Raw genomic sequence first — 56907 nt, 5'->3', positions numbered from 1 at the left:
GCACTTTGAGTGAAAAAGTAGATGTACTCAAACAGCACATGAAAGTTTTGGAGCTTAAGATTAAGGAAGCGGAAGAAGAAACAAATGTGGAGAAGATGCGCCTGAAACTTTTAGAAATTAAAGGCAATGCGAAAGAATCTGCTGATAAGGCGAGCCGAAATATTGATAAGACTGATGCTGGTTCATCGGTTGACTTAAAAAATATGGCGAAATTGTCTAAGAAGGCAAAAAGTGACGCCGATGAATCGCAAAAGGCTCTAAGCCGTTATAACAAGCAAATTTCGAAAGTAGAAGATATTCGTACACAAATACAAGGAGCAGAAAGAAAACTGGGATATAAAAAACCTCAGCTGGTATACGATTATAAATAATAAAAATTTTGGTCTCGGTTTGATTACGTCCCAGCAATGGGGCGTTTTTTTTTGTCAATTTTTGGAGCACCAGCTTAAACCTATCGTATCACTTTTTAATTATTTGATACTGCACTCGCTATTCTTTCGCTTAGGTTACCTTTCGGTTTTAAACCTGACAATAGCGGCAGCCCCGAATTTTTTATGAGGGCTATAGCGAATGGCAGGACTTTCCTAGCCGAAGAACTACAGCAATTGCTTTTCTAATTGTGGTTTATAACTCGAAAGCAAGTTTTTTTATTGCAATTGCCTTACACGTATTTTAGATATAAATGGGCTACATTTGTAGTAACAACAACGCATTTATAAATGAAAATAGGAATTGTTTGCTACCCCACTTTTGGCGGTAGTGGAGTGGTTGCAACAGAGCTTGGAAAAGCACTTGCAAACGAGGGCCATCAAGTTCACTTTATTACCTACAGTCAGCCAGCCCGACTTGATTTCTTTTCGGCCAACCTATTTTATCATGAGGTTTCGGTAAGAGATTACCCGCTTTTTGATTATGCGCCTTACGAATCGGCATTGGCAAGCAAGCTGGTGGATGTGGTTCGGTTTGAAAAGTTAGATGTGTTGCATGTGCATTACGCTATTCCTCATGCATCTGCCGCCTTTATGGCAAAACAAATTTTGGCCAGTTATGGCATTCATATCCCGGTTGTAACTACTTTGCATGGTACCGATATCACTTTAGTGGGTAAAGACCCAACGTATAAGCCTGTGGTTACTTTTTCGATTAACCAAAGTGATGGTGTAACAACGGTTTCGGATGATTTGAGGGAAGATACTTATAAGCACTTTGAGATTACTAAGGAGATTAAAGTGATTCCGAATTTTATCGATTTTAGTCGTTTCAGTTTGCAGGCAAAAGATCATTTCAAAAAAGCAATTGCTCCCAATAACGAACGCATATTAATACATACCTCTAACTTTAGGAAAGTTAAGCGTACTGCTGATGTGATTCGTATTTTTGAAAAAGTACAGGCAGTAATTCCATCAAAACTTTTAATGGTAGGAGATGGACCTGAACGTGCTTACGATGAACAGCTTTGCCGCTCTTTGGGTATTGGTGATCATGTTCGGTTTTTAGGCAAACAAGATGCTGTTGAAGAAATTTTGTCGGTTTCTGATTTATTCCTGATGCCATCTGAATCGGAAAGTTTCGGCTTGGCCGCATTGGAAGCCATGGCTTGCAAAGTTCCGGCCATTACATCAAATGCTGGTGGTTTACCTGAGTTAAATATCGACGATTTTTGTGGTTACATGTGTGATGTTGGCGATATAGACGACATGGCCAATAAAGCAATCACGATTTTAACTAATGATGAAACACTGAAGTATTTTAAAGAAAATGCCTTTAAAAGGGCTCAGGATTTTGACTTGAAAAAAATACTGCCTTCATATATCAACTATTATAAAGAAGTAATTGAAAATTCTTTGCAAGTGAAATATTAGTGTCAATTTGCTCGGAATGTTTAGTTTAGACTTTGGAAGGGTCATGTTAAAATTCTATTTTAAACGGTTAGCTAGCTATTTCATAATAAAAGAAACTTTCTCAAAATCAAACGATTATAAATCGTATCTTTGCGCCTTTGAAATCGGCGATCATCAAGAAGATCATCGACTTCATGAAGAAAACTAAAAGAGGTTAGCACAAATGAAAAGAATAGTTGATTATAGAAAGCTTTTAAATGTTGATAAAGAAGCTGAATTAAAAGAGCTTAAGTCGGTATACCGTACCTTGATGAAAGATTGTCACCCAGATAAATTTCAGCAGGAACAAGAAAAATTAGATGCAGAAGCAAGAAGTAAGGAAATTATTGAGGCTTACCACTTTTTAGTAAGTATTGCGCCTGAAACTCGCGAGCAGAATATTGAAACTTATACACAAACCATCACTTTATCTAACATTCAGGATTTTGAATACAAACAACAAGTACTGAATATTCAGTTTTATGATGGCAGTGCTTATGAGTATTTTGATGTGCCTAAAGCAATTTACGTGAAACTGGTGAATGCCGACTCTCCTGGTCGTTTTGCCCGCAGACATATTTTTAGTGAGTATCCTTACCGCAATGTGGCGAAAGTTGCAGAACCAGCATAAAATATTTGATTAAAAAGACTTGCCTTAGGGCAGGTCTTTTTTTTTGGAATCTTTGTTAGCGTACTTCAGGATTTGTTTAATATAATCGTTATTGCGAGGCGCAAGCAACTATCATTGATAAAACATTTTGCGCATTATGGTGCAAATATCAGTTCCCTCTTAAGTACTTCAATCGATATTAATCTCTTAACCATTAATTAAATACCAAGCAAACCGGTGCGCCAACATCAATCTTTTTTCCACTATCCGTTAATTTGCCTGTGGTTTTGTTTCTGTTGAAGATGATCACATCGTTGGTGTATTGGTGGCCAACCAATACATACTTGCCACTCGGATCAATCGTAAAGTTTCGTGGGCCTTTTCCTAAAGTGCTTACGGTTTCAACCAGTTTTAATTTACCTGCCGGAAGTATCGCAAATGTTGAAATGCTATTTGCATCACCACGGTTGGTTTCGTAAAGGAATTTTCCATCTGCAGAAACATGAATATCCGCGGCATCTATTTTTCCAGTGAAGTCTTTGGCTGAGGTAGCAATTTCCTGGATTTTGGTTAAACTGCCGTTAGAGTAATTAAAAGCGGTAATGCTTCCATTAAATTCATGTACTAAGTAAGCATTTTTACCATTCGGACTAAAAGTAATGTGCCTTGGACCTGTACCTGCATTTGTTTTTAAAACTTTTCTGGCAGTTAATGTCTGATCTTTTCCTGTTGGATTATAATGGTAAATATAAGTTTGGTCTTCTCCCAAGTCATTAACAATTAGATATTTATGATCAGGCGTAAATTTTACCATATGCACATGGGCACTTTCCTGCCTGCCTTTCGGATCAATGCTTTTTCCAGTGTGTTTAATCACTTGAACCGCTTCGCTTAATGATCCATCCGCGTTGCGGGCAAATACGGCCAAACTTCCTCCAGAATAGTTTGCAACGATTACATTCTTCGCATCAGCAGTAATAAAACAAGGATCGGCGCCATGGCTGTCCACTTTGTTTAAAAAAGTTAAGGTGCCCGTTTTTGCCTCATATTTAAAAGCACTAACCGTGCTTGTATTGCTAGTTTCATTCACCGCATAAACAAATTTGCTGTCAGGAGAAAGGGTTAGATAACTTGGGTTTGCCGTTCCTTTAGTAACATGCTTTAAACTAGATTCTGCATTGTTGGTGTTGAAATTATAGGTGTAAATACCTTCACTTTTTCCAGGAGCAGTATAAGTTCCGATTAAAAGATTATAATTTGTTTTCTGCGCAAACGCGATGGGAGATATTAATGTCATTAGCAGTATAGCGATGTTTCTTTTCATTTTACGTTCTTGTTTAAACAAATATGAGAAAAAATGTTTTGGCTTAATCCATTTTAAAAATGGATGGTAAAACATACTTCAATAAAAAAGGCAACCTTCCGATTGCCTTGAATATTATTTAATTAAGTGTTTAATCTGGATCAACTCATGATCTTCCAGGTACCTCCATCTTCCACGAGGTAAATCTTTTTTAGTCAGATTGCCATAAACTACGCGATCTAATTTTTCTACACTGTAACCTAAATGTTCGAAAATACGACGAACAATTCTGTTTTTACCACTGTGAATTTGAATGCCGATTTCTTTTTTAGTTCCACCTGCAACATAAGAAATGTTATCGGGTTTAATCAAACCATCTTCCAGCTCTAAACCAAAAGCAATTTTGTTTAAATCACCTTGTGATAAAGCCTTATCTAATTCTACGTTGTAAATTTTAGTGATGCCATTTTTTGGGTGTGATAATTTATCTGCCAAATCGCCATCATTCGTCATTAACAATAAGCCAGTTGTATTGCGATCTAAGCGGCCTACGGGGTAAATACGCTCACGACTTGCTTTATCAACCAACTGCATTACCGTACGACGTTCCTGCGGATCATCGGTTGTGGTGATGTAATCTTTCGGTTTGTTTAATAACACATAAACCTTTTTCTCACGCTTTAGTAACTCGCCGTTGTAACGAACTAAATCTTTCGCCGGGTCTACTTTGTGGCCCAGTTCTGTAACGGCTTCGCCATTTACGGTAACTACGCCTGCAGCAATTAACTCATCGGCCTTGCGGCGAGAGCAAATACCTGCATTTGAAATATATCTGTTAAGGCGAATTAAGCCTTTATCTTCATTCGTTTTACGGGCAGGGGCAATAACAGTTCTTTCCGGACGGTTGAACTCTGTATCTCTCGGCTGCGCTTCTTCACGTTTTCTAAACGGACGAGAATCACCTTCTCTGGCTTCTCTAGGTTTTACATCTCTTGAACTTCCAGCACTTGGTCTGAATCCATCAGATTTTCCTTTTGATTTAAAATCTTTGTATCCACCTTCTCTAGGCTTAAAGTCTCTTGATCCGCCAGTTTTCGATTTAAAATCTCTCGAATCTCCATCCTTAGATTTGAAATCACGTTCTCCTGTTCTTGGTTTATAATCTCTTGCACCACCTTCTCTTGGTTTAAAATCTCTATCTCCTGTTCTGGGTTTGAAATCACGTTCGCCAGTTCTAGGTTTGTAATCTCTTGATCCGCCTTCTCTTGATTTAAAGCCGCGATCTTCCGATCTTGCTCCAGAATCTTTTGATTTGAACTCACGATCGCCAAATTTAAAGCTTTGAGGTTCCGCATCTTTCGATTTGAAATCGCGTCCGCCTGATCTGGGTTTGAAATCTCTTTTATCTCCGAAAGATTTTGATTTGAAATCCTTGCTTTCTGAACTTCTAGGTCTGAAGTTATCTTTTGAATCGGATGATTTTTTGAATTTGTTGTCTCTGTCGTCTGATTTTCTTCTGTCAGACCCGGCATCATTACTTCTGCCTTCTGTTCTCCGGTTGCCCGATTTGGACTTGTCATCCCGACTGTTCCTGTTGTTTTTATTTATCATGATACGCTTTTAACCGCATCCTAAAATGCGGGCTGCAAATTTAGGAAAAATTGATGAACAATACAATTGTGAAGAGGCGAAAATTTATGTCAAAAAATAGCCTCTAAAATAGAAAAAATTGATTGAAAATCAAAATTTAAAACCCACGTTTAAAGCACTTTAGAGGCTGTTTTTTTAAGCTTTCGGCGTAACTATTTGATAATGTGCTTATTATTTTTTAGCTTTGCCGACGTTTTTATATAAGTTCACCAAAAAAAGGAGGAAGATGTTAAAGAAACACAGCGTACCATTTGCGGTAGTGGCAACACTATTTCTTTTGGCAAAAGTGTTCACTTACCAAATGCCCTTAGTACCACAAAGTCTTTTAAAAGAAGCAGAATTAAACACTAAAATAGCACTAACTGATAGCGTAAAAGTTCAAGAGGAAGTTAAGCCTCAATCTTTAATGGCTCAGTTAAACTTCGCGGATGAAACCTTGCCATTGGGCGATAAAAGGGTAGAAAGAAAAATGAAAAAAATTCTTGCCGCACACACTTTCCAGAGTATGCAAACAAATGTGTTGCATCAAAAAGCAGCAAAATGGTTTCCGATTATCGAACCCATCCTTGAAGCTTACGGAATTCCAAACGATTTCAAGTATTTGGCATTAGTTGAATCAGGAACGGCAATGGGAGTTTCGCCAAAAGGTGCAGCAGGAATTTGGCAATTTATGCCAGGTACAGCACGTACTTATGGCTTAAAGGTAAACGGCAAAGTTGATGAACGTTATAATTTACGTAAGTCAACCATCGCAGCCTGCAAATACATTAAAGAAATGTATAGAGGCTTAGAAAGCTGGACCCTGGTTGCCGCCGCTTATAACGTTGGCGATGGTCGCTTACGCAAGCAAATCAATAATCAAAATCAGGATAATTACTACAAAATGAAATTAAACCGTGAAACCGGTGGCTATGTTTATAAAGTAATTTCCATGAAACAGATTATGGAACATCCGAAACGCTACGGATACAAAAAAGAGCGTGTATTATTGGCCTATAACGGCGAATAAAATAATTAAGGTAAAAACAAAGCATTTGGTAAGGCGTCTCGATTTTATATCGGGACGCTTTTTTACTTTCAGGCTGATTACACTGAGGGATTACACTGATTTTATGTATTCAACTAACATTTTTTTGTGGTTTTTGGCTTTAGTCATTCAGCTTTTCTTTTAAACTTTTCATCTCTAGAGGATCGACTTCGGAGTCCTAACTTCATACTCCCGACTTTTTTCTTTATTTGTTCCTTGTCATTGTTCCTTTATCTTTGATCTTTATTTTTCACTATGTTTAAACTGCGCATCAATAAAATCATAAACCAGCCGGGCGATAATATTACTTTTCAATTTGAAGATGTTGATGGCAATTACCCCACTTATCTGGCCGGTCAATTTATTTCGTTGATTTTTGAGGGTAAAAACCGGGAGGTGCGTAGGTCTTATTCCTTTAATAGTTCGCCTGATGTGGACGAACCTTTAGCCATTACAGTTAAAAGAGTAGAGAACGGAGAGATTTCCAGATTCTTGCATCATAAAACGGCGGTAAATGATGTATTGATAGCGCAAGGACCTCAGGGATTATTCAGTTATCTTCCTAATGAATATCTTGAAAGAGATCTCTTTCTTTTCGCTGCCGGCGTAGGCATTACTCCGCTTTTCTCTATTTTAAAAACAGCACTGGTTCGGGATGAAAACTCGTTAGTTACTTTAATATATAGTAACCGATCAAAAGAAGAGGCTTTGTTTTACAATGAGCTTTTGGAATGGCAGCAGAAATATCCTGAAAGATTAAAAATTGTTTGGGTATTTAGCAATAGTAAAAACCTGTTGACTGCTCGTTTAAATAAATTTTACATAGAGCAATTGCTTAAAGAACATTTGCGTTTCGAAAGAGAAAACGCTTTGTTTTATACTTGTGGCCCGATCATTTATATGGATTTGTGTAGAATCACTTTGCTTGGTATGGGCTTCGATATTCAACAAATTAAAAGGGAAACCTTTGTTTTGCCTGAAGATGAAATAGACGAAGATGACAGTTCAGAAAAAGTGGTAGATAAAAATACCTATTCTGTGATCTTGAATTTCCAGGATACCAGTTACAATCTTGATATTCCATGGCCAAAACGCATTTTAGATGTTGCGCTTGAAAATAAAATTAAACTTCCTTACAGTTGTCGAGGTGGTGTTTGCAGCACTTGCGTGGCCAACTGTATTAAAGGTAATGTAAGGATGGATTACAATGAAGTACTTACGGATGATGAAATTGAGCGTGGAAGAGTGTTGGTTTGTACCGGGCATCCTACAGAAAATGGAACAACGATTGAATGGTAGAAATTTACCTATTATTCTTAGGGAAGTAAAAAAAATCTCCAGCCGCTCCAGTATTGGTCGTAGTAATAGGAGAAATCTTGATATTTAACATTCTTGTTTAACCCTTTCGAAATGAGATAAGCATTAAATGCCGTTTCATTTTCAAAATTTTCAATACGGCTCAATTTTAAGTCGAAAACAAAATAGGCAGTCTTTCCGTCTTCTGGTAATCTATCTAAAGTACCGTAAACAAAATCGTCAGTCACAACAAAGTTGTCTATGTTGTAAGTATTGCCTCTTTTATCTTCAATATATGCACTTGAATCTATTTGATACAACATGTTATGATTAGCTATCGGAATTCTAGAGCTATCTCCAAGCCCATGATTTCCATAGTAGCTAAACATATAAACAAATAATATAAGGCAAATAATAGCCCATGTGGTAAACCATAACACAGTTTTATTTACGTTTGAAAAAAATTGATAAAAGGTGCTGTTCTTGTCAAAAATCCATCTTATTGCAAAATATATCAGTGTTGTGTATATCGCACCTAAGATAGAGATTTTAAAAATCTCGAATATAAAATGAATTAATGTCATATTATTAAGGGTTATTGTGAGCATTTGTAGATTTTGCTAATCTACCAAACCAACCACCATCTTACAACGTTTATTTGCTATGGTTAAAACGTTACTTTCTCTTTTTATCATTTTGTTTAGTATGCAGGTTTTTGCTCAGGATTCCCTTATCATCAAAAGAGAATACGCTAATAAACAATATGTTAATCTGTATAAAGAAAATGCTGATTTTGCCTATACTTCGCCTTATGGCGAATTGGGAGCGCCATCTAAATATGTCATTAACGGTCGTTTAACCACCACTTATATGCTGTTGGGCAGTTACAAATCGCCAATCGCATTTTCCATCATTCCAGATTTCACAGTTAGGGTGAGAGATGAGTTTTCTGCCGGAGTTCGTACGCCAAGCTATCGTTTAGGTTTTGCAGCCTATGCCCGTTTAAATAAAAACCCAGAAAATTACGAATACGCTGAGCTGGCCTTTACACACCATTCTAATGGGCAGGATCAGAATGCACTCAATCAAGATGGTTCGGTAAATACTTTAACAGGGAATTTTAATGCAAATTATCTCACTGCATCATATCGCTTCGGTCATCTTACGCCAACCCGGGTTGATGAAAGCTTTTATTCTTTTAACCATCGTTTGGGTTTGCAATGGTATAAGTTTTTTAGGTATGAGCCTGCTTTGGATTTAGGTTTTGGCTTTACCAAATTGCTTTACAATTTCTCCTTGCGCAAATATGATCAGATAGAAAGAAATGCCAGAAGTATGCCGAAAGTTAAAACTGAAAAAGAAACCTGGCGTTTAAATACAGAGGTTTCCTATGCGGTAAATAAAATTCCTGCGAAGAATTTGGCGAATCTTCAAAAGCGTTTAAATGCCGAAATTAATTTTAACTACAGTTTTCCTTTTATGAATAATGTATTTCTGATGGCTGCGGTTGGTTATTATGGCGAAGATAATTACAACATATATTTTCAAGATCGTTATGGCTATTTACGTTTTGGTTTGTCGTCAGGTTTTCTTAGAAATAGGAGTAAACATTATGACAATTAATCCTTAATACAGATTGGTTTAGACTTTCTTTTTGATAAAATTTTTAGCATTTTTGCGGATTGAAATCTGCTGTTTTTACAAGCCCGATTTCTCCTCAACTTTTTAATAAAATATGAGCAATAAATCTGTCGACCTCGGCGAGCAAAAAGATGTAGAAGTATACGGTGCGAGGGTACATAATTTAAAAAATATCGATGTGAGTTTCCCGCGAAACCAGCTGGTGGTTATAACCGGTTTAAGTGGTAGTGGGAAATCTTCATTGGCTTTTGATACCATTTATGCTGAAGGGCAACGTCGCTATATGGAAACATTTAGTGCTTATAGTCGCCAGTTTATGGGTGGCATGGAGCGTCCGGATGTTGATAAGGTTTCTGGCTTAAGCCCGGTTATTGCCATTGAGCAAAAAACGACAAGTAAAAATCCTCGTTCAACCGTTGGAACCATTACTGAAATTTACGATTTCATGCGTTTGCTTTATGCTCGTGTAGCCGATGCATACTCGTACAATACTGGCGAGAAAATGGAGCGCATGAGCGAAGACCAGATTCTTCAAAATATCTTTAATAAGTTCGATGGACTAGCTGTAAATATCCTGGCGCCAGTGGTGAAAGGTAGAAAAGGGCATTACCGTGAGCTTTTTGAGCAAATCCGTAAACAAGGTTATGTAAAGGTTCGTGTTGATGGAGAGATAAAAGATATTACCGCTAAAATGCAGGTCGATCGTTATAAAATCCATGATATTGAAGTGGTTATCGATCGGTTAATTGTTGATGGGAAAGATAAAAAACGCCTTTTGGATTCTGTTCAAACAGCCATGAAAATGGGTAAGGGTGTAATCAAGATCAGCGATAAGGATAACAATGTTGCGCATTTCAGTAAGTTTTTAATGTGCCCAACTACAGGTATTTCTTATGATGAACCGCAACCCAACAGCTTTTCGTTTAACTCGCCTTATGGTGCTTGCGAACGTTGTGATGGTTTGGGCTATATCTTTGTAGTGGATAAGGAATCGGTTATGCCGAACCCAAAATTGAATATTCTAAATGGTGGATTGGCGCCACTTGGTGAATACCGCGATACCTGGATGTTTCAGGTGTTAAAATCTTTGGCAAAGAAATATGCTTTCTCTTTATCAACTCCGATTGAGAAATTGAGTGATGAAGTGATCAATATTATCTTGAATGGTTCTCCAGATTTAATCAAGGTTGAGGTAGAATACAACAAATGGAATGTTCAGAATTATAACATTACATTCGATGGCATCATTAAAATGCTGGAAGAGCAGAACGAAAAGCGAAGCGAATCTGCATCTGATGATATGGATGCTTTCCGTAAGCTGAAAACCTGTCCGGAGTGCCATGGAGCCCGTTTGAAAAAAGAGAGTTTACACTTTAAAGTTGATGGTAAGAATATTTTTGATCTTGCCTCAATGGATATCAATAATCTTCATGCCTGGTTTGAGCATGTTGATGATCGGCTTTCTGATCGCCAGAACATTATCGCTAAAGAAATTTTAAAAGAGATAAAAGCCAGAATTGGCTTCTTAACCGATGTGGGTTTAACTTATTTAACATTAGATCGTACTGCCCGGACCCTCTCCGGTGGCGAGGCGCAACGTATTCGTTTGGCTACCCAAATTGGATCTCAGTTGATGAATGTAATGTACATTTTAGATGAACCTAGTATTGGTTTGCACCAACGCGATAATGAAAGATTAATCAATGCCTTGAAAAATCTTCGTGATTTAGGAAACACCGTTTTGGTGGTTGAGCACGATAAAGACATGATTTTGGAAGCCGACTGGGTAATCGATGTTGGTCCTGGAGCAGGTATTCACGGAGGTACAGTTGTTGCCGAGGGAACTGCAAAGGAAATTCTGAAGTCGAAAACTTTAACCGCTGCCTATTTAAACGGAGATAAAAAAATCGAAACCCCTAAAGTTCGCAGAAAAGGTAATGGTCATAAATTATCCATTATTAAAGCTTCCGGACATAATTTAAAAGAAGTTTCTGTAGATTTTCCTTTAGGAAAGTTTATTGCGGTAACTGGCGTTTCCGGTTCAGGTAAATCGAGTTTGATTACCGAAACCTTATATCCAATTTTAAATCATCATTTTTTCCGGGCGAAGAAAACACCACTTCCTTACGAGAAAATAACCGGATTGAAAGAAATTGATAAGGTTATTGAAATTGATCAGGCGCCAATTGGTAGAACGCCACGTTCTAATCCATCCACTTACACAGGTGTTTTTTCTGACATCAGAAATCTTTTTGTGCAATTGCCAGAAGCAAAGATTCGGGGTTATAAACCGGGTCGTTTTTCTTTCAATGTTAAAGGTGGAAGATGTGAAACCTGTCAGGGTGCAGGTTTGAAGGTGATCGAAATGAATTTTTTACCCGATGTGCAGGTACCTTGTGAAGAATGCGGCGGCAGAAGATACAACAGAGAAACTTTGGAAGTTCGCTTTCGCGGAAAATCAATCAGCGATGTGCTGGATATGAGTATTGAAGATGCTTGTGTTTTCTTTGAAAATATTCCGATTATTTATAGGAAAATCAAAACACTTAAAGATGTTGGTTTAGGCTACATCACTTTAGGTCAATCCTCGGTTACGTTATCTGGTGGAGAGGCGCAGAGGGTTAAGCTAGCGACTGAACTTTCGAAAAAAGATACTGGTAAAACTTTTTATATTTTAGATGAACCTACCACCGGATTGCATTTTGAAGATATCAATGTGCTTTTAGGTGTGCTGCAAGAACTTGTTGAAAAAGGGAATACCATTTTGGTGATTGAACACAACTTAGATGTTGTTAAAGTGGCTGATTGGGTAATAGATTTGGGCGAAGAGGGTGGAGCTGGAGGTGGAAGAATCCTTTTTGAAGGTACGCCTGAAGGACTGATTCAAAACCCTATAAGTTTAACCGGTAAATTCTTGAAAAAAGAAATGGAATGGGAGTTGGGTAGTCAGCCCATAGTTGATAATCCGAAGTCTGAAGTTAAAAAAGCAAAGGTCACCAAAAAAGTGAAACAGAAAGATTAGACTATCGTCATTGCGAGGCACGAAGCAATCCCTGTGATAAAATAAAGGCCTTTCGCTTTTAGATTGCTTTTTGCCTTGCAATGACGGCCAGTTAAAAATTTTACATCATACATCATCATCAAATGCTTTTTACCGATACCCATACCCATTTATATTACGAGCAAGATGCCGAAAAGCAAGCAGAATTAATGGAGCGTTGTTTTGAAAACAACGTGAATCGATTGTTTTTGCCCAATGTTGATGTAAAATCCATTGCCATGATTGATGCTTTGGTTAGTAAATATCCAGAGAATTGTTTTGCCATGGCTGGACTCCATCCTTGCGATGTAAAAGATGACTATCGATCGCTTTTAGATGAAATTTACAAAAGCATTTCAGTTAGAAAAATATACGCCATCGGTGAAATCGGTATCGATTTATATTGGGATAAAACCACATTGGACATCCAGCAAGATGCTTTTCGTAAGCAAATTGCATGGGCAAAAGATTTAGGTTTACCCATCGTTATCCATTGTCGCGAAGCTTTTGATGAAGTTTTTGAAGTTTTGGAAAGCGAGCGGGATGAAAAACTTAGAGGTATATTTCATTGCTTTACCGGAAATGTAGTGCAAGCCAAGCAAGCCATCGATCTCAATTTTTATTTAGGTATTGGTGGCGTAGTTACCTATAAAAAAGCTGGCTTGGATGTCGTGCTTTCAGAAATTTCTTTAGATCATCTTGTCCTTGAAACCGATTCGCCCTATTTAGCCCCTGTTCCGTTTCGTGGAAAGCCAAATGAAAGCAGCTACTTAATCTATATTGCCCAAAAATTAGCGGATATCTATGGGGTATCAGTTGAGGAAATCGCAAGGGTAACGACAGAGAATTCCAAAAAGGTGTTTGGAATTTAAGGCACCTTAAATCGTCATGCTGTACCCAATTTCAAAATCAGTATCTATAGATAAATAATAATTAATTTATATTCGTTCATATAACAGTTATAATTATAATTTCACTTTTAATAGTTTATTTTGTCAATTTCATAATTTAAGTTGCCATTTATGTTAAATAATTATCAATATTAAAATTATCCCAAATCATTTATATTTTTTTGCTTTCTTTGCGTTGAGCAACCAACCAACCAAATGACCAAGATCCTTATAATATATACCGGTGGCACCATCGGTATGGTTAACGACCCCAGCAATGGAATGTTAATTCCTTTCGACTTCGAGCAGATTAAACAGAATGTTCCGGAATTGAGCCGTTTAGATTATGAGTTGGATGTTCATTCCTTTAACCCGGTTTTAGATTCATCAAACATGGATCCCGAGATATGGAAAACTTTAGCTGAATTGATTCGGGATAATTATGATCAATATGATGGTTTTGTAATTCTTCATGGTTCCGATACTATGGCTTTTACCGCTTCTGCATTGAGTTTCATGCTAGAGAATCTGGGTAAAGCGGTGGTTTTAACGGGTTCACAATTGCCAATTGGCGAAATCAGAACCGACGCAAAAGAGAATTTAATTACCGCACTGGAAATTGCCGCTACCAAGGAAAATGGTAAATCACTGTTCCCGGAAGTTTGTATTTATTTCGATGCCCAATTATTCAGGGGAAATCGGTCTATAAAATATAACAGCGAAAAGTTCGAGGCTTTCCGATCGCCAAATTACCCGGTTTTGGCCGAAGCGGGTGTGCACTTACAGTTTAATACCAACTATGTGATGAAAGCGCCTGAAGGTGAGTTAACGCTTCACACCAACTTCAATCCAAACATTGGGGTCTTAAAATTATATCCAGGAATCACGCCTCAGGCGGTATCTGCAATCACTGATTCAAAAGTCGATGCCATTATTTTGGAAACTTTTGGATCAGGCAACACCACCACTGCGCAATGGTTTTTAGATAGTCTTCGCCAGGCGATATTAAGTGGGAAAATTATTCTTGATATCTCCCAGTGCAAAAAAGGTTCAGTTCAATTGGGTCGTTATGAAACCAGTCGTGAACTATTAAAAATGGGGATTATTAGTGGATACGATGTAACTTTTGAGGCTGCGGTTACTAAGCTGATGTATGTTTTGGGGCTTAACCTGCCGCTAGAGCAAAGTAGGAAATTGATGGACGAATCGCTCAGGGGTGAGTTGACCAAAGATTAATTTTTTTGGAAAGCAATAGCAGTAGCGTTTTTTAATGTTCGTCCTGCTATCCGTTCAATCTTTTTTATGAATGGCAGCATTAACCTGATTGATTTACAACAAAAAAGGATTTCACTGCTATCAGGTTTAATCACACAGAAACTGCCTGCTACGCCTTGCTAAACAACCGTTCGGCAATAAACCCGACAGCAACGTAAATTCTTTTAATCGGTACAACTTCTAAGTATTCGGTCTCAAAGGCCATGAAATAAACTGCCCTAACAACTTGCTGCAGCTATTTATTAAAAGATTGTAGTGAATGGCGGGACTGCTGGAGCCACATTGTTGAAACGATCGTTTTCAAAAATTACAACAATTGTTATCATGTATTAATAAGTAAAACTTCTGCAATTATGACTACAATCATTTCGGTTTTTATTAATTAGCCCTATTTTTGCTAGCAATGAGGATAAGTTAAGTCTCAAATTTGATACTTTTTACTCGATATTTTGAAAATGAAAATAGAACAAATATATACCGGTTGTTTAGCTGAAGCTGCATATTATATAGAAAGTAATGGCGAAGCTGCAATTATAGATCCGCTTAGAGAAGTTGGAACTTATTTAAAGAAAGCTGAAAAAGCTGGGGCAACAATCAAATATATTTTTGAAACACATTTTCATGCTGATTTCGTTTCGGGTCATGTAGATCTGGCTGAAAAGTCTGGCGCTAAAATTATTTACGGTCCAACCGCAAAAACTGAATTTGAATCGCACATTGCCAAAGATAGAGAGCAATTCAAAATAGGCAATCTCACCATCACTGCACTACACACACCTGGACATACCTTAGAATCTACAACCTATTTGCTTACTGATGAAAATGGAAAAGATCATTGCATTTTCAGTGGCGATACCCTTTTTATAGGCGATGTGGGCAGACCGGATTTAGCGCAAAAAGGAAATTTAACCATGGAAGATTTAGCAGGAATGCTTTACGATTCGTTGAATGAAAAAATTAAGCCCTTGGCAGATGATGTAATTGTTTACCCGGCTCATGGTGCAGGGTCTGCTTGCGGAAAGAGCATGAGTAAAGAAACTTTTGATACTTTAGGCCATCAGAAGCAAGTAAATTATGCATTAAAGGCACAAACCAAAGAGCAATTTATAAAAGAGGTTACAGATGGCATAATGCCGCCTCCACAATATTTTGCTAAAAATGCCGCAATGAATAAAGGCGGAGTGGATAGTATTGATGACGTTTATGAAAAGGGGTTAAATGCCTTAACACCTCAGGCTTTTGAAGATACAGCGAACCAAACGGGCGCCATTTTACTGGATACACGTGATCCGCAGGTTTTCGCAAAAGGATTTATACCAAATTCAATCAATATTGGTTTAAATGGCCAGTTTGCACCTTGGGTAGGCGCCCTGATTACAGATTTACAACAACCCATTCTTTTAATAACCGATGAGGGCAAGGAACAGGAAAGTATTACCCGATTAACCAGGGTAGGTTACGATCATACCATTGGATATTTAGATGGAGGCTTTGAGCGCTGGACGGACGCTGGAAAGGAAATTGATACGATTGAAACCATTTCTGCGGAAACCTTTGAATTGGCTGTTCAGGACAATGAAATCATAGCCTTAGATGTTCGTAAACCGGGCGAATATGAATCAGAGCATTTGGAATTTACTTTAAGCAGACCATTAGATTTCATTGATGACTGGATGGGAGAAATCGATCCTGAAGCAACTTATTACATTCACTGTGCAGGTGGTTACAGATCTATGATTGCGGCCTCTATTTTAAAATCGCGTGGGGTAGAAAATGTGATAGATGTTGCCGGAGGTTACGGAGCCATTAAAAATACAGGCTTAAAAAGAACCGATTTTGCTTGTCCAAGTAAAGCAATGAAAGTTTAACGCTATCGTGATTGCGAGGCACGAAGCAATCTCAATCGATAGATAAAACTGAAATGAAAGATCAAAATCATTACGATGTATTAATCATTGGCGCTGGTCCGATCGGGATGTCTTGTGCAATCGAAGCAAAAAAAGCCAATCTAAGCTATCTCATTATAGAAAAGGGCGCTTTGGTAAACAGCTTATTCAATTATCCTGTTTTCATGACTTTCTTTTCCACCTCCCAAAAACTGGAAATTGGTGGTGTGCCTTTTGTTACAATTAGTCCGAAGCCAAATCGAAATGAAGCCGTGGAATATTACCGCAGGGTGGCTGAAAAATTTGATTTGAATATCAATCTTTTTGAGCGGGTAATCGAAGTTGAAAAGAATGAGTCTGCTATTTTCAAAATAAAAACTGCTAAGGAGAATTACACTAGTGGAAATGTAATCGTGGCAACTGGTTTTTATGATGTTCCCTTGTTAATGAATGTTCCGGGAGAAGATTTGCCAAAAGTTACACATTATTATAAAGATCCACATTTATATGCCTTTCAAAATGTTTTGGTGGTGGGCGCAAACAACTCAGGCGTTGATGCAGCTTTGGAAACATACCGTAAAGGAGCCAATGTTACAATGCTTATACGTAGTGAAGAATTGGGCCCGCATGTAAAATATTGGGTGCGACCTGATATAGAAAATAGAATTAAGGAAGGTGCTATCACCGCTCATTTCCATTCTCAATTACTCGAAATCCGAGAAGGTGAGGTTGATATTCAAACGCCAGAGGGAATTAAAACTATTCCTAATGATTTCGTAATTGCCATGACAGGTTACCAGCCAGATTTTTCAATGCTAAGAAAGTTTGGAATAGATTTGCCAGAAAGTTTATGTCCGGTTTATAACGAAGAAACCATGGAAACAAATGTAAAAGGATTGTATTTGGCGGGTGTAGTATGCGGTGGATTAGATACGCACAAACTTTTTATTGAAAATTCCAGAGTACATGCAGAAATGATCGTGAAAAATATTGTCGGATAATAGCATAATCAGACTGGCAAATAGTAAAGGTTTTTAAACACGCTCTAAAATTACAGACTTATCTCTTTGCGACTTACCCCAGTTGTAACCCAGTTTTAATAACAATGATGCTATGATCACTTGCACAAGTATCATCAAATATTCCAGGATTGTATACAGTGACACAGTGCTTTGAGGCGCAGGTATTTTTAAATTTGGCAATGACGGATACACCTTCCAGCCCTTGGCAGTTGACTCATTTTGGCTTTGACTCTTATAAGCGGCTTCCATTCCTTTGAAGGATGAAACAACCTGGCTAATGCGGGTAAGTGAAACAAGAAATAGCAGCCCCAAAATGATGGTTATTAAATTTTGTGTTTTTCTGCTAAATTTTTTTCGAAACTCTTTAATGTAATAAATGATAAAACCTACAATGATGAATAATGTTACATATACGGGTATTGATGGGGTAACAAAATAAGTATCATGAAGGTCGATACCAAGATTTTTCTGAAAGGCATCTTTTCCAAACATTAATGTAAGTACTAATATGGTAATCAAAGCAGACAGGAGTAGCCAGCTAAATTCAGTCAAAAAGGATTTCGATTTATTCATCATTTATAGGACGGGTACTTTTAAAACATTATCAACAAAATTATCAATTGCGGTTGCTACACTGGGTAAATCTTTTGAAGTAATGTAAGAACCCAAAACGTGGTTTCCTGCGTTTGGAATAGCTATTTTTCTTTTTAAATCTTCCGGAGTGCCTAATTCACCGAACATTTTGAGCATAGCATCAACACGAACAACCGGATCTTGCTCCAATTCGTTTTTATAATAGTAAAGCATTAAAACGGGTTGTTTCACTTTTTCGAAAACAGATTTTTGCATGGTGCTTTCTACAAATTCCTGTAATTCAACCAGTGATTCAATTCGGTAATTGGTATACCAGTATTTCTTATATTCTGCTGTTCTGCCATCAACTTTACGTTCGTCGCTGCCCAAAACGGAACGGGCAATTTGCAAGCCCCAAGGATCGTTTAACAGCCAGGCATTTTTATCATTGATGGCTACATTTGGAGAAAGCAGGATTAAGCTATTGATTTCAGGATAAGTGGCGGCTAATTTCAAAGCGGCAGTTCCACCGGTTGATGTACCGACCAGGATTACCTTTTTGCCCAATTTTTGACCAATGGCATAAGCCAGTTTACTGCTTTCCCATAACCGATCGGCAGTAAAAAACTGCATCGGTGCAATGGTATCTACACCATGATCAGCCAACCGGGCTAGATATAAATTGGCATGAAGTGCCTTCGCCAAATTCAGGTGGACTGGATTTCCTTCGGTTTTTGATGCGGAGAAACCATGCAAGTAAACTACTGCATATTCAGTTTGTTGCTTAAGTATTGGGTCGGCCCAAATAATTTCTGCTTCGTTTTCGGGCTTAATTTTATTTAAACTTTCAATGTTTTGTACATAGCCATCCAAATCTTGTAAATCAGGAACTTTTACTAACTCTGCATTGTACAATGGTTTTTTTGGTTTTGGACCAAGCAAATAACTCACAACCAGCAGTGCTGAAATTCCAATTAAGACTTTGTAACGCTTTTTCATTTAAAAACAAACCTGCAATAAATTTAAACTTTTGCATGATATAAAAAAGAATATTTCTGCATTACGGTTTTGAATTTGAGGGGTTTTTACTTGCAACAAACATTGTTAATAAACCTGATCGAAGCGAACATAGCCGTTCTTTGCCGAACAATCGGCACTGACTTACACGGGTATATAGCGTAGAGCAGGACTGAAGAAATTAGGATTGTTTCCTTTCATTTCCAAAACCCTAATAATGACATTAAGCATTACCTTTTTATGGGAAATTAAGTTAAGTTTGCAGTCAAAATTTTTCGACTTAATGCCGGGAATCGATCAGATAAAAAAACCTATAGCAGCCGATATTAAAGCGTTTGAAAAAACCTTTAAAGAATCTATGCACAGCGATGCGCCATTGCTGGATAGGATTACCCATTATATTGTAAAGCAAAAAGGCAAGCAAATGCGGCCAATGTTCGTGTTTTTTGCCGCGAAGTTATGCGGTGGAATTACCGAATCTACCCATCGCGGGGCTGCATTGGTAGAGCTTTTGCACACTGCAACCTTAGTGCATGATGATGTGGTAGATAATGCTTACGAACGACGTGGGTTTTTCTCCATTAATGCGTTATGGAAAAATAAAATCGCTGTTTTAGTAGGCGATTATTTATTGGCTAAAGGTTTATTGCTTTCGGTAAACAATAACGAACACCGATTGTTACAAATAGTATCTGAGGCCGTGAAACAGATGAGTGAGGGCGAGTTACTGCAAGTAGAAAAAGTGCGCAAGATGGATATTTCTGAGGATTTATATTTTGATGTGATCCGTCAGAAAACAGCTTCGTTAATTGCCTCTTGTTGTGCTGCAGGTGCGGCATCGGCCGGGGCTAATGATGAAACGATTGAGCAGATGCGCTTGTTTGGTGAGAAAGTGGGTATCGCCTTTCAAATTAAGGATGATACTTTTGATTTCGGAACAGACGATGTGGGTAAGCCTATAGGTATCGATATTAAAGAAAAGAAAGTAACCTTGCCTTTAATTTATGCGCTAAATAAAGCAGAAAAATCTGAACGGAAAAAGATCATCAATCTGGTTAAAAATCATCAGGATGATCCGGTTAAGATTCAGCAAATTATTGACTTTGTAAATGCACAACAGGGTGTTTATTATGCCAACCAAAAAATGCTGGAATACCAGAATGCCGCGTTCGAAATTTTGCATCAATTTGATGCCGGAGAGGCGAGAACCGGTCTTGAACAATTAGTACTTTATACTACCGAACGTAAAAAATAATGAGCAGCGAATTACTCTTCAGTTTAGGTTTCCTTTTATTTATTGTACTTATTTTGGCCTTAGATTTAGGCCTTTTTAGTAAAAAAGAACATGTAATTAGCTTAAAGCAAGCTGGCATCATGAGTGTAATTATGATCGGACTTGCGCTCGGTTTTTACTTCCTGTTACTTACCGAAGGGCACCAGCTGCATGGCATAAGAGATTTTGCACATTTGCAAGAAATTGTAACCAATCATCAGCATCACATTAAACTTATTCCTGATGATTTCGAAGCAAGTTTAGCAGTGTACCGACAGAATTTAGGCTTAGAATTTTTAACCGGTTATGTTATTGAATATGCACTTTCAGTAGATAATATCTTTGTTATTGTACTCATTTTCTCTGCCTTTGCCGTTGAGGAGAAATACTACCATCGTGTACTGTTCTGGGGTATTTTGGGTGCCATTATCATGCGTTTCATTTTTATTTTTGTGGGTGCGGCTTTAATTGCAAAATTTGCATGGATCCTTTACATCTTCGGTGCTTTCCTGGTTTTTACAGGAATAAAAATGTTTTTTAGTAAAGATGAAGAAAAAATCGATCCTGAAAATCATCCGGTAGTGAAGTGGGCGTCGAAAATATTTTCGATTCACCCAAAGTATGAAGGCAAAAATTTCTTCGTAACCATTAACCATAAAAGGTATGTTACACCGTTATTCCTGGTTTTATTGATTGTAGAATTCACCGATTTGCTTTTCGCAGTCGATTCCATTCCTGCCATTTTCGCGGTCACGAAAGATCCGTACATTGTGTTTTTCTCCAATATTTTTGCCATCATGGGTTTACGTTCCATGTTCTTTTTGCTGGTAAATATTATTCATAAATTCCATTATTTGAAAACAGGCCTGGCTATTTTGTTGGCGTTTATCGGCGTGAAAATGTTAGGACATACTTACCTCGAAAAAATTGGTTTTACCACTGAACATTCGCTAATTGTGATCTTAAGTATTTTGGTAATTAGTATTGTCGCATCGCTTGTTTTCCCGAAAAAAGTGGCGCATCAATAAAGGATTTTAACCACTTAAGACATATAAGAACATCTTAGCTTGTGTTTTTTTTGTTAATTCTTTTTATGACTTAGAAAGCAAAAACAGTAATTTATTTTAATGTTCGTCCTGCTTTTCGTTTCAATCTTTTTGCTCAATGGCTGTCATGCTGAAGCATGAAGCATCTGTTTCATCGGCTGCAGATGCTTCGTACCTCAGCATGACGGGTAATTAAAGTTTCTGCAAACAAAAAGTATTTCCACTACAATCACGTTTATAAACTTCGGTTGGTTATACTTCAGTTGCTTTGAATTTCTCTCGCAAATTTTCGCAGATTTTTGAATTATTAAATCTGCGGAGATCACCTTAAATCTGCGTGAATATATATATGTCGTAAAGCAAAATAAACGTTACAGCTTAACTGCTCAATGTAATTTTTGTATTTTCAGCAATTAATTCAGTAACCTAAACCCATGAAATACTTCTTTTCCACCGCACTGATTTGCAGTGTGCTTTTCGCTAATGCGCAAGATCAATTCGGCAATGTTTTCTCGAAAATTAATGCTGATGTTCAGCAGAACTCCAAAGCCTATCAAACCCTTAAACACGAAACGGAAACGATCGGTCATCGGTTAACAGGATCAGCAAATGGAGCAAAGGCAGAACAGTATGCTTATGATTTGCTAAAATCTTATGGCTGCGACGTAAAGTTCCAACCTTTTGAAGTGGAGAGCTGGGCAAGAAAAACAGTTGATGTATCGATTGGTACCGATAAAAACAGTTTGACTAAAGTTAAAGCAGTGACACTTGCGCATTCTCCGGTTAGTGCAAACATCACCGGCGATATTGTTGATGCCGGCAACGGGATGGAAGTTGATTATCAAACCAATCCGGCAAAGTTTAAAGGAAAAATTGCGTTGATTTATTTAGGTGTTTTGCCGGGTTCTCCAGCTGGAACAAAATCACTTCACCGTTCGGAAAAGACAGCTATTGCAACCAAATATGGTGCGACTGGTGTAATCATCATCAATACGGTAAAAAATGGTGTGTTGTTAACCGGAACAGCATCGGTTACAGGTAAGCTGATTCCAATTCCTGCAGTTTGTATCGGTTTAGAAGATGGAATGGCGCTTAAAGAAAAATTAAAGAGTCAAGCACAAATGGCGCATATCGGCATGACTAACTTTTCGGGTTTAATTAAAGCGAGAAATGTAGTAGCTACTTTTAAAGGGACTGAATTGCCTAAAGATAAAATCGTTGTAGGAGGTCATTTAGATAGCTGGGATTTATCAACAGGTGCAATTGATAATGGAATCGGTTCCTTTGCGGTGATGGATATGGCCCGGACTTTCAAAAAACTCAATTTGAAAACCAAACGCACTGTTGAGTTTGTATTATTCATGGGCGAAGAGCAGGGTTTATTAGGCTCTAAAGCTTATATCAATCAGTCTAAGAAAGATAAAAACCTCGATCAGGTAAAGTTTATGTTGAATTACGATATGACGAATGATCCGAAAGGATTCTCAACCTCGCGAGCTGAAATGAAAGAATTATTTACAGCCTGGGGTGCAGATATTGTAAAAATAGATACCGGATTTAAAAACCTGTTTAACGCTGGCGCAGGTTTGCATAGCGATCATCAGCCATTTATGTTAGAAGGTATCCCTACAGGTGGCGGAGCAGGCGGTAAGTTGCCAAATAACTCAGGCCCATTTTATCACTCAGATGGCGACAGTTTCAAGCTGGTTGATGAGCAAGGCCTAAAGAACACAGTCCGTTATAGTGCCATGCTTACCTACGCGTTGGCAAATACACCGAAAATTCCGGTAGGTGTGCAAAGCGAAGAAGAATTGAAGACATTTTTAGAATCGCAAAACTTGAAAGAACCATTAACCATTGCTGGCGAATGGAGATGGAAATAGTTTTACATTAAAATACCTTACATCATTTAACACGTCATTTCGATTGAAGCAGTGAAGCTTTTTACGCTTTGTTTATTGAAATGACGGGTTTAACTTTTTTACTTTCTACTTTAAACTCTTACCCACTTATATAGCTTTCCAGCTGGGTAATTGTTTGTTTCTGATCGGCAATTATAAACTTCACCATATCTCCGATCGATAGCATACCTATCACTTCCTCATTCGCTACGATAGGTAGATGACGAATGTGTTTTTCGGTCATCAACTCCATACAATAATCAATCGAATTGCTTAGGGTGATGGTGATCGGGTTTGGCGTCATCACTTCGTTTATTAAGGTATCTTTTGAAGACTTACCCTGAAGAATGATTTTCCTGGCATAATCACGTTCAGTAAAAATACCCGAAAGCTTTTCATTCTTCATTACCAGTACAGCGCTGATGTTTTTATCAGTCATTACTTTCAAGGCATCCAGCACAGAAATGGTTTCAGGCACTGCGATAATTCTTGGCTGTTTGGTGTCCAATAAATGTTTAACGGTTTTCATAATGGTTTATTTGGTTAAATCAATTTAAGAAATTATTAGCTGCAAATCAAATTTGTTTTGAAAGGGTTTACCAAGCAGTTTTGAAATAAACCTGATGGTACGAAAAGCCTCCAATTTTTTCAATTGGAGCTTGTAGGGACAGCAGGACTGAACTAACCGAAGAAATGCAGGATATGCTTTGCAAAATCTTAATATCAATATACACTATTTTACATTCCGTAAACCTGTGTGCGCTTTTAAATATTTGGCTTTCACAAAGCTATGCCGTAACTTTGCAGCACATTTAAAACAAATAAAATATGTCATCAGTAGAGACAACTTATATCCCTTACAAAGTTAAGGACATTTCACTGGCAGATTGGGGCCGTAAAGAAATCGAATTAGCCGAAGCAGAAATGCCAGGTTTAATGAGTTTACGTAAAGAATTCGGTCCAACTCAACCGTTAAAAGGTGCTCGTATTGCAGGTTGTCTGCACATGACTATCCAAACGGCTGTTTTAATCGAAACATTAGTGGCTCTAGGTGCTGAAGTTACCTGGTCATCTTGCAATATTTTTTCTACACAAGATCATGCTGCTGCTGCTATTGCTGCTGCTGGTATTCAGGTTTACGCTTGGAAAGGCTTAAATGAAGAAGAGTTTGACTGGTGTATCGAACAAACTTTACATTTCGGTCCGGAGCAACAACCATTAAACATGATTTTGGATGATGGTGGTGACTTAACCAACATGGTTTTTGATAAATATCCTGAGCTAATTGCAGCAATTAAAGGTTTATCAGAAGAGACGACTACTGGTGTGCACCGTTTATACGAAAGAATGAAAAACGGAACATTGCACTTACCTGCAATTAACGTTAACGATTCTGTAACTAAATCTAAATTCGATAACAAATACGGATGCCGTGAATCATTGGTTGACGCCATTCGTCGTGCAACCGACGTAATGATGGCTGGTAAAGTAGCCGTTGTTTGTGGATATGGCGATGTAGGTAAAGGTTCAGCAGAATCTTTAAGTTCACAAGGTGTACGTGTAATCGTAACTGAAATTGATCCAATTTGTGCTTTACAAGCAGCAATGGAAGGTTACGAAGTTAAAAAATTCGCTACGGCCGTTAAAGAAGCAGATATTATTGTAACTACAACTGGTAACCGTGATATCGTTCGTGGCGAGCATTTCTTAACTATGAAAGATAAAGCCATCGTTTGTAACATTGGTCACTTCGATAACGAAATCGACGTTGCCTGGTTAAACGCTAACTATGGTTCAACTAAAGTTGAGATTAAACCACAGGTAGATAAATATACTATCGAAGGTAAAGACATCATTTTATTGGCTGAAGGTCGTTTGGTAAACTTAGGCTGTGCAACGGGTCACCCAAGTTTTGTAATGAGTAATTCATTCACCAACCAAACTTTAGCACAGTTAGAACTTTGGACGAACACAGATAAATACGAAAACAAAGTTTACGTTTTACCTAAGTATTTAGACGAGAAAGTTGCTCGTTTACACTTGGAAAAAATTGGTGTAGAGTTAGATGTTTTAGATCAACACCAGGCTGATTACATTGGCGTACCGGTAGAAGGTCCGTTCAAATCAGACGAATACCGTTACTAATCGCTTCTCGTCATTGCGAGGAACGAAGCAATCTCATTCTTGAGTTGCTTAAAGGGACGTGCAATTTGCATGTCCCTTTTTTATTTTGCTTGTCATCTTGAGCGGGTTGAAAAGTTTAAACTTCCGTGTTTCCGTGGCAAAAAAAGGAATATTTTGAAAACGCTGGCTTAGTAATTCTCCGGCAATTTCAGCCCTGCTGTACACTTTACTCCTCCCGATGAAATATCGGGATCCGTGTTCGTTTCCATCAGGTTTATTTTACAAAGGATTGAAGTTCTTTTGCTTCTCAAAACCTACATTTGAAAAAAATAATACAATGAAAACCCTCGCCATTATCTTACTTTTTTCAGCTTTTGCATTCACGGGCAAAGCACAAACTGCATCTAAAAAATCAACTGCGGATCAGGAAATTACTAAACAGATTGTTGATATTGCCTGCGGCGAATGTCAGTTTAAAATGAAAGGCAAAAGTTGTGATCTGGCTATCAGAATAGATGGTAAATCTTATTTCGTTGACGGAAAGAATATTGATGATTTCGGCGATGCACATGGAAAACATGGCTTCTGCAATGCAGTAAGTAAAGCAGAGGTTTCAGGTAAAATTGTCAACAACCGATTTAAAGCCAGCAATATCAGGTTGCTAAGTAAATAAATAAAAATATTATAGCAAATTGAGCCTTTCAAAATATTGAGAGGCTTTTTTATTTAAAAAAAGTAGTCAGGTGCTGTCACATTTTACTTTTTATGGTGTCTTATATCTGAGTTGAGGGTAAAAACTCAATACCAAACAAACAAACAAAAATAAATTTCAGATATGAAAACCTATTTATTGATATTGCTGTGTGTTTTATCTACGAAAGTCTTCGCACAAGAGAGTGTTAAGCTCAGCGGTAAAATCATCGAAGAAAAAACAAACCAACCCATAGAATACGTTGGCGTTATTTTAATGAACAAAGCTGATACAACTAAAAAAGTTGGGGTAGTAAGCGATAAAACCGGACTATTCTTTTTCACCGGTTTAACAAACGGCGATTATGCCATCAGAATATCGGCAATGGGTTACGGCCTAATGCTTAAAAGTGTAAGCATCAAAGGGAAAAGCATTGATTTAGGAACCATAAAAATGAAAGAAGATGCCATTGCACTAAAGGATGTTTCTGTAGCCGGTCGATATGCATCTGCAACAATTAAAAAAGATACAGTAGAATTTAATGCCGACGCCTATAAGACACAACCCAATGCTGCAGTTGAAGATTTGTTAAAGAAACTACCTGGTGTAACCATTGATAAAGATGGCAGTATAATGGTTCAGGGGCAAAAGGTAACCCGCTTAACTGTAGATGGAAAAGATTTCTTTGGCACAGACCCGAAAACAGCTACCAAAAATCTTCCTGCCGAGGTGATCGCCAAAGTGCAGTTAATTGATAGTAAAACTTTAGAGGCTAAAGCAACGGGCATTGATGATGGACAACGGGAAAAGGTGCTCAACCTAACCATTAAAGAGGATAAGAAAAATGGCTGGTTTGGTAATGCCAATTTATCGGGAGGAACTACTGATCGCTATAGTGGTTATTTGAGTGCCAATCATTTTACCAAAAAGATGCAGTTTGCAGTTTTGGGTATGAGCAATAACGTAAGTAACGCCAGTTTTCAATATGAAGATTTAAACAGCTTTACCAGTGGAAATATCGGGAATCTTTTTGCCACTCCGGGTGGTGGCGGTTTCTCGATTAATGTAAATAATGGCCGTACAACCATTGGTGGTTCGGGCGTCTTCGATAACAGTGCCATGGGAGAAGTGACCACGAATAGTGGCGGGTTGAACTTTAGCAATAGCTGGGGAGCAAAAGATAAACTGACGTTGAGCAGCAGCTATTTTACTTATTTTAGCAAGGGTTTGGGTAACCGATTTTCAAATGTGCAGGATATCAATCAGGACGATGTGCTGAGAACCAATGAAATATCAAATCGAAATTCAGATAATCAGGCACACCGTTTTAATTTTAAGGTTGAATATCACCCAGATTCATTAACGGATCTTACTTTCCGATCGAACGCTATTCTGAACTATACAACCAATATCAATAACCGGAATTTTAATACAGCTTTTGATCTGACAGGAAAAATTAATGATGGTAATCAGTTGTTGGATCAGCGGAATTCCACCCCTTCATTTTTTGGAGAACTTTCTGCAACACACCGTTTAAAAAAAGGTTCAATCATTATTGGTTTAAACGGAACTCAAAATACATTTAATTCCAATTGGTTAAATCAATCGGTGATTAATAACTATAGTGGAGGTATTGTTGACATTACGGATTTAAATCAACAGGCAGAACAGCAGAATAAATCACAAAATTACAGTATCGCGGTGAATTACATTCGTCCTATTATTGATAAAAAGCTAAACAGCAATATTGCCTACATCCGGAATGAGGGTAAAGTAGCTGCTGAGCAATTAACCTTGAGCTATAATCCTTTAAACAATACTTATGATACAGTAGTTCCTGATTTTTCAAATACGCTTGAGAACCATACCTGGACACAAACCGCCAGACTCGGACTTGTTTATAACCGCACCGAATGGACTTATAATTTTGGGTTAGGTTTTCAGGAAACAGGCTTAGATGCTTCTACATTCAGCAGTGCGGGAATCAATACCAATAATATCGATAAAAAATATTATAACATTTTGCCTCGCTTAAATATTAGCTTCAGAAATAAAAACAAACATACGCTACAGCTTAACTATAATGCAAATGTGAATCTGCCATCGGTAAATGATTTGCAGCCAGTTCAAAATAACAGCAACCCACTTTACCAACGGGAAGGCAATCCTGATTTAGAAGCGAGAAAAAGCCATCGCATGTCAGTTAACTTTAATACTTTCAGTGCCGACAATAACAAATACTGGAACGGTTACTTTTTGGTTAACTATGCTTTGGATGATGTTGGGAATAGCATCAATTATATTGATGGTGTACAATTTGTAAAACCTGTGAATGTTGATGGGAACTATTATATCAATGCGGGAACATTTTTTGGGCAACCGACAAAATTAAAAGGAATGCGTATTGGCTATGGTCTTAACGTATCAATGTCGCATAATACCTCTTTCATCAATAGTGAAAAAAATACCACAAACAGATACAATTTTGGCCCAAATACGAACTTAAGTTATGATATCGATGATAAATTAAATGCTGGAATTTATCTTGGTGTACAATATAGTAAAGTAAATAACTCGCAACCAGGTGCGCTTGATAATAAATACTTTAATTTTTTTAATAGTGCAAGTCTAAGTTACGAGTTTATTAAAAACACCAGGATTAATGCAGAGTTAAATCATAATGGAGCAGCAGGCAGGGCCGATGGATTTAACAACAATGTTTTTTTGTTGAATGCAGGCCTGGAGCAATATTTTATGCAAAGGAGAATTACTTTGGCTTTGAAAGGATTTGATATTTTGAATCAGAATACTAATATTGATCGAACGGTAAATGGCAGTAGGATAGAGGATATCCGATTTAATACAATCACAAGGTATTTCTATGTTTCTTTAAATTATAAAATTACTAAAGTTGGCGCCAAGAGCGAAAGAAGTAATCCAAGAAGTACTGTTAATTAGGTGCAAAAAAAAATGCTCACGAACATTATCAAGTCTTCGGGCATTTTTTATTCTTTAATAAATTCTATCTTTAATTAAAAATTCACGCTCATATGAAAAAACATATTCTATTCATTTTTGCTGCTTTTTGCCTTTTTCTTTTTTCAAATTGTAAAAAGGGAAAGATTAATAAGTTAGATAGCATCAGCTATGGTACATCTTTTGGAATGTGCACAGGCTATTGTGCCCAAAGTATCGTAATCAGCGATTCGAAGCTTACTTTTTCAAAAACTAAAAACGGGTCCACGCCAGATACGAAAACATGTTCTAAAAGCATTTCTGCTACTGAAATTAATGAAATCAAAAATTTATTAGTAGCAAACCAACTTTCTAATTTACCTGAAAGGATTGGTTGCCCGGATTGTGCTGACGGCGGAGCGGAATGGGTTTCGGTAACGGCAGACGGAAAACAGTATAAAATAACCTATGAATATGGTAAAGCACCGAAAGAATTGGCAGGAGCAGTTGCCAAATTAAAGGTTCTTAAAGATAGCTTTAAGGATTGTAATTAATTTAATTATTTGGTTGGTGGAAACACCAACCGATAATTTATAACAAAAAGCTTTGGCTAGATCTTGAACAAATTCAACATGCTGATCTTTGTCCTAACTTGACAAATACCAACAACCAATGTTTTCGCTGCCACCTAAACCCGACCTAAGCGGAGGTGTTTGTCATGCTGAGCTTGTCGAAGCACAAAATCGTAGTACTAGCGTAGAAAATGTACCATTGAGTTTTTTTTTTAGAAAAACAATCAACGCTCTTACATCACTGAAACATGTTCAGGATGATGAAGGTAAATTCTGGATTATCTAAAATCCGCAACTCCCTATCCTTCAAGTTAAATGTTATCTTCTTAACCATAAAATTTTTTCTCCTAACCCCTTGATTTATAAAAAGAATTGTTCTACTTTTGCAGTCCGTTTTATGGGCTATCTGCGAGGATGCCGGGGGAGCGGTAAATTTTTAATAAAAAACATAAAAAAGCACAATGCCAACTATTCAACAATTAGTTAGAAAAGGTAGAGTAGCACTGGAGTTCAAGAGTAAGTCTCCAGCGTTGGACAGCTGTCCACAGCGAAGAGGTGTATGTACACGTGTGTACACCACTACCCCTAAAAAACCAAACTCAGCAATGCGTAAAGTAGCCCGCGTTCGTTTAACGAACGGTAAAGAGGTGAATGCTTACATTCCTGGAGAAGGTCACAACTTACAAGAGCACTCAATCGTTTTGATTCGTGGTGGTCGTGTTAAAGATTTACCAGGTGTACGTTACCACATTATCCGTGGTGCATTAGATACATCAGGCGTTGCTGGTCGTAACCAACGTCGTTCGAAATATGGTACTAAACGTCCTAAACCAGGTCAAGCTGCTGCTGCACCTGCTAAAGGAAAGAAAAAATAATCGGGAGGAAATAAGAAATGAGAAAGTCAAAACCAAAAAAGAGAATTATTCTTCCTGATCCAAAATTTAATGATGTTCAGGTAACTCGTTTTGTGAACAATATGATGTACGATGGAAAAAAATCTATCGCTTACTCTATTTTCTATGATGCTGTTGAAATTGCTGAGAAAAAAGCAGGTGAAAACGGTTTAGAAATTTTCAAACGTGCTTTAACTAACATTATGCCAGCTGTAGAGGTTAAGTCTCGTCGTGTTGGTGGTGCTAACTTCCAGGTTCCAACTGAGGTTAGACCAGAACGTAAAACAGCTTTAGGTATGAAATGGTTAATTTTATACGCTCGTAAACGTGGTGAAAAAACCATGAAAGAGAAATTAGCTGGTGAAATGGTAGCTGCTGCTAAAGGTGAAGGTGCTGCTGTTAAGAAGAAAGAAGATACGCACAAAATGGCTGAGGCTAACAAAGCGTTCTCTCACTTCAGATTCTAAATATTAAAATGATTGAATGATTGGATTTTGAATGAGCGAGTGGTTTTATATCATTCTCCTATTCTCTAATTCAATCATTCGCTAATTATAAACAATGGCAAGAGATTTAAAATTTACAAGAAATATCGGAATCGCAGCTCACATTGATGCAGGTAAAACTACAACAACTGAGCGTATCCTTTATTATGCTGGTGTGAGTCACAAAATTGGTGAGGTGCACGAAGGTGCTGCAACAATGGACTGGATGGCACAAGAGCAAGAGCGTGGTATTACCATTACTTCTGCTGCTACAACTGTTGGTTGGAAGTATAGAAACCAGAATTATCACATTAACATTATCGATACACCAGGACACGTAGATTTTACCGTTGAGGTAAACCGTTCGTTACGTGTATTAGATGGTTTAGTGTTTTTATTTTCTGCTGTTGATGGTGTAGAGCCTCAATCAGAAACTAACTGGCGTTTGGCTAACAACTATAATGTTGCCCGTATCGGTTTCGTTAATAAAATGGACCGTTCTGGAGCTGACTTCTTGAAAGTTGTTAAGCAGGTTAAAGATATGTTAGGTTCTAACGCAGTTCCATTGCAGTTACCTATCGGTTCTGAAGATAACTTTAAAGGTGTGGTTGACTTAATCAACAACCGTGGTATTGTTTGGAATGAGCATGATAAAGGTATGACCTTTACTGAAGTGCCAATTCCTGATGATATGTTAGACGAAGTTGCGGAGTGGAGAGAGAAATTATTAGAATCAGTAGCTGATTATGATGAGACATTGATGGAGAAATTCTTCGATGATCCAAACTCAATCACTGAGCGTGAAATTTTAGATGCTTTACGTGCTGCGGTACTAGATGCTAAAATTGTTCCTATGGTTTGTGGTTCATCTTTCAAAAACAAAGGTGTACAAACCATGCTTGATTATGTAATGGAATTATTGCCTTCTCCTTTAGATTCTGAAGGTGTTGTTGGTACTAACCCAAATACAGATCAGGAAGTTTTATTAAAACCATCAGAAAGCGAACCATTTGCAGCATTAGCATTTAAAATTGCAACTGACCCATTCGTAGGTCGTTTATGTTTCATCCGTGTTTATTCAGGTAACTTAGAAGCTGGTTCATACGTTTACAATACTCGTTCGAACAACAAAGAGCGTATTTCTCGTATCTTTCAAATGCATGCTAACAAGCAAAACCCAATTCCTAACGTAGGTGCTGGTGATATTGCTGCGGTAGTAGGCTTTAAAGATATCAAAACTGGTGATACACTTTGTGATGAGAAAAATCCAATCGTTCTTGAATCGATGGTATTCCCTGAGCCAGTTATCGGTTTAGCTATTGAGCCTAAAACTCAGGCTGACGTTGATAAATTAGGTATGGGCTTATCTAAATTAGCTGAAGAAGATCCTACATTCAGAGTACAAACAGATCAGGAAACTGGTCAAACTGTTATCTCAGGTATGGGTGAGCTTCACTTAGATATCTTGATCGATCGTTTAAAACGTGAGTTTAAAGTAGAAGTTAACCAAGGTGCGCCACAAGTAGCTTACAAAGAGGCAATCTTCGGTTCTACGCAACACCGCGAAACATACAAAAAACAATCAGGTGGTCGTGGTAAATTCGCGGATATCCAGGTTGTAATTTCGCCAATCGATTCTGATTTCGAAAAAGGTGGTTTACAATTCGTAAACGAAATTACAGGTGGTTCAATTCCACGTGAATTTATCCCTTCAGTAGAGAAAGGTTTTGCTTCGGCAATGGCTAACGGTGTGTTAGCAGGTTATCCGCTTCCTGATATGAAAGTACGTTTGATTGATGGTTCATTCCACGCAGTCGATTCAGATGCTTTATCATTCGAGCTTGCTGCCCGTATGGCATATCGTGAGGCTTTACCTAAATGTAAGCCAACTTTGATGGAGCCAATCATGAAAATCGAGATCTTAACCCCTGAAGAAAACATGGGTGATGTGATCGGTGATATGAACCGTCGTCGTGGTCAGTTATTAGGTATGGATACTCGTAACGGATCTCAGGTAATTAAAGCAACTGTGCCTCTTTCTGAAATGTTTGGTTATGTAACGCAGTTACGTACAATCACTTCAGGTCGTGCAACTTCAACGATGGAATTTGACCACTATGAAGCAGCACCTAAGAACGTACAAGATGAAGTAATTGCTAAATCTAAAGGTAGAATTAAGTCTGAAGACTAGTTAGTCGCAAGTACTTAGTATCAAGTATCAAGACAGGTTTTCAGTCTTGATACTCGATACTTTTGTCTTGATACTAAAAATGATAAATCCGATTTCTGTTGTTAATAGCTCTAACAGGAAATCATAATTAAAAATAAGATGAGCCAAAGAATCAGAATTAAATTAAAATCTTACGATTACAACTTAGTAGATAAATCTGCTGAGAAAATCGTAAAAACTGTTAAGCCTACGGGTGCAGTTGTAAGTGGACCGATTCCACTTCCTACAGAGAAAAAAATCTTTACTGTATTACGTTCTCCACACGTAAACAAAAAAGCTAGAGAGCAGTTCCAATTATGCGCTTACAAACGTTTATTGGATATTTATAGCTCTAACTCTAAAACAGTTGATGCTTTAATGAAACTTGAATTACCTAGTGGTGTTGAAGTTGAAATCAAAGTTTAATTGATTTTAAATCGTATTGAAAAGGTCTTGATGCAAATCAAGGCCTTTTTTGTTTAACCTGTTTTGAAACAAAAGTGGCTTCGGAGGGTTTAATCAATATGAAAAAGCCCATCAAAAATGAAGCAAATTTACCCGTTGAAGGTCAGGATTTTGCTGATCCTAAAGAAGAGTTAAATGAAAAACCTTCATCACACGGTGAAGTGGGAAATCAGAAAGGCAGCGATTTTTCTGAACTGGAAGAAAGCCGAATGGAGCATCCGCCAAAACACAGAGATGAAAATGGGTCTAGTAAAGATGATCTTGACAGTTCCACAGATATTAATCAAAGTAAAGGAGTGAAGTAAAAACTAGTCGATTATTCCGTTTCTAACCACAAAGTTGATTAATGATGCGGTATTTTTTTTGCCAGTTTTGTCTAGCAAATTTTGTCGGTTTCCCTCAATAGTACGTTTACTGGTAAACAGCTTATCCGCAATTTCACTATTGGTGTAACCTTCGGCAATTAATGTTAAGATTTCGAGTTCTCGTTTTGAAAGCTGGATGTTTGCCTTCAGGTTTTTTGAGTTTAACGTAAACCGGCCTTGTAGGTGATTAAGTAATTTCATCCCAATTGCAGTACAAAGGTGCCTGTAGCCAGCGGCTAATTGTTCTATGGCGAAAACTACTTCTGCAATGTTAACATTCTTTAATAAGTAGCCATGAGCGCCAGCGGTAAACGATGAAATAATAAATTCTTCCTGATCAGCAGTAGTGAGGATAAGGATTTTTATGTTTGGAAAGTTTAGTTTCAATAACTCTGTGAGTTCTATCCCGTCCATTTCTGGCATAGCGATATCGGTCAAAATAACATCTGGTGCTATTCCACTTTGTAAAAGTCTAAGTACTTCTAAGCCATTTGCAGCCTGGGCAACAATTTCTATGTTTTCTTGTTTTTCAAGTAACGAAATTACACCATTTCGTACAATTGCATGGTTGTCAGCGATTAATACTTTTATCGGGATTTTCAAATTTTCAATTATTAAACTATTGCATCAAAATCAAATATCGAAATAAATAAATTGTAGAAAATATGTGTTAATACTCAAAATAGGCGTATTAATACTCTTTTTGATTACGCCTTTGAATGGGAGTTATTTCGAAGCGTAATTGATGAAACAACGGCTAAATAAAGTGGGGGGCGGAAATTTTTAAATGGTCAATCCATCATTTGCTAAACGCTGTTCTTCAATAATGATGCCGTGAAAAATCATGGCTTTATTATGCTTCCTTTACCCATATTGAATGCTAAAAAAAATTAAAATCTTTAAACCTTCTTTCGATACAAACTGTTATTAAAAAAGGTATTTATTAAATTAATAGCGATGAATAAGGAAGCCAATAAAAACGAAGAAAGTCAGCAAGGGAAAAAGAATGATCAGAATATTGAGTGGGATAATGGTGAAGTTACGTATGGACATAGCATCGCACATTCAGAATTCAGACGAAAAAATGCACCAAGCGAAGAACATATTGCCAAGGCAGAAGAAGGTAGTGATGATCACACTATTTCTGAACTAAAAAATGAAAATCTGAGCCAGGGAGAAGATATTGGAAATAGAAACAACGCTGAAGAAAAGGGTGTAGGTGGTAAAGATTTATAAATAGGGATTGCGTAAAGGAATCCCTATTTATCTGTAATGAATTTTCCGGTAGATGGAAAAATTTCAAAACTCAACAACAGTTGAAATACTATAAGAACTGGTTCAGTTCTGATAATTAGTTTAGCCAATGAAGGTAAAGTTTGCGCTGCGAATCTTGATCAGGCTGCAAAATTGATAACTTCTGAGCTAAATGCAAATGAATTTTTCAGATAGCTATTGATATATATCAAAATCACGTGTCTTAATAAACATTCTGCCCTGTCAGTAAAGTTGTGTGGTTTGTTGATAGTCTAATTTTACTTTTTCTTTATAATCTTTCATTTTATCAAACAAGTCGTTCAGATGATCACTGAAATCATTTATTATAGATTTATCATCAAGCGATCTTTTCTTTGTGAGGTATTGTAAGCCATAAACTGTAATGGCTCCTACAATCGCATATTTTAATATACCCATAGTCTTACATTCTTTAAATCCCACTATTTAAAACGTCATCTTCATTTCTTTGCTTAATTGGCTGTTCAAAGTCTTTAGAGGAACTACCTGTGCCGCTTTCTGCACTTTCAACGGTATGATTTTTATCCTTGCTGTTGTAAGCATCGTCACTCAATGAGTCTTTACCTTGTGTACCCGTATTATCCAGGCCATCTTTCGCAACAATATTTTGCTCATTGAAGCCATGCGCATTCTTCTCAGCAACGGTCTCCTGTCCAAAACTGGTTACTACATTTCCATCATTGCCTTTCTCATATTCTTTTTGAATGTCCGATTTGCTATCATCATTTCCTTCTCCTACGTAACCTTCAGTATGTTCTTTCTTGTTATAAATACTTGTTTTCATAATTAAGATTTTAATAAAAACAGATCAGGTAAGAAATGGTTTGACCTCATTTTCTCGATTTATTAAAGATGATTTTTTCCTTTTGATTAACTTGCGCCAAATTTTTAATATTTCAATAAATGGAGTGGAAACATTTGCTTTCAAATAAACGATTTGGTCAGGAAAGCTGGACAGGCGATCGGGATAAGGCTCGTTCTGATTTTCAGAGAGATTACGACAGATTAATTTTTTCTTCGCCTTTCAGACGCCTTCAAAATAAAACACAAGTGTTTCCACTGCCTGGAAGCGTTTTCGTTCATAATCGTTTAACGCATAGTTTGGAAGTTGCAAGTGTTGCCCGTTCAATGGCCAACATTTTTTTAAATAATGTTGAGGATAAAAACCCTGATTTGATCAAAAGTGTTCCGCTAATCAGCGAGGTTGGTAATATTGTTGCGGCAGCCTCATTGGCACATGATTTGGGAAATCCAGCTTTCGGGCATTCAGGAGAGGCGGCTATTTCAAGATATTTTACCGATGGTGATGGCCGGGTTTACAAGGATGAAATGAATGACTCGCAGTGGCATGATTTGATAAATTTTGAAGGAAACGCCAACGCGATCAGGATTCTCACACATCCGCTAAAAGGTAAAGGAAATGATGCCTACGCACTTACTTATTCTACATTGGCCTCCATAGCCAAGTATCCATGTGCTTCCATTGCCGGAAAACAAAAGGGACTTCTTCACCGTAAGAAATATGGATTTTTTCAATCAGAAGAAGAAACGTTTAAGAAAATTGCAAATGAACTTCATCTGGAGAGAGAAGAAAATGAATATCTGATCTATAAACGCCATCCACTGGTATATTTGGTAGAGGCTGCTGATGATATCTGTTACAGCATCATTGATCTGGAAGATGCACATCGTTTAAAAATTCTTTCATACGAAGAAGTGAAAAATTATCTTTTACCTTTTGCCAATTCAAATACCATAGAAAAGCGGCTTCAGAACGACTATGAAGATGATGATGCAAAAATCGGCTTGTTAAGGGCGAAAGCGATTAACACATTAACCAATATTTGTGCAGATATTTTTTACCGCGAGCAAGAAAGTCTTTTAAATGGAAATTTAAACAGCAGTCTTACTGATTTAATTCCTGAGCCATATCTCACGGCCTGGAAAGCAATAGAAAAGGTTTCTATCGAACGCATTTACAATTTTTCATCGGTTATCCAAAAAGAAGTTGCCGGCTACAAAATCATGGCTGGATTACTAGAAGAATTTGTTCCTGCGTTAATTAACAACAATACGCACTATTACAAAAAGCTGGTCAAGCTAATTCCAAAACAATACCATACTGATTTAACTGATATTTATTCCAGGACACAAAGTGTGTTAGATTTTGTTTCTGGTATGACTGATCTTTACGCCGTTGATTTGTATCGAAATATTAAAGGGATATCTTTTCCTTCAGAAACGTAGGGCTAATTCAAATGTATTCTTAATCATACGCAAATATGATTTGTCAATACAGATCAATTGGGCTATTTGAGCTTAAATAGGCTATTGATGTAAAAAACTATATACAAGCACTTTTGTAAATACTTGATTATCAAATTTTTACAAAAAAGTGAGTATTATAAAAAAGTCATTTGTGTAAATCGATTACCAAGGGATATACTAATTATTAGATTTGAGAGTTGAGGCATGCTTAACTTGCAAATGTCTTACTGATTAGATCATGTCCCTATTTATGAAAAAAACTTTACTTACTGCTTTGCTGGGCTTTTGCCTGGCATTTGCTGTAAGAGCACAAGCTCCACAGCAATTTAACTATCAAGGTGCAGCCCGGAATTCTAATGGTAGTCCGCTGGCTAATAAAAATATCTCTTTAAGAATAAGCATCCTTGATGCTTCTATTACTGGAACGACGCAATATTCAGAAGTGAGAAGCGTAACCACATCTGCTAATGGATTGTATGCGATAAGTATCGGCAGTACAGGAGCAAACTCAAGTACAGGATCCATCTCAGCTGTAACCTGGGGTTCAGGTTTAAAATTTGTTAAAGTTGAGATCGATCCCGACAATGGTTCGAACTTTAGTTTGGCCGGAACCGCACAATTGCTTAGTGTGCCTTATGCATTATATGCTGCAAATGGTCCAACAGGTCCTGCCGGGGCACAGGGCCCCGCCGGACCAGCGGGAGCAGTAGGGGTTCAAGGTATCCCAGGTGTTAAGGGTGATAAAGGGGATAAGGGAGACACTGGGCCAGCTGGGCCATCTACCGGTGCAGCAGGTGGTGATTTAAGCGGAAGCTATCCAAATCCTACCATTGCAAATTTTCAGGGCAAAACGCTATCGGCTTCGTCACCACAAAATAATCAGGTTTTGCTTTTTGATGGAACTGCCTGGAAACCTGTAACATTGGATGTTAACCAGCTTGCTGGCGCAAAAGCAATTACTTCTACCGACTTAAGTATTAGCACCAATGGTTCAACCGCTGTTTTGAAGGATGTAGTTATTGATATTAACGCTGGTGCAGTAACCACAGTTAAGCTCGCAGACGGAGCCATCACCACGCCGAAAATTGCTGATGGAGCAATAACCTCGATAAAAATTGGAAACAAGGAAGTAAAAAATATCAACATTGCAGATGCAGCCGTAAACACCCTGCAACTAGCAGATGGTTCAGTTACTACTCCAAAATTGGCAGATGCTGCTGTAACTTCACTTAAGATCGGGAATAAGGAAGTGAAAAATACAAACATTGATGATTTAGCAGTAAATACATTGCAACTGGCCGATGGCTCGGTGACTACGCCCAAATTAGCTGATGCATCAGTAACCATTGCTAAATTAACAACTGCCGGGGTGAGTGATGCAAATAAAGTTTACGCAACTAATGCGATAACCGGCAAGCCGGAGTTGATCAGTTTTACGGCACTTACCAACGCAAATGCCTGGTCATTAAAAGGTAATTCTGGTAATGTAGATCAAAGCAGCAACTTTCTGGGAAACACAGATGACATTGCCATTAATTTTCTAATCAATGGGCAAAAATCCGGTCGTTTAGGAACATCTTCCGATACCAATATTTCATACGGATATAAAACTTTAACAACGAATATCACGGGGTTTTTTAATAGTGCTTTTGGTAAGGAAGCGCTTTCTGTCAATATTTCAGGTTACGAAAACAGTGCATTTGGGCATTTAGTGATGCAGCGAAGCTTCAGCGGCATTCATAACAGCGGTTTTGGTTCTCAGGCCCTATCGTCCAACACTGTGGGTTCAAACAACACGGCTATCGGTACACATGGCTTAATGGCGAACAGCACTGGTATCGCCAATACGGCAGTTGGAAGTTTAGCATTGGAAGCAAACAATGGAAATAGCAATACAGCACTTGGTTTTTCTGCAGGCAATAAAAATAACGGAAGTGGGAATATTTTTCTTGGAAACAATGCTGGAAGTGTGCTAACCAATGTTAGCAACACGTTAGTTGTTGCCAACTCCAGTACAATTTATCCGCTGCTATCTGGAAGTTTATCGACTGACGGAGGTGCTTTAACCATTAATAATTCATCAGCAGGTACTTCTACCGCTTATGCGCCAAGTGGCTCTAGCACTTTGAATGTTAACGGTTCGGTTTCCGCAAGCATTCTTACCCATACATCGGCAACAGCACTCACTTTAGATGCTTCACATTATACTGTACGGATTAAAAATGTTGGTCTGGCGCTTAACGTCAATTTACCAGCGGCAGCAACTTGTAAGGGGAGAATTTATGTAATCGTTAAAGCGGCATCATCGGGGAATATCACTTTTAATAATGCCATTTTATTGAATGATGATACAACTACCACAACGATGATTGGAGCCAAAACCTACACCCTTCAGAGTGATGGTGCAACATGGATCTCTTTAAATTAAGCATATGAAAAATACCTTTTACCTGATATTATTCTTGTGCCTGCTTTTTTTTAAGAAAGATGTTGTTGCACAAGATTTACCGTTTACCCTAAACACTGCGGGTGCTTATGGGAAAATCAATAACCAATTGTATGACTTTAGTATTGGTGAAATGGTTTTGGTGCAAACCTTTCAGGCCAACAGCACCACGCTAACCCAAGGGTTTTTACAACCGTTGCTACTGATGCAGGCAATTGCCGATATCGCAGTTGTGAATAATATTCTTACGCCAAATGGCGATGGGAAAAACGATTTCTTCTTTATCAAAGGATTAGAAAAATATCCGGCTAACAAGCTAACTATTTTCGATCGGGGAGGACGAACCATCTTTTCAACTTTTAATTACCAAAATGATTGGGATGGCTACCTCAACGGCCGGCCGCTGATGGAAGATACTTATTATTATATTCTCGATTTAGGCGTGGATGGAACTATTAAAGGATTTATATCAATTCTATATAAAAAATAACAATGAGAAAGATGAGATTTTGCTTATGTGGCTTGTTGTTATTTTCCTTTACAGTGGCCTTTAGTCAGTTAAACCCAATGGGGAGTATTTATTATCAAAACCAATTTTTAGCAAATCCTGCAATGGCTGGTGTAGATGACGGCGTAACATTAAACGGAGCTTTCAAAACCCAATGGGTTGGGGTAGATGGTGCACCCAAAATACAATATTTAACCGCAGATTATGGTCTGAAGAATAATAAAGTAGGCTTAGGCGCATTGCTTTACAGTGAAACTGCAGGTGCAATTAGCCGGTTTAGAGCAACGGTGAGTTACGCTTATCACATTCCTATAAATAACGCCACCAATTTTATTGATTTTGGCCTGTCAGCAGGTATCATGAATGAATACGTGAATATGGGAAAGGTAAAAGGTGATTTAACTGATGAGGTACTAAATAGTTTCAATGAACGGCAGCTTTATCTCGATGGTGATTTTGGCATTGCCTACAGGATGGACAAACTGACCTTACAAGCAACTTTGCCAAATTTAAAAAGGTTTTTCAAACGAGATATACTAAGGAACGTTGTCGATAGATCTATATATTTTATCGCAGCGGGGTATAAATTTACCACTGATAAAGTGGTAAACAGCATCGAGCCTAAATTAGTTTATCGAGGCGTTCAAAACTATGATGGCATTTTCGATGCTGGTGTAAATCTTCAGTTTTTAGAAAATAAACTAATGTTAAATGGCATTTACCATAGCACCAATAGTTTTACTGGAGGTTTCGGTGCCAATTACAAAAACCAATTCGCCCTTCTATTTCAATACACTACCAATACTGCTCAAATGAAAAATTTTAGCAACGGTGAATTTGAAATTGGGTTAAAGTACAGTTTCAAAAACCCATAACAATAAAAAAGCCATCTCTCATCGAAATGGCTTTCCTGTTATTTTATCTGCCTCGGGCATCATCCCACTTATTTCTTTCGTCTTGAAGTTCCCTGGCCAGTTTCATTTCTTTATCTTTTGCCTTTACTTTGTGTGCCTGAAACTCATCAGCAACTTCCTGATAGAGCTGTGTTCGATAAGTAGCTTCTTTCCTGTATTTACCAGATTGAAAAATAACGATTGCCAATCCAGCCGCTAACACAATAATAATTACCCAAACGATTGTATTATATGTTCCTTTATTAAAGGATATGCCTAAAAACTTAATTTCATTTACCGATGCTGTTGCATCAGCTAAAGAACTTTCTTTACCAGTAACTTCGCCCTTTAAGATAGAGATATTTTGTGCTTGGGCTTTAATTTCTTGCCTGGCCTCCTGAAGCTGTTTGCGCTCTTTTCTCAACGTATCATTCACACTTTTCCACAAACCTGTCAGCCTCGATGGATTAATCAGCTTTGCACCGTATAGGCTTTTTGATTTTTTTAACATAAACTGATATTGTCCATTTAAAGATGGATCAGTATTTTTTGTGGTGTCTGGTAAAACCTGGCCAAACGCCACATTTAAAAATAGCATAGCGCCTAAAAACATTAGGGTGTGTTTAATTTTCTGCATAGTTTAAATATAGGTGTTAGAATGTAAAACTACATTTTTATCTATTTCTTATTCAATATATTTTAACTAATTATTGAATGCTAATAGATAAAAACATGTTTTATGAACTTGTTAAATAACAAAATTATCTAAGTTTTATTATGATTTAATTCATGATAGATTACATTTGTTTCATGCAAATAGGAATTATCGGTTTAGGCGATATGGGCAGATTATATGCACTATCGTTCATAAATGCAGGTTATAAAGTATGTGGGGCGGATATGCCATTACGTTTTTCAGATTTAAAAAATGAGCTGGAACCGAAAGGAATTGAGGTGTTGGTTGATGGGCATGAGGTTGCCCGGAAATCAGACTTCATACTCTACTGTGTTGAAGCCGAGAAAATTGATGAAGTGGTGGCCACATTTGCACGGTCAACAAAATTTGGTGCCATCGTATCCGGACAAACTTCTGTGAAGCATCCGGAAATTGCCGCTTTTGAGAAACACCTGCCAGCCGATACTCAAATTGTAACCTGCCACTCTTTACATGGGCCGGCTTTTAGTCCTGAAGGGCAAACATTGGTTGTTGTTCGCCACCGTGCTACAGATGAGGTATATGCCAAAGCACTGGAGATTTACAAGTCGTTAAAATCGAATATCATCGAGATGGATGATTACCGGGAGCACGACCGCATTGTAGCCGATACGCAGGCTGTAACACACATGGGTTTTGAAAGCATGGGCTCGGCATGGAAAAATGCCGGTTTCTTCCCCTGGGATAATCCTGCCTATGCCGGCGGAATCGATAATGTAAAGATTTTAACAACCTTGAGGATTTTTAGTTATAAATCTCACATCTATGCGGGTTTAGCAATCTTAAACCCTTACGCACAAAAGCAGGTAAAATATTATGCTCAGGCTGAATCAGAACTTTATAAGTTGATGATTTGCGAAAGTGAGATAGAATTTAGGGAGAAAATTTATGCAGCCCGCGACTTTGTATTTCATGAAAGCAGGACGCTCTTGCTTTTGGATGATAACATTATGAAAGAGTTCAGCCTATCAGATGCTGAACATAAACAAAAACCAAATTCTCATTTAAGTTTATTGAGCATGGTTTATGCCTGGTATAAAATGGGCGTTAACCCTTACGATAATTTGATTTGCCAAACGCCACCTTTTAAATTAAGATTGGGCATTGCCGAGTATCTGTTTAAAAATGACGAGATGCTGGAGGAATCAATTCATACAGCGCTTTATGATAAATCGATACGCGGCGATGATTTGGAATTTCATACTGCCGTTCATGAATGGGCCTCAATTATAGGATATGGAGATTTGAAAGGCTATAAAGAACATTTTGAAGCCGCTAAATCTTTCTTTGCTAACCGCTTAAATGATGGCAGGGATCTGAGTGCCGAGATGATCAGAAGATTGGGTAAGTAGCATAGTAGGGAAGATGTAAAATGGATGAAGTTTACAAGAGTTTAAAATGGAAAGCCGATAAGTGATAGATTTGAAAGCACTCATAATCCTTATCGTAAGAAAAGTTTTATATTTTTTGGCTTGTTGATGATAAATGAATTTTCGAAGAAAGTTCATCAAAGAGCGAATTGCTTTTGTAAGCAGTATGTTGAAGGTTGTGATATAAACCCTACATGTTTTCAATCAGGCGATTCCCTAAAATTCAATGATACCGTTGCCAGACCATTTTACATCATCCATATAATATATAGACTTTATTTTATTCGCCAAATCCTTCGTTTAGCCAAAATGTGTGCCTTATATTTGCCCGCATGTCGGTATTGCTTTTTACCATTATCGTTTTATTGGGTGCTTTTTTAGCAGGTTTACTAGGTTCGCTAACTGGTTTAGGTGGCGGCGTAATTATTATTCCGCTATTAACACTGGCACTTGGTGTCGATATTCATTATGCCATTGGCGCATCCATTGTTTCTGTAATTGCTACATCGTCTGGCTCAGCAGCAGCATATGTAAAAGAAGGCATCACCAACATTCGAATTGGTATGTTTCTGGAAATCGCTACAACAGTTGGTGCCATCTGTGGTGCAATTGTAGCGGTATATCTCAATGCAAATTATATTGCGATCATCTTTGGTTGTATCCTGATCTTCTCTGCGATCATGACTTTGAAGAAAAAAGTTGACCATACCACTTTAGACGATACAGATAAATGGGCGAAATTTTTTAAATTAAACAGTAGTTATCCTGATAAAGGTGTGGATCATCCCTATGCGGTGAAAAATGTTCCGGGTGGCTTTGTGATGATGCTTTTTGCAGGAACACTTTCTGGTCTGTTAGGGATTGGAAGCGGGGCGCTGAAAGTTATTGCCATGGATAATATCATGCGTTTGCCATTTAAGGTATCAACAACTACCAGCAATTTCATGATGGGGGTTACGGCGGCAGCTAGTGCGGTGGTCTATCTGCACCGCGGACAAATTGATCCGGGAATTGCCATGCCTGTTTGTATTGGCGTTTTAACGGGAGCCTCTGTTGGTGCAAAGGTTTTATTGCGCACCAAAACCGATAAGTTAAAAATTGTATTTGCCGTAGTGGTTACTTTTTTGGCATTGCAAATGATTTATAAAGGAATAAGCGGATTGTAATGAGTACAGCAAAAAAACAAAATATTAATGATAAGGATATTCAGGTTGTTTTGGGTACTCTTTTACGTGCGGGTGTAATTATTTCGATGAGTATTGTTTTAATCGGCGGTGTTGTTTTTCTTATTCACAACAATGGCGTTATTACAGATTACAAGGTTTTCAAGCCTGAGCTTTCCAAGTTCTCATCTATTGCGGCAATTTTTAAAGGGCTGTCTACCTTTCATGGCGATGCCATTGTTCAGTTCGGCATCCTGATGCTTATATTTACCCCAATTGCAAGGATTATATTTGCAATTTTTAGCTTTTTCCTGGAGCGGGATTACCTTTATGTATTGATTGGTTTTATCATCTTAGCGATCATAACCATCAGTTTAAATGGAGGATTGGCACATTAATCCGGTAATTAATCTTAAACTCCATCATATCAGCAATTTATTTGAAAAAATATTTTGCTAACTATTTGAAAATTAATAATTCTTATCTATCTTTGCCGTCCCTTTCGGGGGATTGTACAACCACCTTGAACGAAGCCCTACTGCTTCGATGGGTGTTAAAAAGAAAAGATAAAATGTCAGGAATTATTGGAAAAAAAGTAGGAATGACCAGTATCTTTGATGCCGAAGGAAGAAACATTCCTTGTACGGTAATCGAGGCTGGGCCTTGTGTAGTTACACAAGTAAAGACCGAAGAAGTAGATGGTTATTCATCAATCCAGTTGGGTTACGATGAGAAAAAAGAGAAAAACACAACTCAACCATTGAAAGGCCATTTCGCGAAAGCAAACACAACTCCGAAACGCAAACTTGTTGAATTCGATTCGTTTACTACTTCACTTAGCTTAGGTGATGTTGTAACCGTTGATGCATTCGCAGAAGGCGATTTTGTTGATGTTGTAGGTACCTCAAAAGGTAAAGGTTTTCAAGGTGTTGTAAAACGCCACGGATTTGCCGGTGTTGGTATGCAGACTCACGGTCAGCATAACCGTTTACGTGCCCCAGGTTCATTGGGAGCATCATCATTTCCTTCACGTGTATTCAAAGGAATGCGCATGGCAGGAAGAACAGGTGGAGACAGAGTAAAAATTCAAAACTTACAAGTTTTGAAAGTTTATGCTGAGCAAAACTTATTAGTAGTTAGTGGTTCCATTCCAGGAGCTAAAGGTTCTTACGTAATCTTAGACAAGTAATCAGATGGAAGTTAAAGTATTAAACATTTCAGGTAAAGAAACAGGTGCCAAGGTGCAACTTCCTGAATCGGTATTTGGTATCGAGCCTAACGACCACGCGATTTATTTAGATGTAAAACAGTATTTGGCTAACCAACGTCAAGGTACTCATAAATCTAAACAACGTAATGAGATTGCTGGTTCAACTCGTAAACTATACAAACAAAAAGGTACAGGTGGTGCCCGTGCTGGTAGCATTAAATCTCCGTTATTTAACGGTGGTGGTCGTGTTTTCGGTCCTCAGCCACGTGATTATAGCTTTAAATTGAACAAGAAATTAAAATCATTAGCACGTAAATCTGCTTTAGCTTATAAAGCAAAAGATAACAGCGTGGTAGTTTTAGAAGATTTCAACTTCGATACAGCTAAAACTAAAAACTATACAAGTTTATTGGCTGCGTTAAACGTAGGTACTCAAAAAACTTTATTGGTTTTACCTGCACAAAATAATAATATCTATTTATCAAGCAGAAACGTTCAGAAAACTAAAGTAATCTCGGCAGCAGATTTAAATACTTATGATGTATTAAACGCTGGTGTACTTGTGTTAACTGCAGATTCTGTTAAAACTTTGGAGGAGGCATTTGCCAAGTAATATGGAAATTTTAAAAAAACCAATATTAACCGAAAAAGCTTCAGCTTTAACTGAGAAATCTAACCGTTTCACATTCGCTGTTAGCCACAAGGCTAACAAAATCCAGATCAAAGCTGCTATTGAGAAATTGTACGGTGTAACCATCGTTGCAGTTAACACAATGGTTGTTGATGGAAAAGCGAAGTCTCGTTACACTAAAGCAGGTTTTGTTTCTGGCCGTAGCCCGAAATTCAAAAAAGCAATCGTAACGTTAAAAGACGGCGAAACAATAGATTATTACGCAACTCTTTAATTTAATAATTAATTATAACTATGGGCTTAAGAAAATTTAAACCAGTTACTCCAGGTACCCGCTTCAGAGTTGGTGCTAGTTTTACGGAGATTACAGCAACCAAGCCCGAAAAATCATTGGTTGTATCATCAAAAAAGTCTGGTGGACGTAATAACACAGGTAAAATGACTATGCGCTACATGGGTGGTGGTCATAAAAAATCATATCGTTTAATCGATTTCAAACGCGATAAATTCGATATTCCTGCAACAGTAGCTACTGTTGAATACGATCCAAACCGTACTGCCCGCATCGCATTATTACATTATGCAGATGGCGAGAAGCGTTATATCATTGCTCCGGAAGGTTTGCAAGTAGGTTCGGTAATATTATCCGGCGATACTGCAGCACCAGAAGTAGGTAACACTTTAAAATTATCGAACATTCCATTAGGTTCTATCATCCACAACGTGGAGATTCACCCTGGAAAAGGAGCACAATTGGCTCGTAGTGCAGGTGCTTACGCACAATTAGCTGCCCGCGATGGTAAATATGCTACTTTGAAAATGCCTTCAGGCGAAACCCGTTTAATCTTGACTACTTGTCTTGCTACTATCGGTGCAGTATCTAACTCAGATCACGCAAACGAAGTATTAGGTAAAGCTGGTCGTAAACGTTGGTTGGGCCGTCGTCCGAGAACTAGACCGGTAGCGATGAACCCAGTAGATCACCCAATGGGTGGTGGTGAAGGTAGATCATCAGGTGGTCACCCACGTTCAAGAAATGGCGTTTTAGCTAAAGGCTTTAAAACCAGAGAACTTAAAAAATATTCTAATCGTTACATCATAGAGAGAAGGAAGAAATAATGGCTCGTTCGATAAAAAAAGGACCTTATATTGACCATAACGTAGAGAAAAAAGTAAACTCTATGAATGATTCAGGCAAAAAGTCTGTAATCAAAACTTGGTCTCGCAGATCAATGATATCACCAGATTTCGTGAATCATACATTTGCTGTGCACAACGGAAATAAATTTATCCCTGTGTACGTTACAGAAAACATGGTTGGTCACAAGTTGGGAGAATTTGCTCCAACCAGAACATTCAGAGGACACGCTGAAAAGAAAAAATAATTAGACAATGGAAGCAATAGCAAAATTAAACAATTGTCCAACCTCACCGCGTAAGATGCGTTTGGTTGTAGATCTTATCAGAGGTGAACGTGTAGAAAAAGCATTAAGTGTTTTAAAGTTTACCAATAAAGAAGCAGCAATAAGAGTTGAGAAATTATTATTATCTGCAATTAACAACTGGGAAGCTAAAAATGGCAAAACTTCTGATGGAAGCGAGTTATTTGTTAAAACAATTATGGTAGATGGTGGCCGTCAACTTAAACGTTTACGTCCGGCACCTCAAGGTCGTGGATATAGAATTCGCAAGCGTTCAAACCACGTTACACTGATTGTAGATAGTAAAAACACAGAAACAACTCAAAACTAATTTTAGGAAATGGGACAAAAAGCAAATCCAATAGGTAACAGGTTAGGTATCATCAAAGGATGGGATTCTAACTGGTTCGGTGGCAACAACTACTCCGATAAATTAGTTGAAGATGAGAAAATAAGAAAATACCTTTCTGCTCGTATCGCTAAAGGTGGTGTTGCTAAAGTTGTTATTGAGCGTACGTTAAAACGTATCACAGTAACGATCCACACAGCTCGCCCAGGTATTGTAATCGGTAAAGCAGGTGCTGAGGTTGATAAAATCAAAGAAGAATTAAAGAAATTAACTAAAAAGGAAATTCAAATTAACATCTTCGAAATTAAACGCCCAGAACTTGATGCACAATTAGTTGCAGAAGGTGTTGCAAAACAATTAGAAGCAAGGATCTCATTCCGTAGAGCAATGAAATCTTCTATCGCATCAACCATGCGTATGGGTGCTGAAGGTATTAAAATCATGACTTCTGGTCGTTTAGGTGGTGCTGAGATGGCACGTACTGAGCAGTACAAAGAAGGAAGAGTGCCTTTGCATACATTCCGTGCTGATATCGACTATGCTTTAGCTGAAGCTTTAACCACTTATGGTAAAATCGGCGTTAAAGTATGGATCTGTAAAGGTGAGGTTTATGGAAAACGTGATTTGTCTCCAAACATTGGTTCAACAAACAACGGTCCAAAAGGCGCATCAGATAAACCAGCATTCGGTGGAAGAGATAACCGTGGCGGAAACGATAGACGTGGTGGTAACGACAGACGTGGTGGAAACCAAGGTGGTGGTCGTGGCCCAGGTCAAGGTGGCCCAGGTGCAAATAGAGGTGGTGGCGCAGGCGCTAACAGAGGTCCTCGTAAATAATTGATTTATTAACATCGTTTAACGATTAGAACAAAATAAAATGTTACAGCCAAAAAGAACGAAGTTCAGGAAGATGCAAAAAGGCAGAATGAAGGGTTTAGCTTCTCGTGGAGCTGAATTAGCATTCGGATCTTTCGGTATCAAATCTTTAGAAGCAACTTGGATTACAAGTCGCCAGATAGAGGCTGCCCGTATCGCCGTAACACGTTTCATGAAACGTGAAGGTCAAGTATGGATCAGAATTTTCCCGGACAAACCAGTAACTAAAAAACCTGCTGAGGTACGTATGGGTAAAGGTAAAGGTGCTCCTGAATATTGGGTAGCAGTTGTAAGACCTGGACGTGTAATTTTCGAAGCTGAAGGTGTGCCTTTAGAAGTAGCTAAAGAAGCATTGCGTTTAGCAGCTCAGAAATTACCAATCCAAACCAAGTTCGTAGTACGTAGAGATTACGTAGAAGCATAGTAAAGTGTTGAGGTGAATGTTGTAAATACTTGTTTATTATAACCGCTACACTCAACGTAAAAGAAAAAGAAAAATGAAAAATTCAGAAATCACAGGGCTTTCAAAAGAAGAATTAGTAGCTAAGATTGCGGAAGAAAAAGAGAACTTATCAAAATTAAAGTTCGCACACACTATTTCAGCTATCGAAAATCCTTCGCGTATTGCAAAAGTAAGGAAAGACATAGCCCGTTTAAACACTGCGTTGACTCAAGTAAAAAACACTGAGTCAGCTACTGAAACTAAATAATTTGAGAGTCGACATGGAAAGACAATTAAGAAAAACAAGAACGGGGTTAGTGGTAAGCAACAAGATGGATAAATCTGTTGTAGTGAGCGTGGAACGTAAAGTGAAACACCCGATTTATGGTAAGTTCGTTAAGAAAACTACCAAATTTATGGCTCACGACGAGAAAAACGAATGCGGTATCGGTGATACAGTATTAATCATGGAAACTCGTCCATTGAGTAAGAACAAGAACTGGAGATTGGTACAAATTTTAGAAAGAGCTAAATAAGATGGTACAACAGGAATCGAGATTAAACGTTGCTGATAACAGCGGCGCAAAAGAAGTATTGGTAATTCGCGTGCTAGGTGGAACCGGCAAACGTTATGCTTCAATTGGTGATAAGGTAGTTGTTACCGTAAAAAGCGCATTACCGTCAGGTAATATTAAAAAAGGTACAGTTTCTAAAGCAGTTGTTGTAAGAACTAAAAAAGAAATCCGTCGTAAAGATGGTTCTTATATCCGTTTTGACGATAATGCTGCTGTATTATTGAACGCACAGGATGAGCCAAGAGGTACACGTATCTTTGGCCCGGTTGCGAGAGAACTACGTGAAAAACAATTCATGAAAATTGTATCATTAGCACCGGAGGTATTATAAAATGGGAAACAAAGTAAATACACCATCAAAACTTAAAATCCGCACAGGAGATTTAGTTAAAGTAATTGCTGGCGATTCAAAAGGTCAACAAGGAAAAGTACTTTCAGTACAAATAGATAAAAACAGAGCCATTGTAGAAGGCGTTAACTTAGTGTCTAAACACACTAAACCAAATGCTGCAAATCCGAACGGTGGTATTATTAAAAAAGAAGCTGCTCTTCACATTTCTAACTTGATGTTGGTTGATCCAAAATCTGGTAAAACTACCCGCGTTGGTCGTAAACTAAACGCTGATGGTAAAATCGTTAGAGTTGCTAAAATTTCAGGGGAGGAAATTAAATAATGGCTACACCTAGATTAAAAAGCAAATACAAAGAAGAAGTTGTAAATGCGTTAAAAGAGAAATTTCAGTACAAAACTGTAATGCAGGTTCCAAAATTGGAAAAAATCTGTATCAATCAGGGTGTGGGTCGTTTTTCTGTTACTGATAAAAAGATTATGGATACGACAATCGTTGAATTGACTACTATTACTGGTCAGCAAGCGGTTCCGGCACAATCTAAAAAAGATATCTCTAACTTTAAATTGCGTAAAGGTATGCCGGTAGGTGTACGTGTAACATTACGTGACAACAATATGTATGAGTTCTTGGATCGTTTGATCTCTGTAGCTTTACCACGTATTCGCGATTTCAAAGGTATTAACGATAAAGGTTTTGATGGAAAAGGTAACTACACTTTAGGTGTTACTGAACAAATCATCTTCCCAGAGATTAATATAGATAAAATCAATAAAATTTTAGGGATGGATATAACTTTCGTAACTTCGGCAAAATCTGACGTTGAGGCGCTTGAGTTATTGAAACAATTCGGATTACCATTTAAAAATCAAAAAACAGCAGAATAATGGCAAAAGAAGGTGTAAAAGCACGCGAAGTTAAGCGCCAAAAATTGGTAGCTAGATACGCTGAAAAACGTGCAGCATTAAAAGCTGCAGGAGATTTCGAGGGTTTAGATAAATTACCTAAAAACTCCTCTCCGGTACGTTTACACAACCGTTGTAAATTAACTGGTCGTCCTCGTGGATATATGCGTACCTTTGGCATTTCAAGGGTAACGTTCCGCCAGATGGCATTAGACGGTAAAATACCAGGTGTTAAAAAAGCATCTTGGTAATATAGCTTAGAGCTTAAAGCTTAAAGTCTAAAGCGAATAAATCCGCTTTAGGCTTTAGTCTTTTTGCTTTTCGCTTAAAAAAGAATTTTAACCGATAGAAGGTCCCACAGCTGGGTAGCAGAAGGAAACCACTATCAAAAACAATAAATAATGAATACAGATCCAATAGCAGATTATTTAACAAGAGTAAGGAATGCCATTAAGGCCAACCACCGTGTTGTAGAAATTCCTGCATCAAACCTTAAAAAAGAAATTACTAAAGTTCTTTTCGACAAAGGTTACATCGCGAACTACAAGTTTGAAGATACTACAGTTCAAGGCACCATTAAAATTGCTTTGAAATACAATCCAATCACTAAAGTTCCTGCTATTCGTACATTAGTGCGAGTAAGTAAACCAGGTTTGAGAAACTACGCTGGTGTTGAAAATATGCCAAGAGTATTAAACGGTTTAGGTATCGCAATCTTATCTACTTCTAAAGGTGTAATGACTGATAAAGAAGCAGCCAAATTAAACATTGGTGGTGAGGTATTGTGTCACGTTTATTAATATTAGGAGAACAGCACAATGTCAAGAATAGGAAAAGCCCCAATTACAATCCCTGCAGGAGTTACAATCACGGTATCAAATGATAACGTTGTTACAGTAAAAGGCCCTAAAGGTGAATTAACACAAGCAGTAGATTCAGATATCACTGTAAGTCAAGAAGATGGAATTTTAACAGTTCAACGTCCATCAGAACAAAAGAAACACAAAGCATTACACGGTTTATATCGCTCATTGCTTAACAACATGGTTGTTGGTGTTACAGAAGGTTATAAATTAACTCAGGAATTAGTAGGTGTTGGTTACCGTGCGACAAACCAAGGTAATACACTTGATCTAGTTTTAGGTTATTCTCACCACTATGTATTCCAATTACCAGAAGAGATTAAAGTAACTACATCTTCAGAAAAAGGTCAGACGCCTAAAATCATTTTAGAAAGTATTGACAAACAATTGATCGGTCAGGTAGCAGCGAAAATCCGTTCGTTACGTGCACCAGAGCCATACAAAGGTAAAGGTATCAAGTTTGTAGGTGAAGTGTTAAGAAGAAAAGCAGGTAAATCAGCATCTAAAAAATAGTAATCATGGCAGGTAAAAAATTATCAAGAAGAGATCGTATTAAAAAAGGGATCAGAAAAAGACTTACCGGTTCGGAAGAGCGTCCAAGGTTATCTGTATATAGAAGCAATAAAGGGATTTATGCGCAGGTAATTAACGATGTAACCGGTACAACAATAGCTTCAGCATCATCATTATCGAAAGATTTTGCTGGTACTGGAAGTAAATCAGACCAATCAGTTGCAGTAGGTAAATTAGTTGCCGAAAAAGCAATTGCTGCAGGTGTTAAACAAGTTGTTTTCGATAGAAATGGCTATTTATACCACGGTCGTGTAAAATCGTTAGCAGAAGGTGCTCGCGAAGCTGGTTTAGTATTTTAATCTGAAGAAAAAGTAAGATGTCAACTATCAATATAAAAAGAGTTAAAACCACCGATATCGAATTAAAGGATCGTTTGGTTAGTATACAACGTGTTGCCAAAGTAACCAAAGGTGGTCGTACTTTCAGCTTCTCAGCAATTGTTGTTGTTGGAGATGAAAACGGTGTTGTTGGTTTCGGTTTAGGTAAAGCGAAAGAGGTAACTGAAGCAATCGCTAAAGGTGTGGATGATGCTAAAAAGAACTTGGTAAAAGTTCCAATTTTAAATGGTACTGTTCCTCACGAGCAAATCGGTAAATTCTCAGGTGGTTTTGTTTTAATCAAACCAGCTGCAGTAGGTACTGGAGTAATTGCAGGTGGTGCGATGCGTGCTGTATTAGAGAGTGCTGGCGTTCATAACGTACTGGCAAAATCTAAAGGTTCATCAAACCCACACAACGTGGTAAAAGCAACTGTTGATGCATTAACAAAAATGCGTGATGCTTATACAGTAGCTCAAACTCGTGGTATCGATTTAAACAAAGTATTTAACGGATAATATCATGGCTAAGATCAAAATAACACAAGTAAAAAGCGTTATCGACAGAAGCGAGCGCCAAAAAAGAACCGTTCAAGCTTTAGGTTTATCTAAAATGAATCAAAGTGTTGAGGTAGAAGCTACACCGCAAATTATCGGTATGGTTCGCAAAGTGAATCACTTAGTAGCTATCGAAGCAATTTAATAAAAGTTTAAAGCTAGTAGAGGATACACCTTTGCTAGCTTTATATATGTTTAATCGTTGTACCTGTTTAGTGAAAGCGAAGGGCAACACAAATTCAAAAAAATGAATTTAAGTAATTTAAAACCTGCAGTAGGTTCTACAAAAAACAACAAAAGAATTGGTCGTGGTACAGGTTCTGGTCGTGGCGGTACTTCAACTCGTGGTCACAAAGGTGCGGGTTCTCGTTCAGGTCACTCAACCAAAATCGGTTTTGAAGGTGGTCAAATGCCTTTACAACGTCGTGTGCCTAAAGTTGGTTTCAAACCAATCAACCGTACAGAATATGTTGGCGTAAACTTAGATGTATTACAAACTTTAGCTGAGAAACACAGCTTAACAACTATCGATTTCGCTGCTTTACAAGCACATGGTTTAGCTTCAAAAAATGACTTAGTTAAAATCTTAGGTCGCGGTGAGGTTAAAGTAAAATTAGAAGTTACTGCACATGCATTCTCTGCAACTGCTCAAAAAGCTATCGAAGCTGCAGGCGGTTCAATTGTAAAATTGTAATTATTAAATGAAGAAGCTATTTACTACTTTAAGTAATATCTGGAAAATTCAAGAATTAAAAGAGCGTATATTGTTTACGCTCTTAATTCTTTTGGTATACCGTTTCGTATCTCACGTGGTTTTACCAGGTGTAGATCCAACTGCTTTAGGCACTAACGAAAAATCAGGACTTTTAGGCATACTAGATATGTTTGCCGGAGGTTCATTCTCTCGTGTGTCTATTTTAGCATTAGGGGTAATGCCTTATATCTCTGCATCAATTGTGGTGCAACTATTAGGTATTGCTGTTCCTTCTTTCCAAAAAATGCAAAAAGAAGGCGAAAGTGGTAGAAAGAAAATGAACCAGATCACTCGTTATCTAACGGTAGCGATTACAATCGTTCAATCTGTAGGTTACGTTAAAACGCAAGTTCCGGCAGAAGCTATTTTATTACCAAATACTTTATTTTTAGTGTTATCTACGTTTGTATTAACAGCAGGTACATTATTCGTAATGTGGTTAGGTGAAAAAATTACTGATAAAGGTATTGGTAACGGTACATCACTAATCATTATGGTTGGTATTATTGCCCGTTTACCTATTGCAATTTCTCAAGAGTTTAGTGCACGTGTGGGTTCTGCCAGTGAAGGTGGAGGCCCGGTTGCTTTGGTTTTAGAGATTGTTGCACTTTTTGCTGTAGTAATGTTTACCATTTTAATTGTTCAAGGTGTACGTAAAGTACCTGTACAATACGCTAAGAAAATTGTTGGTAACCGTCAGTTTGGTGGTGTTCGTCAGTACATTCCTTTAAAGGTTAATGCCGCTGGTGTAATGCCTATCATCTTTGCTCAAGCCTTGATGTTTATTCCTGGTGCATTAACGCAATTTGTTCCTTCATTGCAAGGATCATGGTTAATTCAATTTAGCAATACAACTTCATTGGCTTATAGCTTAACGTTCGCGTTTTTAATTATTGCATTTACTTTCTTCTACACTGCTATTACAGTAAATCCAACTCAAATGAGTGACGATATGAAGAAAAATGGTGGTTTTATTCCAGGTGTTAAACCAGGTTTTGCAACATCAACTTTTATTGATGATGTGATTTCAAAAATCACTTTTCCAGGTGCGGTATTTTTAGCGATCATTGCTATTTTACCTTCCATCGCTGTTAAGTTTGGTATTAAACAAGAGTTTGCTCATTTCTTTGGTGGTACATCATTATTGATCTTAGTAGGTGTTGTTTTGGATACTTTACAGCAGATTGAAAGTTATTTATTAATGCGTCACTATGATGGATTAATGAAGACGGGTAGAGTTACCGGCAGAACAGGAGTTCCTGCCGCGAGTAGCAATGCAGCGTTGTAAGATAAACTATTTGATTTTGAATGGATAGAATGAGTGAAAGCTTGGCTAAGTGGTTTACTCATTCATAATTCACGCATTCAAAACGTTAAATGAATGTCTAAAATTTATTACAAATCTCTTGAAGAGATTGAGCTAATAAGAGAAAGTTCCATGCTTGTTTCTAAAACTTTAGCTGAAGTAGCAAAAGTGATAAAAGCAGGCATGACTACTTTAGCCCTAGACAAGCTAGCTTATGAGTTTATTAATGACAATGGAGCGATTCCTGCATTTTTAAACTACAACGGTTTCCCAAATTCTTTATGCATTTCGCCTAATGAACAAGTTGTTCATGGTTTTCCAAGCGAGTACATTATACAAGAAGGTGATTTAATTTCAGTAGACTGCGGCGTAATTAAAAACAATTATTTTGGCGATTCAGCCTATACTTTTTCAATCGGAGAAGTTGATGATGAAAAGCAAAAGCTGGTTGAGGTTACTAAGCACTGCCTGGAGTTAGGCATTGAGAAAGCTGTAGTTGGGATGCGTACCGGAGATATTGGCTTTGCCATTCAACAATACGCAGAGGGAAATGGATTTGGTGTAGTAAGAGAATTAGTAGGACATGGTGTTGGCGTGAAACTTCACGAAAAACCAGAAGTTCCGAATTATGGAAAGCGTGGGGCAGGACCAAAACTTGAAGAAGGAATGGTGATTGCAATAGAACCCATGATCAATGCCGGCGTTGCAGGTGTAAAGTTTCATAATGATGGATGGACGGTTACCAGTAAAGACAATAAGCCATCAGCTCATTTTGAACACACAGTAGCAATTAGAAGGGGAAAAGCAGATGTTCTATCTACGTTTTCGATGATAGAAAAAGTTTTACAACAAAAAAAATAAATAATTAAAATTTTTTATTTAATTTTGCAACCCTGTTTAGAAGCAGCTAATTAAGTAACAATCAATAAAATATGGCTAAACAAGCCTCAATTGAACAAGACGGAGTAATAAGAGAAGCATTATCAAATGCGATGTTCCGAGTAGAACTTGAGAACGGACATGAGATTATTGC

General features: G+C 37.7%; 64 protein-coding genes (2 of these 64 running past the window's edge). 54 read left to right on the top strand and 10 right to left on the bottom strand.

Annotation, left to right across the window (positions count from 1 at the left end; translation table 11 throughout):
* The 3 genes from EA772_RS02570 to EA772_RS02560 all read left to right on the top strand — a co-directional run.
* Window positions 1-371, top strand: the 3' portion of a protein-coding gene (locus EA772_RS02570; RefSeq protein WP_116169260.1) for a hypothetical protein. Its footprint begins 94 nt before the window's first position; 371 of the gene's 465 nt are visible here — the last part of the coding sequence; the start codon falls outside the window, past its left edge; the stop codon is at window positions 369-371.
* Window positions 372-719: 348 nt separating this feature from the next.
* On the top strand, window positions 720-1862 hold the full coding sequence (bshA, locus tag EA772_RS02565; protein WP_010601268.1) for an N-acetyl-alpha-D-glucosaminyl L-malate synthase BshA: 1143 nt from the start codon (window positions 720-722) through the stop codon (window positions 1860-1862).
* 202 nt (window positions 1863-2064) lie between these two features.
* Window positions 2065-2511, top strand: coding sequence for a KTSC domain-containing protein (locus tag EA772_RS02560; protein WP_116169261.1), 447 nt, complete (start codon window positions 2065-2067; stop codon window positions 2509-2511).
* Between the two features lie 193 nt (window positions 2512-2704).
* On the opposite strand, the gene EA772_RS02555 is transcribed toward EA772_RS02560, so the two are convergent.
* Both EA772_RS02555 and EA772_RS02550 read right to left on the bottom strand, forming a co-directional pair.
* Window positions 2705-3814 (bottom strand): lactonase family protein, encoded by a 1110-nt coding sequence (locus EA772_RS02555; protein WP_124911068.1) that lies wholly within the window; start codon window positions 3812-3814, stop codon window positions 2705-2707.
* 114 nt (window positions 3815-3928) lie between these two features.
* Complete coding sequence (locus EA772_RS02550; RefSeq protein ID WP_124911067.1) at window positions 3929-5404, bottom strand: pseudouridine synthase; 1476 nt, start codon at window positions 5402-5404, stop codon at window positions 3929-3931.
* Window positions 5405-5669: 265 nt separating this feature from the next.
* Between EA772_RS02550 and EA772_RS02545 the strand changes: the two genes are divergently transcribed.
* The gene (locus EA772_RS02545; protein WP_010601272.1) at window positions 5670-6452 is read left to right on the top strand and encodes a lytic transglycosylase domain-containing protein; all 783 of its coding nucleotides are present in this window, start codon (window positions 5670-5672) and stop codon (window positions 6450-6452) included.
* Window positions 6453-6725: 273 nt separating this feature from the next.
* The gene (locus EA772_RS02540; protein WP_124911066.1) at window positions 6726-7769 is read left to right on the top strand and encodes a 2Fe-2S iron-sulfur cluster-binding protein; all 1044 of its coding nucleotides are present in this window, start codon (window positions 6726-6728) and stop codon (window positions 7767-7769) included.
* 17 nt (window positions 7770-7786) lie between these two features.
* Here the strand turns inward: EA772_RS02540 and EA772_RS02535 are convergent, their stop codons facing one another.
* Window positions 7787-8089 (bottom strand): hypothetical protein, encoded by a 303-nt coding sequence (locus tag EA772_RS02535; RefSeq protein ID WP_124911065.1) that lies wholly within the window; start codon window positions 8087-8089, stop codon window positions 7787-7789.
* A gap of 340 nt (window positions 8090-8429) precedes the next feature.
* On the opposite strand from EA772_RS02535, the gene EA772_RS02530 reads away from it, so the two are divergent.
* The 6 genes from EA772_RS02530 (at window position 8430) to EA772_RS02505 (ending at window position 17499) form a co-directional block, all read left to right on the top strand.
* Window positions 8430-9389: a hypothetical protein gene (locus EA772_RS02530; RefSeq protein ID WP_124911064.1), complete on the top strand. Its 960-nt coding sequence runs from the start codon at window positions 8430-8432 to the stop codon at window positions 9387-9389.
* 112 nt (window positions 9390-9501) lie between these two features.
* Complete coding sequence (gene uvrA, locus EA772_RS02525; protein ID WP_124911063.1) at window positions 9502-12429, top strand: excinuclease ABC subunit UvrA; 2928 nt, start codon at window positions 9502-9504, stop codon at window positions 12427-12429.
* Window positions 12430-12551: 122 nt separating this feature from the next.
* Window positions 12552-13319 (top strand): TatD family hydrolase, encoded by a 768-nt coding sequence (locus EA772_RS02520; protein WP_124911062.1) that lies wholly within the window; start codon window positions 12552-12554, stop codon window positions 13317-13319.
* A 234-nt stretch (window positions 13320-13553) separates the two neighbouring features.
* Window positions 13554-14573, top strand: a complete 1020-nt coding sequence (locus EA772_RS02515) for an asparaginase (RefSeq protein ID WP_116169268.1) — start codon at window positions 13554-13556, stop codon at window positions 14571-14573.
* A gap of 494 nt (window positions 14574-15067) precedes the next feature.
* Window positions 15068-16480, top strand: coding sequence for a rhodanese-like domain-containing protein (locus EA772_RS02510; protein WP_124911061.1), 1413 nt, complete (start codon window positions 15068-15070; stop codon window positions 16478-16480).
* 53 nt (window positions 16481-16533) lie between these two features.
* On the top strand, window positions 16534-17499 hold the full coding sequence (locus tag EA772_RS02505; protein ID WP_124911060.1) for a YpdA family putative bacillithiol disulfide reductase: 966 nt from the start codon (window positions 16534-16536) through the stop codon (window positions 17497-17499).
* Between the two features lie 33 nt (window positions 17500-17532).
* Here EA772_RS02505 and EA772_RS02500 read toward each other — a convergent pair whose 3' ends face one another.
* A complete protein-coding gene (locus EA772_RS02500; protein WP_124911059.1) occupies window positions 17533-18096 on the bottom strand; it encodes a hypothetical protein in 564 nt (187 codons plus the stop codon).
* Entirely contained in the window at window positions 18097-19092 is a 996-nt protein-coding gene (locus EA772_RS02495; RefSeq protein WP_124911058.1) for a carboxylesterase, read from the bottom strand.
* 301 nt (window positions 19093-19393) lie between these two features.
* On the opposite strand from EA772_RS02495, the gene EA772_RS02490 reads away from it, so the two are divergent.
* The 3 genes from EA772_RS02490 to EA772_RS02480 all read left to right on the top strand — a co-directional run bounded on the left by EA772_RS02490 (window position 19394) and on the right by EA772_RS02480 (window position 23312).
* Window positions 19394-20365 carry a polyprenyl synthetase family protein gene (locus EA772_RS02490; RefSeq protein ID WP_124914960.1) on the top strand — a complete coding sequence of 324 codons (972 nt, stop codon included), beginning with the start codon at window positions 19394-19396 and terminating at the stop codon, window positions 20363-20365.
* The gene (locus tag EA772_RS02485; RefSeq protein WP_010599932.1) at window positions 20365-21411 is read left to right on the top strand and encodes a TerC family protein; all 1047 of its coding nucleotides are present in this window, start codon (window positions 20365-20367) and stop codon (window positions 21409-21411) included. The genes EA772_RS02490 and EA772_RS02485 overlap by 1 nt, the downstream gene beginning before the upstream one ends.
* A 452-nt stretch (window positions 21412-21863) precedes the next feature.
* On the top strand, window positions 21864-23312 hold the full coding sequence (locus tag EA772_RS02480) for a M28 family peptidase (RefSeq protein WP_124911057.1): 1449 nt from the start codon (window positions 21864-21866) through the stop codon (window positions 23310-23312).
* Between the two features lie 118 nt (window positions 23313-23430).
* Here the strand turns inward: EA772_RS02480 and EA772_RS02475 are convergent, their stop codons facing one another.
* A complete protein-coding gene (locus EA772_RS02475) occupies window positions 23431-23859 on the bottom strand; it encodes a CBS domain-containing protein (protein WP_124911056.1) in 429 nt (142 codons plus the stop codon).
* A gap of 299 nt (window positions 23860-24158) precedes the next feature.
* On the opposite strand from EA772_RS02475, the gene ahcY reads away from it, so the two are divergent.
* From ahcY to EA772_RS02430, 9 genes are all read left to right on the top strand, one after another.
* Window positions 24159-25475, top strand: coding sequence for an adenosylhomocysteinase (gene ahcY / locus EA772_RS02470; protein WP_010599929.1), 1317 nt, complete (start codon window positions 24159-24161; stop codon window positions 25473-25475).
* A 316-nt stretch (window positions 25476-25791) separates the two neighbouring features.
* Window positions 25792-26127, top strand: a complete 336-nt coding sequence (locus tag EA772_RS02465; RefSeq protein ID WP_124911055.1) for a DUF6370 family protein — start codon at window positions 25792-25794, stop codon at window positions 26125-26127.
* Between the two features lie 162 nt (window positions 26128-26289).
* On the top strand, window positions 26290-29103 hold the full coding sequence (locus tag EA772_RS02460; RefSeq protein WP_124911054.1) for an outer membrane beta-barrel protein: 2814 nt from the start codon (window positions 26290-26292) through the stop codon (window positions 29101-29103).
* A gap of 92 nt (window positions 29104-29195) precedes the next feature.
* Entirely contained in the window at window positions 29196-29654 is a 459-nt protein-coding gene (locus tag EA772_RS02455; protein ID WP_124911053.1) for a hypothetical protein, read from the top strand.
* Window positions 29655-30133: 479 nt separating this feature from the next.
* Window positions 30134-30547 carry a 30S ribosomal protein S12 gene (gene rpsL / locus EA772_RS02450; protein ID WP_010599925.1) on the top strand — a complete coding sequence of 138 codons (414 nt, stop codon included), beginning with the start codon at window positions 30134-30136 and terminating at the stop codon, window positions 30545-30547.
* 17 nt (window positions 30548-30564) lie between these two features.
* Complete coding sequence (gene rpsG, locus EA772_RS02445) at window positions 30565-31032, top strand: 30S ribosomal protein S7 (protein WP_010599924.1); 468 nt, start codon at window positions 30565-30567, stop codon at window positions 31030-31032.
* A gap of 94 nt (window positions 31033-31126) precedes the next feature.
* The gene (gene fusA / locus EA772_RS02440) at window positions 31127-33241 is read left to right on the top strand and encodes an elongation factor G (protein WP_010599923.1); all 2115 of its coding nucleotides are present in this window, start codon (window positions 31127-31129) and stop codon (window positions 33239-33241) included.
* A gap of 138 nt (window positions 33242-33379) precedes the next feature.
* Entirely contained in the window at window positions 33380-33685 is a 306-nt protein-coding gene (gene rpsJ / locus EA772_RS02435) for a 30S ribosomal protein S10 (protein WP_008244591.1), read from the top strand.
* Between the two features lie 98 nt (window positions 33686-33783).
* Window positions 33784-34029 (top strand): hypothetical protein, encoded by a 246-nt coding sequence (locus tag EA772_RS02430; RefSeq protein ID WP_124911052.1) that lies wholly within the window; start codon window positions 33784-33786, stop codon window positions 34027-34029.
* A 3-nt stretch (window positions 34030-34032) separates the two neighbouring features.
* On the opposite strand, the gene EA772_RS02425 is transcribed toward EA772_RS02430, so the two are convergent.
* Window positions 34033-34692: a response regulator transcription factor gene (locus EA772_RS02425; protein WP_010599921.1), complete on the bottom strand. Its 660-nt coding sequence runs from the start codon at window positions 34690-34692 to the stop codon at window positions 34033-34035.
* A gap of 354 nt (window positions 34693-35046) precedes the next feature.
* On the opposite strand from EA772_RS02425, the gene EA772_RS02420 reads away from it, so the two are divergent.
* Entirely contained in the window at window positions 35047-35325 is a 279-nt protein-coding gene (locus EA772_RS02420; protein WP_116169295.1) for a hypothetical protein, read from the top strand.
* Window positions 35326-35586: 261 nt separating this feature from the next.
* Here the strand turns inward: EA772_RS02420 and EA772_RS02415 are convergent, their stop codons facing one another.
* Both EA772_RS02415 and EA772_RS02410 read right to left on the bottom strand, forming a co-directional pair.
* Window positions 35587-35781, bottom strand: a complete 195-nt coding sequence (locus tag EA772_RS02415; RefSeq protein ID WP_124911051.1) for a YtxH domain-containing protein — start codon at window positions 35779-35781, stop codon at window positions 35587-35589.
* Between the two features lie 13 nt (window positions 35782-35794).
* Entirely contained in the window at window positions 35795-36166 is a 372-nt protein-coding gene (locus EA772_RS02410; protein ID WP_124911050.1) for a hypothetical protein, read from the bottom strand.
* Window positions 36167-36285: 119 nt separating this feature from the next.
* Between EA772_RS02410 and EA772_RS02405 the strand changes: the two genes are divergently transcribed.
* From EA772_RS02405 to EA772_RS02390, 4 genes are all read left to right on the top strand, one after another.
* Window positions 36286-37629 carry a deoxyguanosinetriphosphate triphosphohydrolase gene (locus tag EA772_RS02405; protein WP_124911049.1) on the top strand — a complete coding sequence of 448 codons (1344 nt, stop codon included), beginning with the start codon at window positions 36286-36288 and terminating at the stop codon, window positions 37627-37629.
* A gap of 271 nt (window positions 37630-37900) precedes the next feature.
* Window positions 37901-40078, top strand: coding sequence for a collagen-like protein (locus EA772_RS02400; protein ID WP_124911048.1), 2178 nt, complete (start codon window positions 37901-37903; stop codon window positions 40076-40078).
* A gap of 4 nt (window positions 40079-40082) precedes the next feature.
* Entirely contained in the window at window positions 40083-40586 is a 504-nt protein-coding gene (locus tag EA772_RS02395) for a gliding motility-associated C-terminal domain-containing protein (RefSeq protein WP_124911047.1), read from the top strand.
* 2 nt (window positions 40587-40588) lie between these two features.
* Window positions 40589-41479 (top strand): type IX secretion system membrane protein PorP/SprF, encoded by an 891-nt coding sequence (locus EA772_RS02390; RefSeq protein ID WP_246834024.1) that lies wholly within the window; start codon window positions 40589-40591, stop codon window positions 41477-41479.
* A gap of 43 nt (window positions 41480-41522) precedes the next feature.
* Here the strand turns inward: EA772_RS02390 and EA772_RS02385 are convergent, their stop codons facing one another.
* Window positions 41523-42134: a hypothetical protein gene (locus EA772_RS02385; protein ID WP_124911046.1), complete on the bottom strand. Its 612-nt coding sequence runs from the start codon at window positions 42132-42134 to the stop codon at window positions 41523-41525.
* Window positions 42135-42307: 173 nt separating this feature from the next.
* Between EA772_RS02385 and EA772_RS02380 the strand changes: the two genes are divergently transcribed.
* The 26 genes from EA772_RS02380 to infA all read left to right on the top strand — a co-directional run.
* Window positions 42308-43564 carry a prephenate dehydrogenase gene (locus EA772_RS02380; protein WP_124911045.1) on the top strand — a complete coding sequence of 419 codons (1257 nt, stop codon included), beginning with the start codon at window positions 42308-42310 and terminating at the stop codon, window positions 43562-43564.
* 350 nt (window positions 43565-43914) lie between these two features.
* The gene (locus EA772_RS02375) at window positions 43915-44748 is read left to right on the top strand and encodes a sulfite exporter TauE/SafE family protein (RefSeq protein WP_124911044.1); all 834 of its coding nucleotides are present in this window, start codon (window positions 43915-43917) and stop codon (window positions 44746-44748) included.
* Complete coding sequence (locus tag EA772_RS02370; protein ID WP_010599911.1) at window positions 44748-45143, top strand: DUF1634 domain-containing protein; 396 nt, start codon at window positions 44748-44750, stop codon at window positions 45141-45143. Before EA772_RS02375 ends, EA772_RS02370 begins: the two co-directional genes overlap by 1 nt.
* A 173-nt stretch (window positions 45144-45316) precedes the next feature.
* Complete coding sequence (rplC, locus tag EA772_RS02365) at window positions 45317-45934, top strand: 50S ribosomal protein L3 (protein ID WP_010599910.1); 618 nt, start codon at window positions 45317-45319, stop codon at window positions 45932-45934.
* Between the two features lie 4 nt (window positions 45935-45938).
* Window positions 45939-46568 carry a 50S ribosomal protein L4 gene (gene rplD / locus EA772_RS02360; protein WP_010599909.1) on the top strand — a complete coding sequence of 210 codons (630 nt, stop codon included), beginning with the start codon at window positions 45939-45941 and terminating at the stop codon, window positions 46566-46568.
* Window position 46569: 1 nt separating this feature from the next.
* Window positions 46570-46860: a 50S ribosomal protein L23 gene (gene rplW, locus EA772_RS02355; protein WP_010599908.1), complete on the top strand. Its 291-nt coding sequence runs from the start codon at window positions 46570-46572 to the stop codon at window positions 46858-46860.
* Window positions 46861-46880: 20 nt separating this feature from the next.
* Window positions 46881-47705 (top strand): 50S ribosomal protein L2, encoded by an 825-nt coding sequence (rplB, locus tag EA772_RS02350; RefSeq protein WP_010599907.1) that lies wholly within the window; start codon window positions 46881-46883, stop codon window positions 47703-47705.
* Window positions 47705-47971: a 30S ribosomal protein S19 gene (rpsS, locus tag EA772_RS02345; RefSeq protein ID WP_010599906.1), complete on the top strand. Its 267-nt coding sequence runs from the start codon at window positions 47705-47707 to the stop codon at window positions 47969-47971. The genes rplB and rpsS overlap by 1 nt, the downstream gene beginning before the upstream one ends.
* 7 nt (window positions 47972-47978) lie before the next feature.
* On the top strand, window positions 47979-48338 hold the full coding sequence (gene rplV / locus EA772_RS02340) for a 50S ribosomal protein L22 (protein WP_010599905.1): 360 nt from the start codon (window positions 47979-47981) through the stop codon (window positions 48336-48338).
* Between the two features lie 9 nt (window positions 48339-48347).
* On the top strand, window positions 48348-49193 hold the full coding sequence (gene rpsC / locus EA772_RS02335; RefSeq protein ID WP_010599904.1) for a 30S ribosomal protein S3: 846 nt from the start codon (window positions 48348-48350) through the stop codon (window positions 49191-49193).
* 40 nt (window positions 49194-49233) lie between these two features.
* Entirely contained in the window at window positions 49234-49656 is a 423-nt protein-coding gene (gene rplP / locus EA772_RS02330; protein WP_010599903.1) for a 50S ribosomal protein L16, read from the top strand.
* Window positions 49657-49729: 73 nt separating this feature from the next.
* Window positions 49730-49942 (top strand): 50S ribosomal protein L29, encoded by a 213-nt coding sequence (gene rpmC, locus EA772_RS02325; RefSeq protein ID WP_010599902.1) that lies wholly within the window; start codon window positions 49730-49732, stop codon window positions 49940-49942.
* A gap of 13 nt (window positions 49943-49955) precedes the next feature.
* Window positions 49956-50210 carry a 30S ribosomal protein S17 gene (gene rpsQ / locus EA772_RS02320; protein ID WP_010599901.1) on the top strand — a complete coding sequence of 85 codons (255 nt, stop codon included), beginning with the start codon at window positions 49956-49958 and terminating at the stop codon, window positions 50208-50210.
* A gap of 1 nt (window position 50211) precedes the next feature.
* On the top strand, window positions 50212-50580 hold the full coding sequence (gene rplN, locus EA772_RS02315; RefSeq protein WP_010599900.1) for a 50S ribosomal protein L14: 369 nt from the start codon (window positions 50212-50214) through the stop codon (window positions 50578-50580).
* A gap of 1 nt (window position 50581) precedes the next feature.
* Entirely contained in the window at window positions 50582-50923 is a 342-nt protein-coding gene (rplX, locus tag EA772_RS02310) for a 50S ribosomal protein L24 (RefSeq protein WP_116169305.1), read from the top strand.
* Entirely contained in the window at window positions 50920-51486 is a 567-nt protein-coding gene (gene rplE, locus EA772_RS02305) for a 50S ribosomal protein L5 (protein ID WP_086003386.1), read from the top strand. Before rplX ends, rplE begins: the two co-directional genes overlap by 4 nt.
* Complete coding sequence (rpsN, locus tag EA772_RS02300) at window positions 51486-51755, top strand: 30S ribosomal protein S14 (RefSeq protein ID WP_010599897.1); 270 nt, start codon at window positions 51486-51488, stop codon at window positions 51753-51755. Before rplE ends, rpsN begins: the two co-directional genes overlap by 1 nt.
* Before the next feature lie 147 nt (window positions 51756-51902).
* The gene (gene rpsH / locus EA772_RS02295; protein ID WP_231427289.1) at window positions 51903-52304 is read left to right on the top strand and encodes a 30S ribosomal protein S8; all 402 of its coding nucleotides are present in this window, start codon (window positions 51903-51905) and stop codon (window positions 52302-52304) included.
* 18 nt (window positions 52305-52322) lie between these two features.
* Complete coding sequence (gene rplF / locus EA772_RS02290; RefSeq protein WP_010599895.1) at window positions 52323-52880, top strand: 50S ribosomal protein L6; 558 nt, start codon at window positions 52323-52325, stop codon at window positions 52878-52880.
* 5 nt (window positions 52881-52885) lie between these two features.
* On the top strand, window positions 52886-53239 hold the full coding sequence (rplR, locus tag EA772_RS02285; RefSeq protein ID WP_010599894.1) for a 50S ribosomal protein L18: 354 nt from the start codon (window positions 52886-52888) through the stop codon (window positions 53237-53239).
* A 17-nt stretch (window positions 53240-53256) separates the two neighbouring features.
* Window positions 53257-53775, top strand: a complete 519-nt coding sequence (rpsE, locus tag EA772_RS02280; protein ID WP_010599893.1) for a 30S ribosomal protein S5 — start codon at window positions 53257-53259, stop codon at window positions 53773-53775.
* Between the two features lie 4 nt (window positions 53776-53779).
* Window positions 53780-53959 carry a 50S ribosomal protein L30 gene (rpmD, locus tag EA772_RS02275; protein WP_010599892.1) on the top strand — a complete coding sequence of 60 codons (180 nt, stop codon included), beginning with the start codon at window positions 53780-53782 and terminating at the stop codon, window positions 53957-53959.
* 102 nt (window positions 53960-54061) lie between these two features.
* The gene (rplO, locus tag EA772_RS02270; RefSeq protein WP_010599891.1) at window positions 54062-54508 is read left to right on the top strand and encodes a 50S ribosomal protein L15; all 447 of its coding nucleotides are present in this window, start codon (window positions 54062-54064) and stop codon (window positions 54506-54508) included.
* A 7-nt stretch (window positions 54509-54515) separates the two neighbouring features.
* Window positions 54516-55856, top strand: coding sequence for a preprotein translocase subunit SecY (gene secY, locus EA772_RS02265; RefSeq protein WP_010599890.1), 1341 nt, complete (start codon window positions 54516-54518; stop codon window positions 55854-55856).
* Between the two features lie 93 nt (window positions 55857-55949).
* A complete protein-coding gene (map, locus tag EA772_RS02260) occupies window positions 55950-56735 on the top strand; it encodes a type I methionyl aminopeptidase (RefSeq protein ID WP_124911043.1) in 786 nt (261 codons plus the stop codon).
* A 71-nt stretch (window positions 56736-56806) separates the two neighbouring features.
* A protein-coding gene (gene infA, locus EA772_RS02255; protein WP_010599888.1) for a translation initiation factor IF-1 crosses the window boundary here: on the top strand, window positions 56807-56907 show its 5' portion. 118 nt of this gene lie beyond the right edge of the window; the window shows 101 of its 219 coding nt (coding positions 1-101); it begins with the start codon at window positions 56807-56809; its stop codon lies beyond the right edge, outside the window.

This window comes from Pedobacter sp. G11 (assembly GCF_003860265.1).
Taxonomy (GTDB): domain Bacteria; phylum Bacteroidota; class Bacteroidia; order Sphingobacteriales; family Sphingobacteriaceae; genus Pedobacter; species Pedobacter agri.
The sequence above is the reverse complement of the archived record's forward strand: the minus strand, read 5'-3'. Positions and strand labels throughout refer to the sequence as shown.

Coding starts and splice junctions, on each gene's coding strand:
- rpmC (WP_010599902.1), top strand. CDS start 49,730: ATGAAAAATTCAGAAATCACAGGGCTTTCAAAAGAAGAATTAGTAGCT.
- rplX (WP_116169305.1), top strand. CDS start 50,582: ATGGGAAACAAAGTAAATACACCATCAAAACTTAAAATCCGCACAGGA.
- rplN (WP_010599900.1), top strand. CDS start 50,212: ATGGTACAACAGGAATCGAGATTAAACGTTGCTGATAACAGCGGCGCA.
- rpsG (WP_010599924.1), top strand. CDS start 30,565: ATGAGAAAGTCAAAACCAAAAAAGAGAATTATTCTTCCTGATCCAAAA.
- rplV (WP_010599905.1), top strand. CDS start 47,979: ATGGAAGCAATAGCAAAATTAAACAATTGTCCAACCTCACCGCGTAAG.
- rplR (WP_010599894.1), top strand. CDS start 52,886: ATGGCAGGTAAAAAATTATCAAGAAGAGATCGTATTAAAAAAGGGATC.
- uvrA (WP_124911063.1), top strand. CDS start 9,502: ATGAGCAATAAATCTGTCGACCTCGGCGAGCAAAAAGATGTAGAAGTA.
- EA772_RS02535 (WP_124911065.1), bottom strand. CDS start 8,089: ATGTTGTATCAAATAGATTCAAGTGCATATATTGAAGATAAAAGAGGC.
- EA772_RS02480 (WP_124911057.1), top strand. CDS start 21,864: ATGAAATACTTCTTTTCCACCGCACTGATTTGCAGTGTGCTTTTCGCT.
- EA772_RS02530 (WP_124911064.1), top strand. CDS start 8,430: ATGGTTAAAACGTTACTTTCTCTTTTTATCATTTTGTTTAGTATGCAG.
- EA772_RS02555 (WP_124911068.1), bottom strand. CDS start 3,814: ATGAAAAGAAACATCGCTATACTGCTAATGACATTAATATCTCCCATC.
- EA772_RS02540 (WP_124911066.1), top strand. CDS start 6,726: ATGTTTAAACTGCGCATCAATAAAATCATAAACCAGCCGGGCGATAAT.
- EA772_RS02515 (WP_116169268.1), top strand. CDS start 13,554: ATGACCAAGATCCTTATAATATATACCGGTGGCACCATCGGTATGGTT.
- EA772_RS02455 (WP_124911053.1), top strand. CDS start 29,196: ATGAAAAAACATATTCTATTCATTTTTGCTGCTTTTTGCCTTTTTCTT.
- EA772_RS02490 (WP_124914960.1), top strand. CDS start 19,394: ATGCCGGGAATCGATCAGATAAAAAAACCTATAGCAGCCGATATTAAA.
- EA772_RS02430 (WP_124911052.1), top strand. CDS start 33,784: ATGAAAAAGCCCATCAAAAATGAAGCAAATTTACCCGTTGAAGGTCAG.
- rplW (WP_010599908.1), top strand. CDS start 46,570: ATGGAAATTTTAAAAAAACCAATATTAACCGAAAAAGCTTCAGCTTTA.
- EA772_RS02465 (WP_124911055.1), top strand. CDS start 25,792: ATGAAAACCCTCGCCATTATCTTACTTTTTTCAGCTTTTGCATTCACG.
- rplF (WP_010599895.1), top strand. CDS start 52,323: ATGTCAAGAATAGGAAAAGCCCCAATTACAATCCCTGCAGGAGTTACA.
- EA772_RS02405 (WP_124911049.1), top strand. CDS start 36,286: ATGGAGTGGAAACATTTGCTTTCAAATAAACGATTTGGTCAGGAAAGC.
- rplB (WP_010599907.1), top strand. CDS start 46,881: ATGGGCTTAAGAAAATTTAAACCAGTTACTCCAGGTACCCGCTTCAGA.
- rplO (WP_010599891.1), top strand. CDS start 54,062: ATGAATTTAAGTAATTTAAAACCTGCAGTAGGTTCTACAAAAAACAAC.
- EA772_RS02510 (WP_124911061.1), top strand. CDS start 15,068: ATGAAAATAGAACAAATATATACCGGTTGTTTAGCTGAAGCTGCATAT.
- EA772_RS02520 (WP_124911062.1), top strand. CDS start 12,552: ATGCTTTTTACCGATACCCATACCCATTTATATTACGAGCAAGATGCC.
- EA772_RS02400 (WP_124911048.1), top strand. CDS start 37,901: ATGAAAAAAACTTTACTTACTGCTTTGCTGGGCTTTTGCCTGGCATTT.
- fusA (WP_010599923.1), top strand. CDS start 31,127: ATGGCAAGAGATTTAAAATTTACAAGAAATATCGGAATCGCAGCTCAC.
- EA772_RS02385 (WP_124911046.1), bottom strand. CDS start 42,134: ATGCAGAAAATTAAACACACCCTAATGTTTTTAGGCGCTATGCTATTT.
- EA772_RS02395 (WP_124911047.1), top strand. CDS start 40,083: ATGAAAAATACCTTTTACCTGATATTATTCTTGTGCCTGCTTTTTTTT.
- EA772_RS02500 (WP_124911059.1), bottom strand. CDS start 18,096: ATGATGAATAAATCGAAATCCTTTTTGACTGAATTTAGCTGGCTACTC.
- EA772_RS02505 (WP_124911060.1), top strand. CDS start 16,534: ATGAAAGATCAAAATCATTACGATGTATTAATCATTGGCGCTGGTCCG.
- rpsL (WP_010599925.1), top strand. CDS start 30,134: ATGCCAACTATTCAACAATTAGTTAGAAAAGGTAGAGTAGCACTGGAG.
- rpsJ (WP_008244591.1), top strand. CDS start 33,380: ATGAGCCAAAGAATCAGAATTAAATTAAAATCTTACGATTACAACTTA.
- EA772_RS02485 (WP_010599932.1), top strand. CDS start 20,365: ATGAGCAGCGAATTACTCTTCAGTTTAGGTTTCCTTTTATTTATTGTA.
- EA772_RS02560 (WP_116169261.1), top strand. CDS start 2,065: ATGAAAAGAATAGTTGATTATAGAAAGCTTTTAAATGTTGATAAAGAA.
- EA772_RS02475 (WP_124911056.1), bottom strand. CDS start 23,859: ATGAAAACCGTTAAACATTTATTGGACACCAAACAGCCAAGAATTATC.
- EA772_RS02545 (WP_010601272.1), top strand. CDS start 5,670: ATGTTAAAGAAACACAGCGTACCATTTGCGGTAGTGGCAACACTATTT.
- rpmD (WP_010599892.1), top strand. CDS start 53,780: ATGGCTAAGATCAAAATAACACAAGTAAAAAGCGTTATCGACAGAAGC.
- EA772_RS02410 (WP_124911050.1), bottom strand. CDS start 36,166: ATGAAAACAAGTATTTATAACAAGAAAGAACATACTGAAGGTTACGTA.
- rpsC (WP_010599904.1), top strand. CDS start 48,348: ATGGGACAAAAAGCAAATCCAATAGGTAACAGGTTAGGTATCATCAAA.
- rpsN (WP_010599897.1), top strand. CDS start 51,486: ATGGCAAAAGAAGGTGTAAAAGCACGCGAAGTTAAGCGCCAAAAATTG.
- bshA (WP_010601268.1), top strand. CDS start 720: ATGAAAATAGGAATTGTTTGCTACCCCACTTTTGGCGGTAGTGGAGTG.
- EA772_RS02420 (WP_116169295.1), top strand. CDS start 35,047: ATGAATAAGGAAGCCAATAAAAACGAAGAAAGTCAGCAAGGGAAAAAG.
- ahcY (WP_010599929.1), top strand. CDS start 24,159: ATGTCATCAGTAGAGACAACTTATATCCCTTACAAAGTTAAGGACATT.
- map (WP_124911043.1), top strand. CDS start 55,950: ATGTCTAAAATTTATTACAAATCTCTTGAAGAGATTGAGCTAATAAGA.
- secY (WP_010599890.1), top strand. CDS start 54,516: ATGAAGAAGCTATTTACTACTTTAAGTAATATCTGGAAAATTCAAGAA.
- EA772_RS02415 (WP_124911051.1), bottom strand. CDS start 35,781: ATGGGTATATTAAAATATGCGATTGTAGGAGCCATTACAGTTTATGGC.
- rplD (WP_010599909.1), top strand. CDS start 45,939: ATGGAAGTTAAAGTATTAAACATTTCAGGTAAAGAAACAGGTGCCAAG.
- EA772_RS02390 (WP_246834024.1), top strand. CDS start 40,589: ATGAGAAAGATGAGATTTTGCTTATGTGGCTTGTTGTTATTTTCCTTT.
- rplP (WP_010599903.1), top strand. CDS start 49,234: ATGTTACAGCCAAAAAGAACGAAGTTCAGGAAGATGCAAAAAGGCAGA.
- rplC (WP_010599910.1), top strand. CDS start 45,317: ATGTCAGGAATTATTGGAAAAAAAGTAGGAATGACCAGTATCTTTGAT.
- EA772_RS02370 (WP_010599911.1), top strand. CDS start 44,748: ATGAGTACAGCAAAAAAACAAAATATTAATGATAAGGATATTCAGGTT.
- rpsQ (WP_010599901.1), top strand. CDS start 49,956: ATGGAAAGACAATTAAGAAAAACAAGAACGGGGTTAGTGGTAAGCAAC.
- rpsE (WP_010599893.1), top strand. CDS start 53,257: ATGTCAACTATCAATATAAAAAGAGTTAAAACCACCGATATCGAATTA.
- EA772_RS02495 (WP_124911058.1), bottom strand. CDS start 19,092: ATGAAAAAGCGTTACAAAGTCTTAATTGGAATTTCAGCACTGCTGGTT.
- EA772_RS02550 (WP_124911067.1), bottom strand. CDS start 5,404: ATGATAAATAAAAACAACAGGAACAGTCGGGATGACAAGTCCAAATCG.
- rpsS (WP_010599906.1), top strand. CDS start 47,705: ATGGCTCGTTCGATAAAAAAAGGACCTTATATTGACCATAACGTAGAG.
- EA772_RS02460 (WP_124911054.1), top strand. CDS start 26,290: ATGAAAACCTATTTATTGATATTGCTGTGTGTTTTATCTACGAAAGTC.
- EA772_RS02380 (WP_124911045.1), top strand. CDS start 42,308: ATGCAAATAGGAATTATCGGTTTAGGCGATATGGGCAGATTATATGCA.
- EA772_RS02375 (WP_124911044.1), top strand. CDS start 43,915: ATGTCGGTATTGCTTTTTACCATTATCGTTTTATTGGGTGCTTTTTTA.